Source organism: Trichococcus alkaliphilus (genome assembly GCF_003008695.1).
Taxonomy (GTDB): domain Bacteria; phylum Bacillota; class Bacilli; order Lactobacillales; family Aerococcaceae; genus Trichococcus; species Trichococcus alkaliphilus.
Map to the genome: position 1 here is coordinate 287,017 of NZ_PXZT01000002.1, position 49,534 is coordinate 336,550.

Below are 49,534 nucleotides of genomic sequence, written 5' to 3' on the forward strand. Positions count from 1 at the left end.
ACACCTCACCGTTGATCAATATTTTGGTGCTGCGCCCAAACACGACATCAGGGCCGCCTTTAGTCAACAGCAAGCGTTCGCCGTCGATCGTATGGACCGTTGACATCAGCTTCCGTTCCGAATCGAAAGGCAACTCTGCTTCGCGGGGATAGGTTTCCCGCAGCTCGCCAAACGGCTGGTTTATTTTGTTACTGAAGGCGACCATGGCAACTTCCGTGGGATCCCCCAATTCCTGCCCTTCAGTGTTGATGCTTGCATCGTTGGCTAAGACAGCGATCTGCATCAGTCGTTGCTCATCGAATGACCACATCCGCGGCTGATCGTTTAAGGTGCCGGATTGGCCGTTCGCCAGATAGTGGTCGACGATCGTCATCTTGTTCTGCGTCAAAGTTCCGGTCTTGTCGGTGGCGATGATGCTGGTCGATCCCAACGTTTCCACTGCTGGCAATTTGCGGATGATCGCGTTTTGCTTGGCCATCTTTTTCGTCCCTATCGAAAGGACGATCGTAACGATCGATTGTAGGGCTTCCGGGATGGCGGCAACAGCCACAGCTACAGCGAACATGAAGGCGCTCAACATGCCTGCGCCCATATCAGTTGTGCCTTCTCCCAGCATGCGGATGAACTGGATACCGAAAATGAGGCCGGAAAGCATCAGGATGCCCACGCCCAATTTTTTGCTGAAATGCTCCAGATTCTTTTGCAGCGGCGTTTGCTTGGCCAACGCATTTTCCAACAGGTTCGCTACTTTACCGATTTCCGTGTCATTGGCGATGCCTGTGACGACGAACTCGCCGCGGCCGTATACCGTCAGCGTCCCACTGTGCACCATATTGGCGCGATCCCCTATCGGGACGGCGCCGTTGATATCCTTCACCTCTTTGTCAGCAGGAAGGGACTCCCCGGTCAGCATCCCTTCATCCACCTTCAGCGACCCGGCTTCAACCAGGCGGCCGTCCGCAGGGACATAATCGCCGGCGTCGAGGCTGACGATGTCGCCGACAACCAATTCCCTTGCCGGAATGGTCAGCCTTGCGCCAGCCCTCCTTACCTTAGCCATCGGAGCGGACAGGCTCTTCAAGGCATCCAAAGAACCTTCTGCTTTGCGGGTCTGGATGACGCTGACGACCGCATTGATCATCAGAACAGCAAAGATAATCAAAGATTCCGCCGCATGCCCCATGACCATCTGAATCGCGGCGACAGCCAGTAAGACCATGACCATCGCATCCTTGAAAGTCTCAACAAACAACTTCAGGACCGAATCCCGTTCTTTTGTCTCCAGTTCGTTGAATCCATGTTCTGCCTGTCTGGTTTCGACGACCTGCTGATCGAGCCCTTCCCTGGTGCTGCCAGTTTCCGCAAAGATCGTCTCCAGGCTTTTCTGGTATGCCGCCAAGGAAGCTCCCCCCGGCTTGTTCTTGTGCGGATGGCCCGCATTCCGTTTTGCTTCTAGCGTTTTTGTGCTTATTCTTTCGTTTTCCATTCGTAAGCCTCCTGTTTTGGTCATCTGTTCTCATCTATTTTTATGGTTCACCGTTGTATCGTTTTCCCCATCCTTGCATCACGTTTCTGCCGCTCTCACCCCGCTTTCTTCCGCAATTGAGAAATAAAAAAGAGACTTACGCGCTACCGTTTCTCTTAAGAAACGGTAGGCGTAAGTCTCACTATTTAAGGCAAAGCCAGAAGGCCCTCTCGGATCTACTTATTGTTGGCATTGCCGCAGCTCGGCTGCTAGTTACTCCCCTACGGAAAACTTCTATTCAATTCCTATTCACTATAAACGACAGGTCAGCAGAAAGCAAATTTGAAGCCTTGGCGTTTTTATTTCTTTTTGCGGATCATATCGAAGCGTTCGACCACGAAAGGAACCTTCATCTTCACAGTCATCATGGCGTTAGGCGCACGATCGATCGCTTCGTCGTGTTCGTTCCAGATGGCTTCCACAGTCAGTATGTTGTGGCGCAGGCCTGGTCCGTAGAATTCGATTTCGTCACCGACGCCGAAATTGTTCCGTTGTTGGATCGTAGCAATCTGCGTTTCCGGATCGTATGCCATCACTTGACCGATGAAACCGTAGCGCGGAATTTTGCGGCGCTGGCCGAAGAGCTGTTCATCCTCGGTCGGATCTTTATAGAAGAAACCGGTCGCCAATTCGCGTTGCGCTACTTTCCATAATTCATCCACCCATTCCTGCTTCAATTCGTAATGGTCCGGATCTGCGCAGTAGGCATCCACGGCTTTGCGGTAGACGTTGACTACAGTCGACACGTAGTGGATCGATTTCATGCGCCCTTCGATTTTCAGGCTGTCGACGCCGCTCTCGATCAGATCGGGCAGGTGCTCCAGCATCGACAGATCGACGGCGCTCATGGAGAATTTTTCTTCGATGCCTTCTTCGCCGGCACCTACAGGGTTCTGTTGTCCCAACAATGGCATGTCGAACAGGCCGTATTTCCAACGGCAAGACTGCGCGCAGCCTCCGCGGTTGGCATCACGGTTCGACATGTGGTTGGAAAGGACACAACGGCCCGAGTAAGAGATGCACATCGCCCCATGGACGAAGGCCTCGATTTCGACATCGGTCTTCTCGTTCATTTCCTGAATTTCTGCCATCGATACTTCACGGGCCAACACGACGCGCTCCAAGCCTTCGTTCGCCCAAAAATTGAGCGTCTGGTAGTTGGTCGCTGATGCCTGTGTCGACAAATGGATCGGCAAGCCGGGCGCGTCGGTCACAGCGATTTCCATCAGCGCGGGATCCGAAATCAGGACCGCATCGATGCCGATATCGCGAATCGTGCGGAAGAATTCGCCTGCGCCTTCCTCGTTGCCTTCATGGGTGACCATATTCGCTGCGACATAGATTTTCGAACCGTGGCTATGCGCAAAAGCGGCTGCTTCCGCCATTTCCTCATAGTCGAAATTGCCTGCGCGGCTGCGCAACCCGTACGCTTCTCCGCCGATATAGACGGCGTCAGCTCCGTAGTGGATGGCTGTCTTAAATTTTTCCAATGTTCCGCCCGGGGCCAAGACCTCGGGCTTCTTTGTTATTGTTCGCATGTGTATGTACACTCTCTTTCTTTCAGTATCAAAGTATCAGACGACTTCGTTCGGGTCCTTGGAATAGAATCCGGTATCCAGCTCACGGTTGGCGGGATGCAAAGCACGCAGTTCGGCATCCAAGCGTTCCGCCAATTCATCCGTCCAGATCCCTTCCGCGAAGGCTTCACGCGCTTCCACGAACAGTTTCGCGATAGCCACAAAATTTCCTCCCGGTGTGAACAAGCCATCCAGCATCCATTGCGAGACGCCGATAGCCGTCAGTTCGCCCAGATGGGGCATCAGATCAAGGTCATTGTTGGCGAAGATGTGCGTCCCGTTGCGGTCCTGATAGATGGAATAATGGGAATCCACTTTTTTCGGCTCCGAAATGAACAATCCGCGTTCTTTGTTCACAGCTTCCTCTTTCTCGATGAAATTGAAATAATTTTCAAGCAGGTTGCGTTTCGATTGATGGATGCAAGTGGCTCCGTACACCAATACTTCTACCGGTACCAATGCACCCGGGATCAACTTCTTCATTTCCTCGAAAGGCACTTCACGAGCCAGCACGGAACCGACCGCTCCCCTTTTCTCCCAGAAATTGATCTGTCCGCTTGAAGTCACCATGACTTGTGCGTCATAACGGTAAGGGATGAACAAATCCTGTTCCCGCATCACCTGCACTACGCCAGGGTCGCCCAACGTGATGCTGTCGACTTCCACTTCACGCAGGAAAGCCAAATATTCGGCCACTTGATTGATCCGATCATTATGGAAGATCGCATTCACCGCGGCACTGACCTGCGCGCCTTTCTCGTGCGCATAGGCTATGACCTCGCGCTGTTCCTCTCTGGTGAAGGAATACGGCAAACGAAGGCCGTACTCATCCTCTCCTATATATAGTATATCTACACCGCAATCCACCAATTCCTTGGCTTGCGCTACTGACTCGGCTGTTGCAATCAGCTCGATCATCATACATTCCTCCCTTATTCGAGTTCCTTGATAAGATTATCACATTACTTATAAAAAGTGAATGACTGTTTTCCCTAAGTTTTCAGAAAATTATTGTGCAGAATAGTCTCTTCTTGTTAAGGCAATCATTTTGTTTCCGCCTTGTATAAAGCTATATCAGGCTCCCCGTATTCTTTCCAGCACCAAGAATGGTATAATATCAATTGTGAAAATAGAATGACATCCACCAACCATCAGGAGGAATATTCAATGAAAAAACTTGTCAACAGCCAACAGATGAAAAAAATCGACGCCTTTACGATCGATGAGATCGGCATCCCAGCCATGGTGCTGATGGAAAATGCGGCGAATCAGGTCGTCTCAGCCATGGAAGAGCGCATCTCAAGAGAGGACATCATCCTGGTTGTCTGCGGTTCAGGCAACAACGGCGGCGACGGAATGGCGGCAGCCCGCATTTTATTGAACCACGGCTTCCAGGTGGATGTATTCCTGATTGGTGAACGCGAAAAATTGTCCGCTGAGTCCAGAAAGCAACTCGATATCATCGAAAACTTGGAAATGGTCATCTGGGATGACGTCAGCGAAATCAATTTCAAAGGCTACACCGTCTTGGTCGATGCGATTTTCGGCATCGGCTTGGACAGGCCTGCAGAAGGGAAATACGCGGAAACGATCCAACTCATGAACGCGTTCCAAGGATATGTGTTTGCCGTCGACATCCCATCCGGCATCTCCGCCGACAATGGCCAAGTGCTGGGGACCGCTGTCCGGGCCGATGTGACCATCACTTTCGGAATCGAAAAAATCGGTCAGCTGCTTTATCCAGGTTCTTTGCACACCGGAAAACTGATCGTCAGCGATATCGGTTTCCCGCCGAGCGCCATGGATGTCATTTCTTCGAATGTGCTGTTCTATGACGAGAGCGATCTTTTTTCGCTGCCAAGACGCGCGGCTTATTCGAACAAAGGCACTTACGGCCGGGTCGTGATCATCGCCGGATCCGCAAACATGAGCGGGGCTGCCTTCTTGTCGGCAAAAGCCGCCTACCGTACCGGCGCAGGTCTGGTCCAGATCATCACACCGGATGAGAACCGCGCCATCCTTCAAATGCAGCTGCCTGAAGCAATCCTGACGACTTACAAGCCAGACGGATTGGATCAGGAGAGCGAACGCCTGAAAATCATCGCCGCATTGTCCTGCGCCGATGCGATTGTTGTCGGACCCGGAATCGGGAAGTCCGATGCAGCTCGCATGGTAGCCGATTTGGTTCTCGAAAACAGTCAGATCCCTTTGGTCATCGATGCGGATGCCTTGAATATCCTTTCCGATCGTTTCAACGACGCAGCTTTGCCGGGGAACGATTCCCGTGCCCGCATCAGCGCAGTGGCGCAGGCCGTTCCGGTGGGGAGCATCCTTACCCCTCATTTGAAAGAACTGGCGCGTCTTTTGGATAAGGACTTGGCGGAAATAAAAGCGGACCTTTTGGGGACTGCAGCGTTTTGCACGGCTGATTCGGATCTGACCTTTGTCATGAAGGATGCCCGGACTGTGGTGGCCCATCAGGATGAGCACTACATCAACGCAACCGGCAACAACGGCATGGCGACAGGCGGTTCGGGCGATGCCCTGACCGGCATCATCGCCGGCTTGTTGGCTCAAGGCTTGGTCCCTTCCGAAGCGGCCAAATTGGGTGTCTACATCCACGGTTTGGCGGGCGATATCGCTGCCCAGGAAAAATCCGAATACAGCTTGATGGCTTCGGATCTCATCGAAGCTTTGCCAGCGGTATTGCGCTGATTCTTTACTGTTAAAATGAATGAAACGCACCAGGAACCCGGCAGCGGTCTGCCGGGTTCCTGGTGCGTTATTGTTTGGAGCAATGTGTGGGTGCTTCCAGCTCCGGCGGGCGATCTGTTGGCCGGAGGAGACTTATTCCCAGAAGGCCGAACTCCGGCGGAGCCGCGTGGACCGGAGGTGATATTTTGGTGGGATTCTCTTCTCCGGCGAGAGTGCTTTTTCCAGGAGGAAAAACCGATTCCTGGCCAACCCTTTTATTCCGGTTTCGCCTTGGAACTCTCATTATCTCCGGAAATGCGGAACACTTTTTCGCTGCGCTCGTACGGGACATCGGGAACGCCTTTGCGGGCATTGACGACCCGGGCCACAACAAACAGATAGTCCGAAAGACGGTTGATGAACTTCAGCACAAACGGATTCACTTCATCCGGCTCCGCCTCCATGAAGGTGACGATCCGGCGTTCGGCATCGCGGGTCGTCGTCCGCAAAATGTGGAACCAGCTTGCCAGTTCCGTTCCTCCAGGTATGATGAAGTACTGGATTTCCTCCGGTTCCTCACTGTAGCCGTCGATTTTCTGCTCCAACCAGTCGATGTGATCCTGTGCGAGCTTGTACTCCCTGTGCCCTTTCGGGATCGACAGATCCGAGGAACAATCGAACAGGAACTGTTGGATGAGCGCCATGTCCTCCTGAATATCCTCGCCGCAATCGTTCTTCGTGCGGACAAGCCCGAACCATGAGTTCAGCCCATCGAGCGTGCCGAAAGCTTCGATCCTTTCGGCATTTTTCGGAAGGGCCTTTCCGCCTCCGATGCGTGTGTTGCCTTTATCGCCGGTGCGTGTATAGATGCTGTATTTCATAAGGGTATCTCCTTTAGTGCTGTATTTTGTTCTGTCATTCTAACACATTTCATTCCGGCACCCCCAAACCAGCAATCGAACGACAGAATTTTCCGGAAATAGGACCTTTGCAGTATGGCTTTCAAAGGGAACTCTGGTAAACTAAAAATAGAAAACCGCTATGCCGCTATACGGGCCAAATCCGGCTACGGCGTAAGAAAGGACAGCATATGCATAAGAAAGAAACGAAAATAACAATACCCGAAGATACGCGCCTCATCTCCTTTTTGGGCGGCAAGACAATCATCTATATCCTGTCCACCCTGATCCTGATCGGTGTGCTCATCTTTACGATGGATACCATTTCATTCATTTTCAAACCGCTGCAGGTCATTTTTTCGACCATCGTGGCACCCGTAATTTTAGCAATCGTCTTCTATTATATATTCAATCCGATGGTGACCTTCCTTGAAAGAAGGAAAATCAACCGGGGAATGGCGACATCAATCGTCTTTGTACTCTTCATTTTTATGCTGGTCTATGGGGTTGGCCTATTGGTTCCGATCTTGTCCAGCCAACTCACCAATCTGGTCAATGAATTCCCTACCTACATTGACCAGATGAATGCCTATTTCGACAAGCTGCTCGCGAACACTACCTTCAAGGATTATTATGAGCAAGCGCAAACTTGGCTGGACAGCACCGTGGGCAGTATCCCTGACATGATTCTGGCCTGGATCGGCAACTCGAGCGAAAAAATCATGAACATCTTTTCCACCATTTCCAGCGTAGTCGTCGTAACAGTCACTTTCCCTGTCATCCTTTTCTTCATGCTGAAGGACCAAGGAAAGTTCCAACCTTTTGTCATGAAGAACATCCCGCCTGTTTTCCGCCATGATATCGAAAAGATATCCAGACAGATGTCGCTTCAGGTCGGTTCCTATGTCCAAGGCCAGCTGCTCGTTGCCTTGAGTCTGGGTGCCTTGCTGATTGTCGGTTATTTGATCATCGGCCTGGATTATGCAGTCGTCCTTGCCTTGATCGCTACCTTGACGGCGGTCATCCCTTTCATCGGTGCGACAATCGGGGTCATCCCGGCTTTGTTCGTGGCTGCCTTCACGTCTCCGGCCATGCTCCTGAAAATGGCCGTCGTCTGGGCTTTGGCGCAATTTGTCCAAGGAAACATCATCGAACCGAGCATCATGGGCCGAAATTTGAAGATGCACCCGCTGACGATCATCATCGTTTTGCTGATCATGGGCAATTTGCTTGGCTTTATCGGCATGATTTTAGGTGTGCCGCTCTTCGCGATGCTGAAGATCCTGCTCGAGCATGTCCTCGAGAAATTCAAGCTGCGGTACAATCGTTACTTTGGCGAAGTGGCCGGTCCATTCGAGCTGGACGACGAAGAGCCTGTCTTGGTGAACGGCTCCACCCCCGTTAAGGATTTCGCCACCGTGGATGTGAAACGGGATGTTCCGGAAAACAATAACGATACAGAAGAAGAATAATAGAAAAAAGGTTCGTGGCCCTTGCGGGATCACGAACCTTTTTTATATTAAGTAATTCCAAATCAAATAGGCTAGATAAAAAAACACTAAAATGCGCCCTTCTTTTCTGCTGATGATTTCCCGTTTATTATTGTAGGAAAAATAACCCAGAACCGCCAGCAGAATAGCCAACGCCGGAAAATGGATCTGATAGAAATCCGGACTGACGACAATTCCTCCCGGGGTCATGCTGATCGCCGTTCCGAGGATAAGCAGCGTGTTCAAAAGGTTCGAGCCCATGATGTTCCCCATCGCTAATGCGCCATAGCCTTTTTTTACGGAAACAATGGTCGTGCTTATTTCAGGCAATCCGGTCCCGAATGCCACAACCGTGGAAGCGATGATCGAATCAGGGATGCCGATTCGGGCAGCTCCAATTTCAACAGTTATCACCATAACCGAGGCGCTCGCAATCACAAAGCCCGCGCTGACAAACAATTTTAAGAGTTTGATCAGAATCGGCTTGCCTTCCTCCTTATCGGATGTAACGTCAGTGATTTCTTGAGGTTGTTGCTTCCCTTCCCTCAGCATCCACAGAAAATACAACGGGCTCAACAGCAAAAAGAGAAAGCCGATCCACTGCGGAATCTTTCCCTGGCCGTCTGCATAGAAAAAAGGCAACGCGGACAGAATCAAAAACAAGGAGAGCCCGGACAACAGCGCATGCTTATTTGCCGTCTTCCGATTGACGGGAATGCTGCCGTAAATGGCACCGATTCCGAGGATAAAGCTGGTGTTCACGATAGTCGAACCTATGACATTTCCCAGAGCCACTATGCTGTTTCCCTGTAAAGCGGACAAAATGGACACGGCCAACTCCGGCAAGGAGGTCCCTAAGGAAACAATCGTGGCACCAATCACCAACTCGGATATTCCCCAGTCCAACGAGAGCGATATCGCTTCGTCCACCAAAATATCCGTCGCCTTGGACAACATCCAGATGCAGAGGATCAGCACTGCCACCAGTATATAACTGTCCGCTTGATCCAATATAGCAGTCACGTACCTCCACTTCCTTTCCTACGGAGAGCTAGTTGCTGCAATCAGTAGGTCACTTGCTGATAGTCCGCTGGTATTTCAAAAGCATCCTCCGACACGTTATCGGACAATTCCAGTATTTCCATGACCGATTCAAATGATTCGTCGATCGTCTTGATTTTCTTCAGATCGGAGCCGTCAAAATAGTAGAAGATTTGTGTACCGTTCCCTGTACGATATTCCTCGTACACCAAACCATCTTCCTTGCCGCTGCCGACGTAAACGATGTCCTCCACTTCGACAGGCTCGCTCGCTTCCGGAATTTTCGGAATGGTCTCTTCACCTTCCATCATTGTATTAGGCATAACCATCACCGTTTTGTTGGCATGGTCGACCGTGTAGATATTACCGTCCATCATCACTATTACGGTGTCGGTGTCTGCGGATTTTGATTGCATCGCGGTTCTGTCGCCAGAAACGGTCATCATCGTCTCGGATTCCATCATTTCGCCTTCAAATGTTGTTGTGGAACGGAAAGCCATATAGTAATTGCCGCTGCCCATAATGTCGATATAGCTTTTCGATAGTTTACCGAGACGATGACCTACTTCAGTGGATTCAACCGAGGCTTCTTCTGTTTCACTGCTCGCTGTATTGGCTGCCGAACTGCTCTGCGCTGTCGCTTGAGAGGAACTTTCTTCTTCAGTTGTTTCCTGTGTTTGGTTGCAACTTGCCAGAAAAAGGCTGATCAGCAAGACTGTCCAATATTTTTTTCTATCCTTTAGCATCCTAAACAACTCCTTCGAATAGTGTTGATCCTGTCGCTGCATTTCCGATTGGCGAGGCGGTGTTACTGTCATCCTTATTATAGCTCATATCCAGTGGGTTTTGAAATTTGGTATAAATAAGAAAAGTGGCTTCTGCATGGTATCCGACAACTGCTATGCCCTCACTTCAGCCTCGTTACAGGTGCGTGTTATACTGATAGAAATAAGATCATTTTATTGGGGGAATAGCTATGTGTCTGATTTCGATACAACTCAGCCAAAACGCTTCGTACAAATTGATACTCGTGGCCAATCGGGACGAGCAATATGACCGGCCATCCTTGCCTGCGCACTTCTGGCCGGATCATCCCGATCTGTTGGCCGGGAAAGACTTGAGCGCTCGCGGCACTTGGCTCGGGATCACCAAACAAGGCAGGATCGCCGCCGTGACCAACAGTTATTTGATGACCACCCAGGAATCCGACCAAAAATTGTCCCGCGGTAACTTGGTGATGGATTACTTGACCGGCACTACTGGACCCGAGGACTACCTGAATCAGGTCAGACAACAGCGGACCGACTACAACGGCTTCAATCTGATCATCGGTTCGAGCCACAGCCTCCATCATTACAACAATATTTTGGACGAAATCAACGTCCTTCAAACAGGCAACCATGCCGTCAGCAACGCCACGCTCGATACCCCATGGCCGAAAGTCACCCGAACAAAAGCGGCAATGGCCGAACTGGCGAGTTCACCCTTACTTGAAGAAGAGGCCATCTTCCGCATCATGGCGGACCGGACGCCCCCGCCGGATGACCAACTGCCGGATTTGCCGCTGGATTTGCCGATTTTGCGCGCTGTCTCCGCCAATTTCATCCAGACGGAACGCTACGGCACCCGTTCCACGTCACTGATCCTCATCGACCATTCCGATCGGGTGACTTTTGTGGAAAGATCCTATCTGCCGGACGGAACCAGCAGTGACGTCCGTTTCAACTTTCAATTGATGGCTGAAAAAAAATGACGCAACAAAAGATGCGACCGGGAATCGAAATCCCAGCCGCATCTTTTTTATTATAGGTAGTATTTCCTGATGATCGTCAGGTCATCATTCAACTCATAGACCAATGGTTGCCCTGTAGGGATTTCCAGTTGCATGATTTCATCATCGGGTATTTCTTCGATGTATTTTATCAAAGCCCGCAGTGAGTTCCCGTGGGCCGCCACCAAAATCGTCTTGCGGTCCAATACCGCCGGAGCGATCTGGTCTTCCCAGAATGGAATGACACGGTCCAAAGTGGTCTCCAAATTTTCCCCCATCGGAATGACCCGTTTCTGCAGATTCGCATAGCGGCGATCCTTGACCGGCGACAGCGGATTATCAGGATCCATCAACGGCGGCAACGTGTTATAGGAGCGCCGCCATTTCAGAACCTGGTCTTCTCCATATTTTTCGGCTGTTTCTTCTTTATTCAGTCCCTGCAGATCGCCATAGTGCCGTTCATTGAGCCGCCAGCTTTTCACTTCCGGTATCCATAATTGATCCATTTCATCCAGAACAATATGGCAAGTCTTGATCGCTCGCTGCAGCACGGACGTGAACGCCATATCGAACTCAATCCCGGCTTCCTTGAGTTTTCGGCCAGCTTCTCTCGCTTCCGTGACACCCTGTTCACTCAAGTCGACATCTGTCCAGCCCGTAAACAGGTTCAATAAATTCCACTCGCTTGCGCCATGACGAATCAAAATGATTTTCCTCATCACCGTCACCACTTTCTCCTGTAGTTTTCTTTCATTATACTGCTACAGGCAGTGCGATTCACGTTTAAGGACTTCAGTTACCGCCGCGGATGGCTCCCACCATTTCCGCTACGAAGGCTCCGACCGGTTTGGGCGACTCTTTCCCGTACTGTTCCATGATGTTGATGATTGCGGAACCGATGATGACGCCATCCCCGATTTCACTCATCGCTTTTGCTTGTTGCGCGTTGGAGATCCCGAAGCCGATGGCGCAGGGGATGTCGCTGATTTTGCGGATTTCATCGAGGATGCTGCCGATATCGGTCGTGATATCGCTGCGGACGCCGGTGACGCCCAAGGAAGAAACGACGTAAAGGAAGCCTTCCGCTTCTTTGGCGATCATGGCGATCCGTTCCGCTGATGAAGGAGCCACCATGGAAATGTAGGTGATGCCATGTTTCCGACAGGCTTCCTGGATGAAGCCCTTCTCCTCGAACGGGACATCCGGGATGATGACGCCGTCGACGCCGGTCTCTTTGCAGCGCGCCATGAATTTATCGATCCCATATACGAACACCGGATTGATGTAGGTCATGAAGACGAAAGGCGTTTCGATTTCGGTGCGCAACTCAGCGACCATCCGGAAAATATCGTCCGTATTGATGCCGTTAGCCAAGGCCCGCTCATCCGCTTTTTGGATGGCAGGACCTTCCGCAACCGGATCGGAGAACGGGATGCCGATTTCGACGATGTCCGCTCCGTTCGCTACGATTTCCCTGATCAGTTCCTTTGTGGTTTCCAGGTCTGGATCCCCCGCTGTCACGAAAGGGATGAATGCCTTATGCTTGAAGGCAGCTGTGATTTTATTCATGAATGTCCACTCCCTTGTATCTTGCGATTGCAGCGACGTCCTTGTCCCCACGGCCCGATAGACAGATGACGATGATTTTTTCCGGATCCAACGTCGGTGCCAATACCATGGCATGCGCGATTGCATGCGAACTTTCGATGGCCGGGATGATCCCTTCCATCCGGGCCAGGTATTCAAAGGCAGCGACAGCCTCATCATCCGTCACAGAAACGTACTCGGCGCGGCCGCGGTCATAGAGATCCGCGTGTTCAGGCCCGATGCCCGGGTAGTCCAAACCTGCCGAAATCGAATAAACAGGAGCGATCTGGCCGTATTCATCCTGGCAGAAATAGGATTTCATGCCGTGGAAAATGCCCGGTGTCCCGGTCGCGATCGTCGCGGCCGTGTCCTGCGTGTGGATGCCTCTGCCGGCAGCTTCGCAGCCGATCAGCCGCACACTTTCGTCGCCGATGAAGTCATAGAAAGTCCCGATCGCATTCGAACCGCCGCCGACGCAAGCCATCACGACATCCGGCAGCTTGCCTTCCGCCTCGGCCATCTGGGCTTTGGTCTCTTCCCCGATGATTTTCTGGAAATCGCGGACCATTGTAGGGAATGGATGCGGCCCCATGACCGACCCGATGCAGTAATGCGAATCTTCAAACGTGGAAGCCCAATCCTTCATCGCTTCGTTGACCGCATCCTTAAGGGTGGCTGTGCCGCTTGTCACGGGAATCACTTTCGTGCCCAACAATTCCATCCTGAACACGTTCAAGGCTTGGCGTTGGGTGTCCTCTTCGCCCATGTAGACGACGCACTCCATATCCAAAAGCGCAGCTGCCGTGGCGGTCGCCACGCCGTGCTGGCCGGCGCCGGTCTCCGCGATGATCCTCTTCTTGCCCATCTTTTTGGCCAACAATACTTGGCCGAGCGCGTTATTGATCTTATGTGAGCCCGTGTGGTTCAGGTCTTCGCGTTTCAGGTAGACTTTTGCCCCGCCCAGGTTCTTCGTCATCTTTTCCGCGAAATAGAGGCGGGATGGCCGGCCTGCGTAGTTATCCAACAGATCGTTCAATTCTTTTTTGAATTCCGGATCCTCACTGAATCGGAAAAAAGCTTCCGACAGTTCCAAACAAGCGTTCATCAAGGTTTCGGGAATGAACTGTCCCCCGTGTGCTCCAAAATAACTTTTCATTTTATTGACCTCCCAATGATTTCCATTACTGATTTGATTTTTTCAAAATCCTTCACGCCGTCCGTTTCGACGCCGCTCGAGATGTCCACTGCGTAGGGCTGCACCTGTTGGATGGCCGCTTCGAGGTTTCCCGCATGCAGGCCGCCCGCCAAGAAGAATGGGCGCGTTACTTCTTTCAGCAAATCCCAGTTAAATGTCTTTCCTGTCCCGCCTGCCACGCCGCTCTGGTACGTGTCATAGAGGAGGATATCGGCAGCGTATTCCTTCTTGATATCAGAGGTGTCCTTGACCGCAACCGCTTTGATGATCGGAAGTGTGATCCGCTTGCCCAACTCTTCTATATAAGTGTTATCCTCATCGCCATGGAGCTGCACGATCTGGATTGCCCGGCTTTCCACGATGGAGACGATGTTTTCGATCGGTTCGTTGACGAAGACGCCGACTGCCGGAATGGCATCATCCAGGGCTGCCCTGATTTTCAGTGCTTGCTCCAACGAAATCTGGCGCTTGCTGGGTGCGAAAATGAAGCCTGCAAAATCCGGGCGCAGTTCATTCAGCATTTCAGCATCCTCGACTCGTTTCAGACCGCAGATTTTCACCTTGACCATCAGCCGATTCCCCGCAGACGGTCCAGCATACCTTTTTTGTCCGGCGAGACCATCATCGTTTCGCCGATCAGGATGGCATCGACGTTGCCCTCTTCCAATTCGATGACTTGCTGTCTTTCCGAGATGCCGCTCTCGGCCACGAAAAGGATGTCATCCGGCACCAATGCACGCAGCATGATGGACTGCTGGATATCTACCTTAAAGGTTTTCAAGTCCCTGTTGTTGACTCCGACGATTTTCGGGCTTGTCCGTAACGCTTTCAGGAGTTCTTCTTCGGTATGGGCCTCAACCAATGCCGAAAGCCCCAGTTCGCGGGCCATGCGTTGGAAAGCATCCAACTCTTCTTCCGTCAGGATGGTTGCGATCAACAGCACGGCATCCGCACCGATGACTTTCGCCTCATAAATCTGGTAGGCATCGATGATGAAATCTTTCCGGATGACCGGAAGCGATACGGCCTGTTTTATTTCCGTCAGGAAGCGGTTTTCGCCTTGGAAAAAATCGGGCTCGGTCAATACCGAAATTGCGGATGCCCCCGCATCTTCGTAGGCCTTGGCGATCTCGAGGTAAGGGAAATCCTCCACGATTACGCCTTTCGAAGGGGAAGCCTTCTTGCATTCGCAGATGAAGCGGATCCCTTCGCCGGTCAGCGCCTTTTCGAAGGGGAAATCCTGATTGATCGGCATCGCCAAGGCGGCTTGTTTCATTTCTTCCAACGGGATGGCCTGCTTGGCTTTTTCCACGCGTACCTTTGTCGCTGCTATGATGTCGTCCAATATCATTTTGTCGCCTCCTGTGATGCCTTGATAAATTGCTCCAGTTTTTTCAAAGCCGCTCCGCTGTCTATGAGTTCGGCTGCGCGTTTGATGCCGTCAGCGATCGTATAGTCGTCGTTGGCCAAATAGATGGCCATGCCGGCATTCAACAGCACCGTGTCGCGCTTCGGTCCTTTTTCGCCGCTCAAGATAGCCAAGGCGATTGCGGCATTCTCGGCCGGTTCTCCGCCCACCAAATCTTCGCTCGTGCAGTACTCGAAACCATAGTCTTTCGGATCGAACGTGAAGTGGGTGACCTTGCCGTCGCGGAGCTCCGCGACTTCCGATGTTGTGGTCAAAGTGATTTCATCCAGACCGTCATTTCCGCCGAATACCAATGCTCGTTCCATATGCAATTGGTTCAGCACTTCAGCCATCGTGTCCACCAGTGCGACATCATACACGCCGAGCAATTGCATGTTCGCATTGGCCGGGTTCGCCAATGGCCCAAGAACGTTGAAGATCGTCCGGACACCCATTTCTTTCCTGACGGGTGCGGCGTGTTTCATCGATGGATGGTATTTTTGGGCATACATGAAGCACATCCCGATTTCTTCCAACATCGCTTCGCTGTGTTGCGCGCTGGCTTCGATGTTCACACCTAATTCTTCCAGCACATCCGCGCTGCCGCATTTGCTAGATGAGCTGCGGTTGCCGTGCTTAGCCACCGGAATCCCTGCGGCTGCGATGACAAAGGATGAGACGGTTGAAATGTTGAAAGTGAAGGATTGATCGCCGCCGGTTCCGACGATGTCCAATGCCGTTGTTTTCGTCTGCACCTTATTTGAAAAATCGCGCATCACTTCAGCGGAAGCACTGATTTCTCCGGCTGTTTCGCCTTTCATCCGCATAGCTGTCAGGTAAGATGCAATCTGGACCGGGCTGGCTTGACCGCTCATGATCTGGTGCATGATGGTCTTCGTCAATTGCGGAGAAAGTTCTTCTTTTTTCACTAGTTTATCGATAGCGGCTTTCATGCTGTCTTGCGGGAGAATTTCTTCGGTCTGTTTCGTCTCTTTTATCTCTAGCATTTCATTCACCTCATCATTTTTTGTGTACAAAAAAAGCCCTTGTCCCCCCTTTAAAGGGACAAGAGCTTGTATTCTCCTGCGATACCACCCAAATTGACGAAATTAATCGCCCACTCGTTCACATACCAACATATGTGCCTGTCTGTTAACGGATCAGGTTCCCCGTTTGCCCCTACTCTTTTCAAGGCAACCCTCTCAAGTCCATTCGGCATCCCCTTTGCTATCGCACTCTCACTGGCGGCGACTCTCTGGAAACAAGGTATGATGCGTACTTCTCTTGATTATCGGTTTAATTAGATGGAAATGATTTTTCTAACGATTTCTTAATGTTGGGATTATTTTAACGCATCGCTATCCTTCCGTCAACTGTTTTATTTAAAATTTTTAACAAGCTCGAATGTTTTCTGCTCCGGCGCGGTTTTGGTAGAATGGAGACACAATAACTTTGAAAGGATGTGTTCCGACTGAAACAATCCGAAAAACTTTACTCGATGGCACCTGTCATCGAGTCCCAAGCCCACGTCCTGATTCTGGGATCGATGCCCGGCGCTAAGTCGCTGGAAGCACAGCATTACTATGGGAACCCGAGGAATCATTTCTGGGAAATTATTTTCTCACTGCTCAGGGAAGAGGATCCAGTGTCCTATGAGGAACGCCTATCACTGCTGAAAAAACATCATGTCGCCCTCTGGGATGTCATCCACTCCTGTTACCGGGAAGGCAGCCTCGATTCGGCCATCAAAGAGGAATATCCGAACGATTTGAACAGTCTTCTGCGCGAACATCCCCAGATCAAGGCCATCGCCTTCAACGGCGGGAAAGCTTACCGCAGCTACAAAAAGCACTTCGGTCTGGACGAGCAATCAGGATTGGTTTACCTCCCGCTCCCTTCGACCAGCCCGATGCGCGGCAAACATGTCAAAACGCTGCCCGAAAAACTGGAAGCTTGGTCGGTGTTGAAGGACTATCTTTGATCAAAGTAAAAAGCCTCCCTAGCAGAAATTGGTTTCTGCCGGGGAGGCTTTCGCATGTTTTAGATTTGTTCGAAAGCTTGATCCAAGTCGGCGATGATGTCATCGGCATTTTCGATCCCGATGGAAAGACGGATCATGTCCCCGGAAACGCCTGCAGCAATGAGGTCTTCGTCGCTCAGTTGCGCGTGGGTCGTGCTGGCTGGATGGATGACCAAGGATTTTGCATCAGCAACGTTCGCAAGCAGCGAGAACAACTCCAACTTATCGATCCACTCGATGCCGGCTTGCTTGCCGCCCTGGATGCCGAAAGTGAAGATCGATCCGGTGCCTTTAGGGAAGTATTTGTCGGCAAGCGTCTTGTATTTGCTTTCCGGCAGTTCCGGATAATTCACCCAAGACACTTTCGGGTGATTCGCCAGATAAGCGACAACCTTGCGGGTGTTTTCCACATGGCGTTCAACGCGCAATGACAACGTTTCGATCCCTTGCAGCAACAGGAAGGAATCTATCGGCCCGATGCAGGCTCCCGTGTCGCGCAGCAACTGCACGCGGATTTTGGTCGTGAAAGCTCCCGGTCCCAGATCGGTATAGACCAACCCGTTGTAATGCGCATCCGGCGTCGTGAAGCCAGGGTATCTTCCGCTGGCGGCGAAATCGAATTTACCTGATTCGACGATGACCCCGCCCATAGTTGTGCCATGCCCGCCCAGGAATTTCGTAGCTGAGTGAACCACAACATCGGCGCCGAATTCGAACGGACGGATCAGGTAAGGCGTGCCGAATGTGTTGTCCACGATCAAAATGATGCCGTGGTTATGCGCGATTTCAGCGACTTTTTCGATATCGATCAGGTTGGTGCTCGGGTTTCCGATTGATTCGATGAAGATGGCTTTCGTCTTTTCCGTGATGGCAGCTTCGAAGTTAGCCGTATCTTCAGGATCAATGAAAGTTGTTTTGATGCCCAAATTAGGCAAGGTTGCGCTGAAAAGATTATAGGTTCCGCCATAAAGTGTGCTAGCAGCGACGATTTCATCGCCCGCATTCGCCACATTCAGGATGGCGTACGTGATTGCAGCTGAACCTGAAGCGACTGTAACTGCGGATGTGCCTCCTTCAAGTGCTGCAACCCGCGCATCCACGACTGCGGTTGTAGGGTTAGTCAAACGGGTGTAGACATTCCCGGCATCCGTCAAAGCGAAGCGGCCGGCAGCCTGTTCCGCGCTGTCGAACACGAAAGCGGTAGTCTGATAGATCGGTACCGCACGGGCTCCGGTAACGGGGTCCGGCACTTGGCCTGCATGTACTTGCAACGTTTCAAAACTGTAATTTTTCTCTGTCATTTGTCATCTTTCCCTTCTAATTTTCGATATATTCTTGCATAGCAGTTGCTCTTCTGGGTCATTTCCGATTAGCCGAGGTTGCTTCTGTTCGTTACTCTGATATTGCAAAAAGCAAAAAAGCCCTCGTCCCTATATTCCAACTGATTGAAATACAGGGACGAAAGCTCTTCGTGTTACCACCCATGTTCGTAGGGACCTCGCGATCCATACCTTAAAAAGTACGCAAGCTCCCGCTTGTTATACTCTTGTGCTTTATCGTGCACAAACCGAAGCAACACTATCCGCATTGCTTTGCTCCGAGACCATCTTCGCTTTTTTTCATCATACCCCTTTTCACCTGCCGGGGCTCTCTGGAATGACGATTGAAAGGTACTCTTCTCTTCATCGCTCTTCTGTTAAAATTTAATTAAATATAACATCTGATTCTCACCTTGTCAAACATTTTTATCAGGATGAGCATATTCGCTTTGTTTCGCGGCAGCATGTTCTATAATTAGTACAAGAGGTGATGGAATATGAAATTGATGTTTACTGAAAATGCCATGCAAAGACTGGGAAAATTGGGGATGGCCGAGGAACTCTCTTTGTATATGAGCACCATCTACGGCTGCGGCGGACCGGACAGCAGCATGTTCACGATCCGATCGTATGATACGGAAAACCCTTACTACGACACTGTTCTGGACACCAACTTTGGCACGGTCAAAGCCACCAAGGATAGCCTGCAGCAACTGGACGAAGACAACATCATCGACTTCAACGACAGCAGCTTCTCTTTCGTCCTGAAAAGCAACCGCGGTCTGCTGAACCCGCACATGAACTACGAAAATATGAAATTGAAAGATTGAGAAAAGCGGCAATGGAATAAGTGCCTATTCTTTTTGACAAAAATTCCCGGCGAAATCATGCCTCGCCGGGAATTTTTTTGTTTTCATTCGGAAAATACTAAGATCGGCAGTCCAAACCAATTGTATGGTCAGCGCTGCTGATCTTAGTCATTCAATATAGGGATTTTCGGAGGCATTTATTCATCATCACTTGAAGCGTCTTGTTTCATTGCTGCAATTTTAATTTGAATACTTTCCATTGTTTCTTTATCCAATGGGTAGAATTTCATGAATGTTAAAGCAATGAGTGTACCGACTAATGGTAAAACTGAAATCATTACAATACCAGCCATGCGCAATTGTGGCGAAAGTGGCGTGTCAGCCGTTGGATAAGCTTGCGCAAATCCTACAGCGGCTAAGATCCAACCAATGGACATTGGCGCAAAGGATGACGCGACTGAGTCAGTCAAGGAGAACATGGTGCTCAACATTCCGGAAACATAACGTCCGGAAACACTTGTTTCGTAGTCAGAGACATCCGCTGCCATTGTCAAAGCCAAGCCTGACGGAGTGGACGCGAATCCTTTCGCACAAGCAAAAACGACTGTGAAGGCAACTGTCCATAACGATATGTTAGAGAAGCTCAAGTCACCTGGGTTCGCAAAGAAAAGCAAGCCGCCTAATAGGACCAATGAAACAACGGCACCCTGCAAGTAACGGACATAGGAGTAACGCAACCCTCTTTTTTGAGCAATAGTTGCCGCAAAGGTTGTAAACAAAAGGTTAGGCAAAATCAGAACTAACGAAATTGTTCCTGATAAACCAAAGTTACCGAAGATGATACCGAACAGGATCATCAACATAACTTGGTCGCCGAACATTTGCGCATTGAACTTCACAAAAGCTGCTGCCATAGTCAACATTTGCAGAGGTTTGTTGCCTTTGATGATTGCCCAGTAATCTTTGAACGACGTTTTGGTCGTTTTTTCGCCAATTCCGAAGAATTGTTTGTTGTCTTTCTGGGCAATACCGATAACTGCCAAAATTCCTAGGATAGCTGAGATGATCATGACTCCTGGGATAAACACTTTGAAGAATTCCGGTGTGAAACCGCCGTATTTTGGCGCTAAGAAGTTTGCGACAACAATTTGACCACCAGTAAACAGTAAAGTAGTAACCCAACCATCAACAATATTGAAGATAGGCCGTTGTTTTGGATCATTTGTCAAAGCAGCTTGACCGGCTTTTGTAACCGTCGCTTGCAAGGAATAACCGATTTTGTGCACGACTAACGCAAGCAGGAAAATCGGAATTTTCATTCCTTCACCCATTCCATGAATATTGAATAATATCAGGAATGAAATAACAGTGATAATATTGCCTAAAACCATAATGGGACGATACTTACCGAATTTAGTATCCGTTTTATCAATCAAAACTCCGATAGCCGGATCAATGACCCCATCAAAGATACGGATGTACCCCATAATTTGACTGACGAACAGCGCGGTCAACCCTACAAGACCTGTGGCATAGTAGACGACAAAACCAAAAGCGAACAAATAAATATTTGTTGATGAGTTATTCAAAGTGAATAACACGATCTGCCAAAGTTTAGCGCGATTGTATTTCGTCTCTTCTTGAAGCGTTGAAGTATTTTTTGACATAAAAATCCCCTCCATATTATGGAATTCAAAACTTTTTTCACCAAGTTTTATTATCATATTATGAAACTCGGTTACCTAAAAAATAATCGCAACAATCTGAATAAAACCGAGTTATAAGATCTAAAGAAATGATACCACCAGAAGTAACCGCTTACAACTTTTTTATTGTTAATACTTTGTGAACGCTATTTATTCTTGGAAAAGCGATCTACACCCGCGTTTGACAATGGACAGACAAAAAACTGCCCCCACATTACGGGGAGCAGTCTTTGAAACTGTTTAAATGTTTTTGTGTCTATTGTAGGCAGCCGGCACGTGCGGATAAAGCTTGTAAACCTCTTTAAGATACTCTTCTTGAATCGCCATTTCCTTCAGTAAAGTTGGAAAATCAATTGTATCCACCATCTTATTAAGCAGTACCAGTCCCTCTTCTGCCATGCGGTCTCGCGTTTCAATATCAGGTATGGCAGAGGTTGCCATATGGTCTGAATGTTCCTTGAAATAATAACCTGTTGCTCCCGATTGAAAGGCTTGGGCACTCAGATTGCCAAAAACCGATGGGGTCTGGGTAACTGGTTCTGCATAATCAGAGGTCAGCAATATATCATCCAAACGATTACGTAACTTGTAAGCCCCCAGAATCATCTTATCTAAATTTAGCATCATCTCTTTCGGGTCTGAAAAGACACCGGATTTCTGGGCTGTTATCATGCCGTCAATATAGAGAATAGCGATCCCTGTTTCATCAAAGAAATCTCGGACAACCGGGTTGATTGAGATATGGGCTGGGCCGTGCAGGCTGAGATAGATTTGTTTTTTGAAGCCTGACCGCAGTAAGGAATGTGCCAGACCCTGCAACATATCAGCGCTTTCCCTAACGGTTAATTGGATGGTTCCCTTACCTGAGGCGGTTGCCCCTGAATAAATGTAAGGCACATGCGGAAGGACAAGTGAGTTTGTTCTTTCAGCCATCAACAAGGCAATCCCTTCAGCCAATATTGTTTCGCAATCCAAGGGCAGCCCCCCGTGGAGTTCGGTTGGTCCAAAAGGCACGATGATGACATCGCTCTCCTTTAAGTAAGCCTCCACTTCATCATTGACCAAAACATTCAATAAGTGACTTCTTAATTTCATAAGTGCACCTCGCTATTATACTTCTGGTTCATCATTTTTCTTATCAAATTCCTCAAGTCTTGCCAGACGAGCTGAAGTCATCGCCTCACGTGTTTCATCAGTAATGTTCCAAATGAATTTGAATGAAACCCATGATAATAAAGCACAAACGGCTGGACCAACAAGGTTCATCAGAACTAATCCTTCAACAGCTTGAGCTGATTGCGCTTGACCAGCTTGAGCGGCCTGTTGGCTGTAACCAATCCAACCAATCATCAAGACAACAAGGGATTGCGCCAACATTTGGCCAAGACGTCTTGTCAGCGAGAAGTTACCGTAGATGGAACCTTCGGAACGTTTGCCAGTGATGTATTCGTTGTAGTCAATGGATTCTGAAACAAGACCCCATTGAAGTTGAACGGACATCAGCATGAAAGCAATACCGACGCTGGCAGAAACCATGTAGAAGAAAGGTGGTAAGTCACCCACTAATTTCCAGACGTACAAGCCAATAAAGATAGCGGCACTCAATAGTAAATAAGTACGGATTACTTTAACTGTAGATCCAATGAATTTTACCAGGTATGGAGCGATAAGTAACAGCACTACTGGTAACCCTTGACCGATTAAAGCAGCAGTTCCCATTAAACCAATATCACCAAATACATCGCCATAAATATAAGGAAGCGTTGTATTGAATAAGGTTGAACCGAAAACGATTACAATCGAGTGTAAACAAAGTGACAAGAACGCTTTGTTTTTAGCTAATGTAACAAAAATATCTGTGACTTTTGTCGGTTCTGTTTGTTCTTCTGCGGCAAGTTTCGCTGCAACATTCCGTTCTTCAGTTCCCCAATAGTGGAAGAAGATCAGTGCACCACCTAAGATAGCCGCGAAGATACCTGAAACCATATAACCTGTTGTGTTTTCACCTAAACGCGAAAGAATCAACGGTATAATCATTGAACTGATTAAACCACCGACTGTTGATCCCATACCACGAGCCGAAGATAAAGTAGTTCTTTCTCTATCGTTTAAGGCCATTACCCCAAGAACTGATCCCATGGCAATGTTCATCATAGTGTAACCTAATTCGTAGATAACTTTTAATAGAAAAATAGCTACTAAACGCATCATACCATCAAACATTGAAGGTACAGAGAAGAATGCAATAAGACCGATAACAATCAAAGGAATTGAGCGCAACATCCAAGGACGGAACTTATCTTTTTGGCCATGTGCCTTTGAGAAGGACTTATCCATGATAGTACCCATCATCGGGTCATTGACCATATCCCAAATATTCCAAACGAGCAAAAGTATAGATAGCGTTGCAAATGGTATGCCTAATACGTTTGTAAGATATCGGTTCATAAATGTTCCGATCAAGACCAGGGTAGCAACCCCACCGGCATCTCCGGCACCATAACCCAATTTATGCTTCAGGGTTAGACTGCTTTTCATTTCGTTTGCTGAATTTTGCTGCTTAACAACTTTTTCTTCTGCCATAAGATTTTCCTCTTTTCTCTATAATAATTGGTGAACTATTCTATATAAGTTGAATTAATATTTTTCAGATCAGCTAATTCTCCCACCAAGCATCATGGCATTAAATAAGAGAAGATGACCCCGATAGTTTATCGTCATCATCTTCTCGGGCTACATGATAGAGTTATTTTTGGTGTCTAGTTTAGGCTGACTATCCACGAAATCGCTGACATTATTATTTTTCCTATTACTCAAAAATGAAAAGTCGTAGCTTTAGTCATTCATTGCAGGGATTGTATTAGGGATTGCTTGAGGCATTTCTGCATCGCCATCACTTGGATCACCCTGTTTCATTTCTGCAATTTTAATTTGAATGCCTTCCATTGTTTCTTTATTCAATGGGTAGAATTTCATAAACGCTAGAGCAATCAGTGTACCGGCTAAAGGCAAAGCTGCAAGCAATACAATACCAGCCATACGCAATTGTGGCGAAAGTGGTGTGTCAGCCGTTGGAAATACTTTTGCAAAACCTACAGCGGCTAAGACCCAACCAATCGACATTGGCGCGAACGATGATGCGACTGAATCGGTCAATGAGAACATGGTGCTCAACATTCCGGAAACATAACGTCCCGAAACACTTGTTTCGTAGTCGGAGACATCCGCTGCCATCGTCAAGGCCAAGCCTGTTGGTGTGGATGTAAATCCTTTCGCGCAAGCAAAAATGATTACGAAGGCAACTGTCCATAAGGATGGGTTAGAGAAGCTCAAATCACCTGGGTTCGCAAAGAAAAGCAAGCCGCCTAATAGGATTAATGAAATAACGCCACCTTGCAAATAACGAACATACGAGTAACGCAAGCCTCTTTTTTGAGCAATGGTTGCTGCAAAAGTAGTGAACATAAGGTTAGGCAAAATCAGCACTAAAGAGATCGTTCCGGATAGTCCGAAGTTACCAAAGATGATACCGAACAGGATCATCAACACAATTTGGTCACCAAACATTGCTGAATTGAACTTCACAAAAGCTGCTGCCATGGTTAACATTTGCAAAGGTTTGTTGCCTTTGACAATTTCCCAGTAATCTTTAAATGATGTTTTAGTCGTTTTTTCACCAATACCAAAGTATTGTTTGTTGTCTTTTTCCGCAATACCGATAACTGCCAAAATTCCGAGGATAGCTGAGATGACCATAACGCCTGGGATAAACACTTTGAAGAATTCCGGAGTAAAACCGCCATATTTTGGCACTAAGAAGTTTGCGACAACAATTTGACCACCCGTGAACAATAAAGTCGTTACCCAACCATCAACGATATTGAAGATGGGACGTTGTTTTGGATCGCTTGTCAATGCTGCTTGACCGGCTTTTGTAACCGTCGCTTGCAAGGAATAACCGATTTTATGCACGACTAACGAAAGTAGGAAAATTGGAATTTTCATTCCACCGCCTAGGCTATGAATATTAAATAATATCAAGAATGAAATAACAGTAATAATGTTACCTAGAACCATGATGGGACGATACTTTCCGAATTTAGTGTCTGTCTTATCGATCAAAACCCCGATAGCAGGGTCAATGACCCCATCAAAGATACGGATATACCCCATAATTTGGCTTACGAATAGTGCAGCTAAACCAACAAGGCCCGTCGAATAATAGGTGACAAAACCAAAAGCAAACATGTAAATATTTGTTGATGAGTTATTCAAAGTGAATAACACGATCTGCCATAGTTTGGCGCGATTGAGTTTCGTTTCCCCTTGAACCATTGAATCATTTTTTGACATAAAAATCCCCTCCATATCATGAAATCCAGCGCTTACAATTCAATAATCTATATCACATTATGAAACTACATTGCATTTAAAAGTATTCGAAACGTGATTGGTAAAACTGAGTTGTAATAACTAAGGAAATAATACCATCGCCGGTAACCGGTTACAACTTTTTTATTGTTAATACTTTGTGAACGCTGTCATCCTTACTGAAGTAAGCGTGCTGCGATGGCATTCGTCAAAGGTTTAGATCCTTCTTGAGGATGATCTGATTACCATTTGGGAACTCTTCGATGAGGATTTTTTTATATTCAGTATTGACAAATCCGCTTTCACGACTATTCTTTGGGAAATGGGCAAAAAAAAATAAAGAAGATGATCCCGATTGCGTATCGGGATCATCTTCTTTAGGCTGCATGATGCAGTTTTATTCTCTTTATTATTCTTCGCCTTCGTCGAATTGGCTGTTGTAGAGGTCGGCGTAGAAGCCGCCTTTCGCCAGCAGTTCTTCGTGGGTTCCTTGTTCGACGATGTCCCCGTTGTTCATGCAGAGGATCAGGTCGGCATTTTTGATGGTCGACAAGCGATGCGCGATGATGAAGCTTGTTCTGCCTTGCATCAGCGTATCCATCGCTTTCTGGATCAGCACTTCCGTCCGCGTATCGACCGAGCTTGTCGCCTCATCCAGGATCATGATTTGCGGATCGGCTAGAATGGCGCGCGCGATCGTCAGCAATTGTTTCTCTCCCTGAGAAACGTTGTTGGCTTCCTCGTTCAGGACCATATCATAACCATCCGGCAACGTCCGGACAAAGTGATCTACCTGCGCAGCTTTTGCGGCAGCGATGACTTCTTCATCCGTCGCATCCAGTTTCCCGTAGCGAATGTTCTCCATGATGGTACCATTGTAAAGCCACGTATCCTGCAGCACCATCCCGAATTCCGTACGCAGATCGCTGCGCGTGAAATCGGTAAGTTTGTGGTTGTCGATGTAGATGGCTCCACCCGTCAAATCGTAGAAACGCATCAACAATTTCACCATCGTCGTTTTGCCGGCGCCGGTAGGACCAACTAACGCAACTTTTTGTCCTTCTTTTATATCCGCGGAGAAGTCCTTGATGACCAGATGATCCGGTTCATAACCGAACTTAACATGCTCGAAGCGGACATTCCCTTTGACATCAGCGGTTGCCATTTCGATTTTCGCTTCGGTCACTGTCTCTTCTTCCTCTTCCAGGAATTCAAAAATACGTTCGGAGGCAGCCACCATCCGTTGCAATTGACTCCCCACTTGAGCGACTTGCGTCAAAGGTTGGGTGAAGTTGCGCACGTACTGCAGGAAGGCTTGGATATCCCCGATTGTCATGTTCCCGGCAGCCGCCATCGCGCCACCCATGATGCAGACAACGACATAACCAAGATTTCCGATCAGGCTTAACAAGGGCATCATCAATCCGGAAAGGAATTCCGCCTTGAACCCTGCTTCGATCAATTGATCGTTCTCTTTGTCGAAAGCGGCAACGGATTTTTCTTCCCCGTTGAAGGCTTTCATGACCACATGTCCGCCGTACATCTCTTCGACATGGCCATTGACCGCACCCAAGTATTTCTGCTGGTTGGCGAAGTGCTTCTGCGACTTCGACATGATCAGCATCAGGAGCATCATGGAAACGACCAGCACAGCAAGAATGACGAGCGTCAGCGGCCAACTGATCGTCAGCATCATGATGAAGACACCCACCAAAGTCGTGATCGACGTGATGATCTGGGTAAGGCTCTGGTTCAGGCTGGTATTCAGGGTATCCACGTCATTCGTGATTCTGGAAAGCACATCCCCTTGGCTGTTCTTATGGAAATAGGCCAGCGGTAATTTGTTGATTTTTTCCATGATGTCTTTGCGCAGTTTATAAGAAACTTTTGCGGAGACACCCGACATCAGAAATCCTTGCAGATAAGAGAACGCGGCACTCAGAACGTACAAGCCCAAAAGCCCCAACAGGACTGTTCCGATGTAATCGAAATCGATTTCGCCGGCCCCGCCTGTAAATTTCAGCATGACTCCGGCTACCAATTTGTCGATGGCTAAAGCCATGATTTTTGGTCCAACAATCCCAAAAAGGGAGGAAGCGATCGCCAATATGAAGACGGCTGCCATCAGCCATTTGAAGGGCGACAGATAAGCGGCCAATTTTTTGAATCCGCCTTTGAAGTCCTTCGCTTTCACGACCGGCGCGCTCATTCCTGCCATCGGACCGTGGCCTCCGCCAGGGCCGCCTTGCGGTCTTCTTTGTTTCATTTCGCTCATGCTAATTCCTCCTCTGAAAGCTGAGATTTAGCAATTTCTTGATAAGTCTCACAGTTTTTCATCAACGCATCGTGAGTCCCTATCCCGACGATTCTGCCTTTATCAAGGACGATGATCTGTTCCGCATCCATGATGGTGCTGATCCGTTGCGCCACAATCAGAACGGTTGCGTTATCCGTGTACGCATGCAAAGCAGAACGCAATGCCGCATCCGTTTTGAAGTCCAAGGCTGAAAAGCTGTCGTCAAAAATGTAGATCGGTGCTTTTTTAACCAACGCTCGGGCAATGGCCAAGCGCTGTTTCTGACCGCCACTGACGTTACCGCCTCCCTGTGCGATGGCGGTTTCGATGCCGTCTTCCATATCCGATACGAAGTTTTTCGCTTGGGCGACTTCAATAGCTTTCATGATGTCCTCCATCGAAGCGTCGTCTTTTCCGTACAAAACGTTGGAAGCGATATCTCCGGAAAAGAGCATACCCTTTTGCGGCACGTAGCCGATGTTGCGGCGCAGATCGGCCTGCGTCATTTTCCGGATGTCGATTCCATCGATTTCGATGGCGCCGTCCGTCACATCATAAAAGCGCGGAATCAGATTGATCAACGTCGATTTACCGGAACCGGTCGAGCCGATGATCGCCGTCGTTTCGCCTGGTCGAGCGGTAAAGGAGATATCGGTCAACACATTCTCGCTCGCCTTCGGATAATGATAAGAAACATGGTTGAAGGTGATGAGGCCTTCATTCTTTAAGCTCGGTTGCGCATCGATTGGGTCTGTGATGCTCAAATCCGTATCCAATACTTCCCCGATCCGGGTTGCCGATACAGAAGCACGCGGCAGGAAGATGAACATCATTGAAATCATCAAGAATGCCATGATGATCTGCATCACATATTGGATGTAGGCCATCATATCACCGATCAGCAGGGAAGAATCAGCGACTTGCTGACTACCGAACCAGATGATCATCAGCGAAACACCGTTCATGACGAGCATCATCGCCGGCATCAACAGAGACATCAAACGCTGAACAAAGCGGTTAGTAAAGGTATAGTCTTCATTGGCGTCGTTGAAGCGGTTCTCTTCAAACGGTTCATTGCCGAAAGCACGGATGACCATCATGCCGGAAAGGTTCTCGCGGCTGACAAGGTTCAATCTGTCCGTCAAGCTTTGCAGTACTTTGAACTTCGGCATCGCGATCGACAGAATCGTCATCATGATTCCGACAAGGGCAATGACCGCTACAGCGATCGTCCATGCCAGCGAAACGCTCTTGTCGATCGCCATGATCAGACCACCAGTAGCCAAAATCGGTGCATAGCAGAGCATGCGGATACCGATCGTGATCAGTTGCTGGATCTGCTGCACGTCATTGGTCGTGCGGGTGATCAGCGATGCTGTCGAAAAATTATCGAACTCTGTGTTGGAAAAACTTTCGACTTTGGCGAAGACATCCCTTCTCATCCGGCCGGACACTTTCGCTGCAATCCGCGAAGAAAAATACGCGACCGCTACGGAAGCAACAGAGACAGCGACTGCGATGGCTAGCATCTGTGCGCCTTTCGTCATAATGTATTGGTTCTGGAGCGCATCCATATCCGCTCCCAGATCTTCATAGAAGAGTTTAGTGAACAGGATTCCGATCTGGCTGTAGAGCATCGGCTCGGCAGCATCGGCAACATCCATTGACGCTGTGAATGCTTCCTGCGGCAACTGCTGCAATTGCGGCAACAATGCGTAAAGTTGGTTCATATCGGCATCCTCGAAGCCGCTCTCGGCATCGACCGATGCGGCATTGCCTTGCTGCGCAGACATTTCCTGCATGAACGTCACGAAGCTGTAGCTTGCTTTGCTGAAGATGCTCTCCAGCGAAGACAATTGGTCCGGATCGATTTCATCCAATACGTAGAAATCCGCTTCCTGGCTTTCCGGAAATTCTGCGTTGTAGGCTTCGGCTTCCGCCGACCCGCCCTCGATCAGCTGATAGCTGTTCTGGAACGTTTCCTTGTCCTCTTCAGCCATGAACAGCGTCATGAGCGCAAAGCCTTCAGACGGCAGCGCTTCAGGTGCTTCCTGTTCGACGCCGCCATTCTGGATGCCGGTGTTGACGATGTCACTCATCAGATTTGGCAGGCTCAATTCCCCGATGGCCTGACCGAACAAAATCAGCAGGCTGATCAGGATCGTACCGGCAAAAGGTTTTAAGTATTTCATTATCACTTTCATATGCTTTACCTTTTCTTTCCTGATTTATTTGTTTTCTTTTTTATGCAGAAGCCCGTGTCCGTGTTGGTGGCCGCAGCCGCCTTCCAGGTTGTGCAGCATCCTTTTGAAGCACCCTTCTAATACGTCCAATTCTTCATCGGTGAAGCCTTCGAAAACTTTTTTGTTGGCTTCATACAAAGCCCGCTTCATCTCTTCCGAAGCGGCAATGCTTTTTTCGGTCAGATGGATGCTCTTGGAACGGGCATCCTTCGAACTGACCGTGCGTGTGACGAATCCCTTCGCTTCCAGCCGTTTGATGATTCCGGTCACGGTCGGATTAGAAAGGTTGAACGTCTCTTCGATGTCTTTTTGGATCACTTCCTCATCGCCACGGCCCTTCAGATAGAAAAGGATGTGGATCTGGGACGTGGTCAGGTCGATTTTACCCACCAGTCGGTTCATCTGTTCCTTAAATTGGTTATGGAGCATCGGGATATAGACTCCCATCATCTCGCGTGATATCAAAATGTTTCCTCCTTTCCGAACAGTTATACATAGCACGCTATCTATTATCTCATTATCCATCCATATGTCAATGGATTCGACACAATACGAGCCATTTTCAGGAAAATTTAATATAATGATTGTAGTATTAAATGAACCGGAAAGAAGGATCAGTATGGAAGAGATAATTTCTGTCAGGAATCGGCTGATTGCCCTTTGCCAAGAGCATGCGCACGTCATCGAAGACTATCCTTTCGGCGACTCCGAATGGACCGTCATGCGCCACGAGGGCAACCGGAAAACCTTCGCCTACATCTATGAACGGAACGGTGAAACTTGGCTGAACGTGAAGAACACCCCCGAGCGGAACGACTATCTGCGCGAGACGATTTCGGAAATCATGCCAGCCTACCATATGAACAAGACCCACTGGATCACCCTGCGGCTCGTTTCTAAAGAGCTTTTCCCGATTGCTGACCGCATCATCACGGAAAGCTACCGGTTGACGCAGACAAAACCGAGGAAAAAAATAATAGCACACCAAAAAGAGGAAGAGCTTTGATTAGCTCCTCCTCTTTTTGGTTGATTTGCCTTCTTTCTAGCGGAAATACGGCTTCAGTTGTTCCAATTCCGCTTCGTTGAGCGGCCGATAGCTCCCCAGTGGAATCGATTCATCCAATTCAATCGGTCCCATCGTCAGTCGTTTCAGATAGGTGACTTTCTTGCCGACCGAGAGAAACATCTTCTTCACTTGGTGGAATTTCCCCTCACTGATATCCAGCAGCACGCGGCTTTCGTCGTCCCCATGGCTAAGGATGGTCAAATAGGCCGGCTTGCACGTCATTCCTCCGTGGAAGACGATCCCTTGGGCGAATGCTTCCTGATCGGCGGCGGTCACGCGCTCATTCACGACGACTTCATAGCGCTTCGTCACTTTTTTGTGCGGCAGCAACAGCTGATAGCCCAACTGCCCATTGTCCGTGATCAACAGCAGCCCTTCCGTGTCCTTGTCCAGCCGTCCCACAGGATAGAGGCCCGGTCTGCGGTCGGACGGGTCGATCAGGTCGATGACGGTCGGGTTGCCTTCATCGGATACCGCCGTCACAACGCCAGCCGGTTTGTGCAGCATATAGTAGACATTGGTGTGTTGCGTCAGCGTTTCCCCCGAGACGATGACCGTCTGGAGCTGTGGATCAACATTGTGATTGTCCGCCAGCACGATTTCCCCGTCGATGCTGACCTGTTTGCTTCTGATCAATTTTTTTACTTGTCCTCGCGAACCGTAGCCGCATTCGCTGAGCAGTTTGTCCAATCGCATCCATCGTCATCCTTTCCATTTTTATTGCAGTCCTTATATTCTAAGCGGAAAAGATACTTGGCGCAAGTTCTTACAGAAAGATTGGCAGAACTGGGAAAAGAGCGATGTCAACAAAGCCGGCCACTGCATCAAGAAAGAACGCCCGGAATACATATTGGGCATGGAAATGACTTACTACAAGAGTTTCCGACTTCATCCTGTCGCCAGTAGAAAAAAAGTGAACAAGCCCTACGCAAGTTATAATTCTGCGTGGGGCTTGTTTTGTTGCTTGGTATTATCTTTTTCTTCCGGCTCCATCAGGGTTTCCGCTGACGCCGCGTTCAAAAGCTACCAAATGTTTTTCGGATGCGGCCATCAGGCGTTCAAAGACGCTTCTGACATCGTCCGGCAAATCTTCTGCCTCAAGGAATTGCCCATAAACAGAGATGTTTTCGATTTCGCCGGCCACGCCTTTTTCAAAGCTTTCCGCCAAGGACGCCGGTAATTCAATACGGACTTCCGCTTCATTTTCCGGAACCTCAAATCCATAAGTTTCGAACAGCGGCAACAATAAGGAGATGTGTGTGCCTTCCGCTTTGGCGATGCTTGTGAATGGTTTGACCGTTCCGTATGCATCAATGATCGCTTCGTAGGCCGTTTCGGCCATATATTCATCCTGGATAGCGTAAACCAACATTTCTTCTATTGTATACGTTTCTCCTTCACTGACCGCTGCTGCGCCATATAACTCTTCATCTTCGGATGCCATGACGCCGGTGCCGCTGAACAATAAGACTGCCAAAGCCCCGCCTACTGCTCCGTTCATCCACTTTTTCATTTTTATCCGCTCCTTTTTTGTATGCTTCGTGATCTTCTTTTCTACAAGTTCAGTATAGGAAAGAAGTATGTCGAAAGCATGGCAAAACAGGGACGAAAAGAGAACGCTTGTGAACTACTCACGACTAAAGTCGCGAGCTTCCTACGAACGCCTTCCTTGCCTGCGGATGTCTTTGCAGACAGCGGGAATGGATATGGGTAGGCTCAAAAGGCAGTCCCTGCCTCAGTGGTTTTCTTTTACTTGGCCAAAGCCAAAAGGTTTCTGCTGGCATTGATGTCCCGGTCGTGGGTTATGCCGCAATCTGGACACGTCCATTCGCGGATGTGCAAAGCTTTATTGCCGTCGCGGTGTCCGCAAGCGGAACAGATTTGGCTGGACGGATAGAACCTGTCCGCCTTGATGAGCGTCCGGCCTTTCCATTCGGCTTTGTACGCCAACTGCCGGCTGAATTCGAACCAACTGACGTCCCCAATCGCTTTGGCAAGTTGGTGGTTCTTCATCAGATTGGAACTCCGCAACGTCTCGATCACGATGACTTGGTTTTCGTCCGTGATTTGGTTGGAGAGTTTGTGCAGGAAGTCCTTGCGTTGGTTCGCAATCTTTTCATGTTTCTTGGCCAAAACCAAGCGGGCTTTCTCCCGGTTCTTGCTGCCTTTTTGCTTACGCGACAAGGCGCGTTGGGCTTTCTTGACTTTCTTTTCGGATTTCCGCAGACACTTTGGATTCGGGTGTTTTTCGATGTTGCCCATATCATTTGTGGTGACGGCAAAATCGGAAAGGCCAAGATCGATGCCAATCTTATGTTCCGCCGGCAGCCATTCGGGTATTTCCTGTTCTATCAAAATGGAAATGAAGTAGTTGCCGGCCTTGTTCATCGAAATCGTGCAGGATTTGATCAGCCCATCAAAATCCCGGTGCTGTTTGATTTTAACGAAACCAATCTTCGGCAGTTTGATTTTTCCGTTCTCGATGCGGATGTTTCCACCTTGATTGTTGGTGGTGTAGGAGGCCTTCGATTTGTGTTTGCTTTTGAATTTCGGAAAGCCGACGGATTTGTCACGGAAGAAGTTCTGGTAGGCCTTGTTCAGATTTTGGTTGGCATTCGCCAAAGCCAGGTTATCCACCTCTTTCAGGAACGGAAATTCTTCTTTGAAGGACGTATAGGTCCTCGGCTTAAAGTTTCTCAGTAATTCCTTGTCGTTTTTGTAGGTTTCGTAAAATTCCTTTCGGTCAGCCAGCATCTGGTTGAAGAGGAACCGTGCGGAGCCAAAACAATTGGCGAAATAGATTTTCTGTTCCTGATTGGGACACAAGCGGAATTGATAAGCTTTTAGCATGATGCTCACCTCTTTGGCTTCATTATACACCAGCGAACATGCGTTCGCCAAATGAAAAGGATATAACCAGACCGTGATGCCTAACTCATGACTGAAGTCACGAGATTGCGGCAGCACTTATTTCAAAAAAATAAAAGAGAGAGTGCGCAAGTCACTCCCCTTCTTCTGAATTAGTGCTCTTGATTTCCCAATGGATGACGACCGTCAGCACAACCCGCAGGATGACGATGGCCGAGAGCACAATAAATTCATCGATCGTCTGGATAATGACCGTCTTCAATATTTCTGCGGCCAGTTTGAACTCCAGACTATACGCCAAAGCTTTGGCCAATTCAAGTTTCGGTTGGTTGTTGCTCAGATTAAGCCTGTCCAGAATGAACAGATACAACGACTTGACGCAACCATAAAGGATGATCAGGACACCGATGCCCTCGATCAGGCTCGCAAGTGTTGGGATGACTTTGGTTAAGACAGCATGCAGATCCATAATACGCCTCCTTTATGTAATTCAGATACTATAGCAAAACTATTCATTTTTTATTCCGTTTCTTTTTCCCCTTCGCTTCTTCAACCCGGAAGCGGACGATCCGGCGCACAAGCTCGTAAGGGATAGGTTTCGTCAGCGGAAATTGAATGGCGCCTTTTGAGGTCTTGTAATCCGTCAATTCTTCCTTGAAAGCCGCAACGCCACTTGGTGCGGGATAGAAACCGATATGATTTTTCTGTACAGCGAAATGCACAAGGTTCCCGTTCAGGTAGAAGGTCGGCATCTGATAACTAATTTTCTCTGTCGCATCAGGCGCCTCTTCCCTTATCAGCCGGCGAAATTCCTGCAGGATTGCCTGGATATCCTCATCATAGCGGCTGATGTATGCATCGATCGTTTCAATTTTTATAGTTGATTCTTCCATTTTAGTCCACCTCGACAGTCTGGATTTTTCGTTGTTTGCGTTCCTGTAAATAGTATATCATATGGCGATGCAAGTGCTTGCAAGCTTAGCGGATAGTAGGTATGATGATGTCAAAGAAGAAAAAAAACTGTACAAGTCCACTCCCTTATCCCACTGCCGACCGACTATGATGATGGCTAACGCAACTATTTTCAGGAAGTCTGGTTGCAGATGCACAACCCAATAAGGGAGTGAGAAAGATGCGCAAAATTCTCAAAAAGACCAAAAAATTCCTCAAAAAATTTGGACCTGGCGTCATCACCGGAGCCTCTGATGATGATCCATCCGGAATCGTCACCTACTCGCAGACCGGAGCCATGTTCGGCCTTCATCTATTGTGGCTTTCTCCGATTTCGTGCATCTTTGCGATTGCCATCCAAGAGATGTGCGGACGGATTGGATTGGTATCAGGTAAGGGGCTGACAGGGATCATGAAAGAATCCTATCCTAAGTGGGTTAGCTATCCGGCAATCTCCCTTTTGTTCATCGCCAATACGATCAACATCGGTGCCGATCTGGGCGCGATGGCCGCGGTGGCTCAGTTGGTGCTCGGTTTGCCGTTCATTTTTTGGATTCTACTCATGACGGCCCTGACATTGGTCCTGGAAATTTTTATGGACTACAAGAATTATTCGAAATTCTTGATGCTGTTGACGCTTTCCTTGTTCGCTTATTTTTTCACAGCATTCATGGTCCGCCAGGATTGGGGGACGGTCCTTCAGCATACCCTCATCCCAACCTTTTACCCTTCCCGGGAATTTACGCTCAATGTGGTGGCTTTTTTAGGGACAACGATTTCCCCTTACCTGTTTTTTTGGCAAGCGGATGAAGAAGTGGAAAAAGAGATCATCGAGCATAAAATCAAAGGGATCGGCATCGGGAAACCCCGCATCTTTGTCAAGGACATCCGGGATATGAAAATTGATACGATTGTCGGGATGTTTTTTACAACCGTCACTGCATTTATGATTGTGCTGACGACGGCCGGGACCCTTCACCTTAGCGGCATAACCACTATCAATTCCGCGGCGGAGGCCGCTCAAGCGCTTCGTCCATTAGTGGGAGACTTCGCCTATTGGTTGTTCGCTTTGGGCATCATCGGAACAGGCCTGCTTGGTGTGCCCGTTTTGGCCGGCTCATCGTCTTACGCCATTTCCGAATTTTTCGGTTGGGAGACGGGTCTGGGGAAGAAACTGAAGGAGGCGCATGGCTTCTACGGCGTCATCACCATCGCCACGCTCATCGGACTGACGATCAATTTCATCGGAATCGATCCGATTAGGGCCTTATACTATTCCGCAGCCATCAATGGCTTGATGGCCCCACCTTTGATGCTGCTGATCCTCTTCATCGGGAACAACAAAAAAGTGATGGGCAGCCATACGAATCGCCGTTTGGGAAATGTTGTCGGCGGCATTGCGACTTTGGTGATGTTCGGCATCGGCGTAGTGTTCTTGAAGGATTTCTTTAGCTTATAGCAAACCGCTTTCTCCTGAATAACGTCTAAAAAAGAATCGGGCCTCGGATAACTATTTTCCGGGGCCACTTTTTTGGGGCATACGTCAGAGCGAACAGGTTGCCATTTTTTCACCATGTTACTTATTTTAAGGATGTGATTCCATTTTCATAAAAATGTGTTATGATATGGATTGAAAATTTGAACGGTAAAGAAAGGAAAGTATAATGAACACACCTTCTATTTATGGATTGACTTTGGATCAGCTGGAAGCTTGGTTGTTGGAACAAGGCCAGAAAAAATTCCGCGCCCAACAGATCTGGGACTGGCTATATATCAAACGGGTCCTGAACTTCTCGGAAATGACGAACCTGTCAAAAGATTTGGTTGCCCTTCTCTCCGACACCTTCTTGCTGCAGCCCCTAAACCAAGTAGTCGTCCAAGAATCAGCGGACGGCACTACGAAATATCTTTTCCAGTTGGAAGATAAACTGATGATTGAAACCGTCCTGATGCGCCAAGAATACGGGCTGTCCGTCTGCGTCACGACGCAAGTCGGTTGCGATATCGGCTGCACGTTCTGCGCAAGTGGCCTGAAACGCAAACAACGCGATCTGACTGCCGGCGAAATCGTTGCACAAATCATGCAGATCCAGCACTACTTGGATCAAAAAGGCAATGGCGAACGCGTCAGCCACATCGTTGTGATGGGTATCGGTGAACCGTTCGACAACTACGACAATGTCATCGCCTTCCTGAACATCGTCAACCATGCCAAAGGTTTGGCAATCGGCGCGCGCCACATCACCGTTTCCACCAGCGGATTGGCTCCGAAGATCCGCGAATTCGCGGAAAACGGGCTGCAAGTCAACTTGGCTTTGTCCCTGCACGCGCCGAACGATGAAATCCGCAGTCGCATGATGCGCATCAACCGCAAACACCCGCTGAAGGAAGTCATGTCTGCAATCGACGAGTATCTGGAAAAGACAAACCGCCGCATCACTTTCGAATACATCATGATTTCAGGTGTGAACGACAGACCTGAGCAGGCGCACGAATTGGTTGCCTTGTTGAAGGATAAGCGTCACCTTTCCTATGTGAACCTGATTCCTTACAATCCGGTTGCTGAACATATCAAATATGAACGCAGCACCAAAAAGGATATTTTGGCATTCTATGATATCCTCAAAAAGAACAACATCAACTGCGTCATCCGCAAGGAACACGGCACCGACATCGATGCCGCCTGCGGCCAACTGCGCAGCAAACATCTGGAAAAAGCAACTAAATAATTGACCTTTCACTAAGCAACCTCTGTAAAATGAGGTTGCTTTTTTAATTATTCTTCGTCAGGAGCAGTCTCCTGCATCCAACCTTTGAATCCGCAGTGCGGGCAAGTCAACCGTTTGCCTTGCTTGCCTCCGTTCAAAGACAGCAGATCCGTCAGGAAGCTGATTTTGAATTTGCGCCGGCATTGTGGGCAGACGTACGCATTCACGCGCGAATGGTAGTAGACGATCGCGAACAGAACCGCGATTCCCGCCAAAACCATCAGCGCCGGATAGAAGCCGCCTGCTTTCTCAGCCGCGGGAAAGCCAACCACCAAGAACAGCACATACCCTACAACCGCAAGCATCGTGACGACATCCGATTTCCGGTTTTTTCCATTTTTGGCCATGACTCATTCTTCCTTTCCTGTTTGTGATTCAATCATAACACTTGTAGGTCGGGCATTGAAAGTGTGGTATATTGGAACCAACAAATTGAGTCCATTGGCAATAACATATTTGACCATTGGAGACGGAGGAATAGCATGAGCAGAGTAATCCTTACGACTGAAAGCGGCGCAGATGTTCCCGCTGATTTGGCAAAGAAACACAATATCCGGATCGTGCCGATGCACGTCATCATGGACGATGTCGATCATCTTGATGGATCTTTTCCGGTCACGGATCTGTATGATTATTACGAGCGAACCAAAAAAACGCCTTCCACGACCGCAACCAATCCGAACGAATATACCGCCCTTTTCGAAAAGATCCGCTCTGAGCAGCCCGACAGCATCATCGTGCATATCGGCTACACCTCCAAAGCCTCTTCCTCATTCCAGAGTGCCGTGTTGGCGGCGGAAGATTTCGAGAACATCCACCTCATCGACGCCCTGAACGTATCCGGCGGCTTGGCCGCGATCGTGCTTTATGCCGCTGATTTGCTTGAAAAGGAACCGGATATCGCTGTGGAAAAACTGGTTTCCGCCATCGAAGCTGTAGTGCCGCGCACGCACTTCTCGTTCATGCCATCCGGTCTCGAGTTCCTGCGGGCAGGCGGCCGCGTCTCAAACGCAGCTTATCTGGGGGCATCGCTCCTGAAAATAAAACCGACGATCGAATTGATCGACGGCAAATTGGTTTCCACAAAAAAATACCGCGGTAAGATGAGCCGCGTCGTTGTCGATTTTTTTGATGACTACCTGAAGACTTACGCCATCGACGACAATAAGCTGTACCTCATCCAATCGCTCGGCTTGGATGAAGAAATCATGACCCAAATGGAAAACTACGCGAAGGAAAAAGGCTTCCAGGACGTCACTTGGATCCAGACCGGCGGCGTCATCACTTCCCATGGCGGTCCCGGCGCTTTTGGGATTGCGGGAATCGAAAAATCAGAAAACGCCGAATAAAAAAAACTTTTGCACTACGGAATTATTCCCAGTGCAGAAGTTTTTTGTTTGTCTAACTACTTTCTTCGATATCCACCGGCAGAATGGTGAACAGGTCCGCATCCTCATCTTCGGCCAAGCGGTTGCTTTGGTGCAGCTTCGCCTTCTCAAAAATGCTCCTGGCTGTGCGGGCGTTGCCGAAATGGCTGTCGCGCGTCGTATAGGACAGCAAGAACAGGTTCTTCACTTTCTCCTGGGCTTCCTCAGTCAGCACAAAACCTTGCTGGGTGGCGGCCATGTGGAAGATTTCCGTCAGTTCTTCACTGTCGTAATCCGGGAAATCGACCGTGTAGGCGATCCGGCTGCGGATGCCGGAGTTCATGCTGAGCATCTGCTCCATCTCGCTCGGATAGCCTGCCATGATGACGACCAACTTGTCGCGGTTGTCCTCCATCTCCTTGATCAGCGTGCTGATGGCTTCATAGCCGAAGTCGTTTTCGGAGGCGGAATAAAGGGAATAGGCTTCATCGATGAACAGGACGCCGCCGTATGCTTCCTTGATTTTTTCCAACGTCTTCGGTCCGGTCTGGCCGACGTACTGTCCGACCAAATCTTCCCTAGTGACTTCGATCATGTGTCCGCGCTTCAGCACACCGATGGATTTCAGGATTTGGCTGATAAGCCGCGCGATGGTCGTCTTGCCTGTGCCGGGGTTGCCGGTGAAGACCATGTGCAAGGACAAATCGTTCATCGGATGTCCCATCTTTTCGCGGCGCTTCTCAGCGCGCACGTAATTCATGATTGAGCTGACTTGTTTTTTGACATCCTTCAAGCCGACCAGATTGCGCAGCTGCGCCATCAAGTCTTCAATATTATCCCCGAACAGTTGGTTCGGGTCGATGCCGAAATCGAGCGGCTCGAGGATGACCAGATCATCCTTCGTCACGGACTTTTCGCTCAGACGGAAAGCCCGTTCGCGCATCGCTTCTTCCATGATGTTCCTGACGGCACGGGCATTGGCGAACTGCGGGACCACTTTTTCCTGATTGATTTTGACCTTGAAGGCCTGCTCGGCTTCCTCAGTCAGCGTATAATGGTTGTCCTTGGCTTGCGCCTTGGCGATTTCCAACAGTTCTTGGTCGGAAAAATCCTCGAAATCGATCTGCATATTGATTCGGCTAGACAGGCCAGGATTCGATTTCAGCAACTGCTTCATGCCGGTGTCATAACCCGCCAGGATTACGATGAAGTCATTGCGGTGATCTTCCATCGCTTTGATCAGAGTATCGATGGCTTCCGATCCGTAATCGAGCGAATCGCTGTCCGAGGACGCCAAGGAATAGGCTTCATCGATGAACAGCACGCCGCCCATGGCCGATTCGATAACGGCCTTTGTCTTCTGGGCAGTCTGTCCGACGTAGCCGCCGACCAGATCCGAGCGATCGACTTCCACCAACTGGCCCGATTCGAGGATGCCCAAGGAATAGAAGATGTCCCCCAAAATCCTGGCGACTGTCGTTTTCCCTGTGCCCGGATTGCCGGAAAAGGCGAAATGATAGGAAGGCTGTTCATTTTTCTCAATCGACAGCATGTAGGCCCGTTTCTTGTCGTATTCGACCAGCTTCACGATCCGGTTGATGGTCTCCTTCACTTCCGTCAGACCGATCAGCTCATTCAGTTCGGCCAGAGACTCTTCCAAAGAGACTTTGACTTTCCGATTGGAATGGGCGGCATCCATATGGAAATAATCGGCATGCGGGGCCCTTCTTGCCAGCCTGCTCGACTGCATGGTCGCGATCAGCTTGCCGACTTTTTCGGTGCTGTGCGAAAGCGGCCGCGTCCGTTCCAATTCCTTGTGGATGCGGCGGCATTCATCGAAACGGCCGTGGATGTAGTAGGCATAAACGCGATCGTATTCGATGGCATCGTCATAGCCATATTTTTCGGACTCTTCGATGGAAGCCAGGATCGTATCCAGCTCCTCTTCCTGCTGCAGATAGATCTTCGACTTCAAACGCAATGCCGCGAAAGATTTCGGAGTGTGCTTGAGCACCTGATCGACGAGTTCCAGCGCCCGCGGGAGGTCGTTCTTTTCGAAGGCCATCTTCGCCAGGACAAGCGCTGCTTCCCAATTGGCGGGGTTGCGGGTAAAGGCGGCTTGCGCATAGCTCTCCGCTGCCTTGTCATCGCCGTCCTCCGCATACAGCTTCGCCAGCAACGTCAAATAGGCATCGCCGGTGCCGTTCAATTCCACCGCCCGCAGCGCGTAATACATCGCTTTTTCGAGATTGCGGTTCTTGTAGTGGCTGAGCCCCAGCAAGTAATTCACATGCGGATGATCCGGATGCGTCCGGATGGCTTCCATCAGGACCGGGACACTGCTCAAGGACATGTTTTTCCTGATGTTGTTTTCGATCCCTTTCAGCCTCTCGTCTATGTTTTCAGTTAAGTTCTCGTCTGTCATCCGAAGCTTCTTCCTTCCCGTTCGTATATTCTATTTATCTAAAATGGACCTTTTCACGATGCCCTTTATTTTAGCACAATTCCATCCCTTTTCATGCGTTTATGCTTACGTCGTTTCCGTTCTGACCAGGGAATCTGCCCAAAAAGGCTATTTTTTGAGTTTGCCTGCTGACAAGGTTATACTTTGGTTGAAAGCAAAAAGAACAGCGCGCCACCCAGACAGGAGGAGTTACACATGATTTACACAATCACATTGAATCCAACCATCGATTATATCGTCACTGTCCCCCAATTGACTTTGGGCCAATCCCATCACATGCAGGATGAACTAATTACGCCCGGCGGGAAAGGCATCATGGTTTCGCGCGTCCTGAAAGCACTCGGAATCCCCTCGATCGCGTTGGGCTTCCGCGGCGGCTTCACCGGTGACTTTGTGCGCGAATACATGGAGGAACTGAATATCCTCAACCAATTCACCGTGATCAAAGAGCGCACCCGCATCAATCTCGTCCTGAAGTCGGACCAGGATACCGAAATCAGCGACTACGGTCCCAGCGCAACCGATGAGGAAGTCGCCCGTTTCATGAAAGGTTTCGAGGACATCTCAACGCAAGACTTTGTAGTGATGTCGGGCAGCAAGCTCCCTTCCATGCCGAAGGATTTTTATGAACAGCTGATCCGCTCCCTTCATAAGGAAGGCGTGCCTTTTGCTTGCGACATCACGAAGGAAGAATTGCGGAACAGTCTGCAGTATCACCCATTGGTTGTGAAACCCAACCAGAAGGAAGTCGGCGAATTTTTCGGCCGGACTTTCGCCACGTGGCAGGAGGTTATCCCTTACGGCAAGCAACTGGTTGAGTTGGGCGCGCAGCATGCCATCGTTTCCTTGGGCGGGGATGGCGCCTTGCTCTTCACACCGCAGGAAGTCATTTATGCGCCGCCATTATCCGGTGAAGTCGCCAATCCGGTCGGAGCCGGCGATTCAATGGTGGCCGGGTTCGTCGGCACCTTCATCCGGACTGGGCACGCTTCGGAAGCTTTTCGGGTAGCAGTAGCTGCCGGAACTGCCACAGCTTTCTCCCCGGATATCGCCACCACTGAAGAAATCGAAGCGCAATTGGGCCGCGTTGTCCTGGAAAAAATCGAATAAAATACAAAGTTTAAAAGCGTTGGATAACCTCCGGAGACCGGAGCTGTCCAACGCTTTTTTTACTTTTCTCTTTAGCCTTCTGCTTCGGCCATTTCTTCCGCCAAGTTGTGGTAACCGATTTCCTTGTCCATGAAATCATCGGATTGGACGGCGAAATGTTGCGTGATGCTTTCGATGGTTTGGATCTCGCATTTTGCTTCGTCAACGATGTAATCGAGGATGTGTCCGCCGAATTTGCGGTCGTCGCTGATGAAATGGCAATGGAAGCCACCTTTGGCTACCCCGTCGAACAGTTCCGGCGTATAGATGCCGATCGCGGTTCCCTGCATATCGTAGGCCTCGAACTCTGGCTGGACGCGCGTCGCTTCAATCAGGCGCGGATAGGGTTTCTGCTGCTTCGGCACCGCCCGCGTGTGCATGTACTCGAAATGCCCAGTAATTTTGACGACCGAAAACACATTCCGGCTGCGCACGCGTTTGACGATATCCGAGCGTACTTTCCTAAGCGTCATTGGCCGATCGATATCGTATTCGCGGTCCGGTCGGAAGAACGTCACAGCGGCATGCGGCGTTGTCTGCGCTGGATCCACGCTCGAGATCGAGCCATCCTCCTTCGCTTGGTAGGCGATGCCGTCCAACAGGATCAGTTCTCCTTCAAAATCATGGAAAGTACCAATCCCGATGTCCCCATGCTTCAATAGTTCTTCGAATGTCAGGGTCCCGTCGAATACCCCCGCCATCAGATCCCCCAGCGTTTGATGCTGATACAATGTACTTTCGCCCATCTGCTCCCGCCCCTTCTGTGCCCTTACGCAATCATTTGTTATTTTGTCTGATCATGATAGCCCATTATATCACAGCGGGAAGGCGTCAAACAATCGTGTCTTCAGGGGTGTCAGGCGCTGGGCGACCAGAATAGGGGCCGCCCCGAAAACGAGACAGCCCCATTAGTATTACGCTAATTTTGTTTCCAGGTAATCAACCAAAACATCTTTCGGATGGTAGCCGGTCAGTTTTTCAACCGGTTGTCCGTCTTTGAACAACACCATTGTGGGAATGCTCATGATGCCGAACTGTGAAGCCGTCATTTGGTTCTCGTCGATATTCAATTTGACGATTTTCACTTTGTTATCCATCTCTTCTTCGATTTCTTCCAAAACGGGGCCGAGCATGCGGCAAGGGCCGCACCAAGGCGCCCAAAAATCCATCAATGTCAAACCTTCCTGTACTTCACTCTGCCATGTTGTGTCTGTTACTTGTGTGCTCATGCTTTATCTGTCCTTCCTTAAACTGTATATTTTTGCTTTAATTTCTTATCAATAAAACGTATTATACCCCACCCGGTATTATTAGTAAATAAAAAAGATTTAAAAGTAAGCAAGATGATTGACAATCCATCGTAACAGGCATAATATAGTTAGGGCACGAACTATATGGGTGGTGAAAAATAATGAGCAACACAGACTTGCTGGGATTCCGGATCAGATCGCTTTGGCAACAAATTAAGCGTCTCATGAATAGGCACTTGACCGAAAATGATGGTTATGGCCTGACCGGCATGCAATTCGCGATTGTTTCCTACATCGCCAAAGAATCCGCAGAGCGGGACGTCTTTCAGAAAGATCTTGAGCAGAAATTCGACATCCGCAAATCGACCGTCACAGGCATCCTGAATACGATGGAAAGGGATGGCTTGCTACTGCGGGAAACCGTTCCATACGACGCCAGACTGCGGAAAATGATACTGACGGATAAGGCTTTGCAAGCAAAAAAAAATTCAGAACAAGTGATTGATACCGTGGAGAACCAATTGTCCAAAGGTTTAACTGAAGAAGAAATCGCCACTTTTTTGACGATTCTCGAAAAAATCTTGAAAAATGCAGAAAGCTGATTGCCTCAATCATTTAAAAAAACACCCAATCATTATTTACGGAAAGGATTAACGCTATGATAAAAAAACTCATGGGCAGCATACGCGAGTATAAAAAAGACTCGATCCTTGCCCCTATATATGTCACTTTGGAAGTCGTCCTTGAAGTGCTTATCCCCTATCTGATGTCTATGATCATCGATAAAGGGATCGGAGAAGGAGACATGCCGTTCATCATCCGCATCGGACTGATCTTGATCGTCTCCACCCTCTTTTCTTTAGGGTTCGGAGTCCTGTCCGGTTTGCATGCGGCAAAAGCTTCGGCCGGATTCGCCAAAAATATCCGCAAGGACATGTACTACAATATCCAGGATTTCTCATTTTCGAATATCGATCAATTTTCGACATCCAGTCTGATCACCCGTTTGACGACTGACATCACGAATGTCCAGAACTCTTACCAGATGATCATCCGGATTATGGTCCGGGCGCCGCTTATGCTCGTATTCTCATTGTTGATGGCTCTGAGCATCAACAGTGAACTCGGGATGGTCTTCCTTGGAGCGATCCCGTTCCTGGGCTTCGGTCTCTATCTGATCATGTCACAAGCCTTCCCGATTTTCCAGAGAGTATTCCGCACCTATGACAAGCTGAACCGGGTCGTCCAGGAAAATCTTTATGGCATCCGGGTCGTCAAGTCCTTTGTGCGTGAAGAGCACGAAACCGAAAAATTCAAATCCGTCTCCAAGAAAATCTACACTGATTTCACCAAAGCCGAAAAAATCTTGGCCTTCAACAGCCCTTTGATGCAGTTCACGATGTACGCAAGCATACTGACCTTGTCCCTATTGGGCGCGCGCATGATCGTCTCCGGTTCGATGACGACAGGCCAACTGATGAGTCTGATCACTTACGCTTCCCAAATTCTGATGAGTTTGATGATGATTTCGATGGTCTTCGTTATGGTCACGATCTCCCGCGCTTCAGCGGAGCGGATTGTGGAAGTACTGAGTGAGGACAGCGACCTGAAGAACAACAGCAATCCAATCATGGTCATTCCTGACGGATCGGTAACTTTCGAGCAGGTTGACTTCAGTTACACCAATGATCCGAAGAAGCTCGCCTTGAAAAATGTCAGTTTTTCCGTCAAATCAGGGGAGACGGTTGGCATCATCGGCGGCACTGGCAGTGCCAAAACCTCTTTGGTCCACCTCATTCCGCGTCTTTATGATACCACCGGTGGTACGGTGAAAGTCGGCGGTGTCGATGTCCGCGATTATGATATGCAGACATTGCGCAGCGAAGTCGCTATGGTGCTCCAAAAAAATATCCTGTTCTCGGGAACGATCAAAGACAATCTGCGCTGGGGCAATCCTGCCGCTACCGATGCAGAGCTGATGACTGCAGCGCGACAGGCTCAGGCCGATGAATTCATCCAACGCCTTCCTGATGGCTACGACACTTATATTGAAGAAGGCGGCACAAACGTTTCCGGCGGGCAAAGACAACGGCTCTGCATCGCGCGCGCTTTGGTGAAACAACCGAAGATCCTGATTCTCGATGACTCGACCAGCGCCGTGGATACCCGGACGGACTCCTTGATCCGGACCGCTTTCAAGGAAGAAATCCCGAACACGACCAAATTCATCATCGCCCAACGCGTCTCTTCCGTTCAGGATGCCGACAAGATCATCGTGATGGAGAGCGGCAGCGTCAATGGCATCGGAACGCACGCTGAATTGCTTGCAACAAACACGATTTACCAAGAAGTCTACTATTCACAAACGAAAGGGGGAAAAATTGCTGATGAAGCCTAATCAACCAAAACGGCGCGGAGCCAAAGATGCCGGCAAAACGACAAGACGCCTCCTGTCTTATATTTCCAAAGGCCACAAATTCACCTTTAGCCTTGTATTGATCTGTATCCTCATAAGCGCCCTTGCCAATGTTGTGGGTTCGCTTTTCCTTAAGACGCTGATTGATGAGTATATCACGCCTTTACTGGGCGTAACCAATCCGGTCTTCACCAGCATGTACCGTGCGATCGCGATGATGGCCGGCATTTACATGATCGGTGTCGTGGCGACGTATGTCTACAACATCCTGATGGTTTCCATTTCCCAAGGGATCCAGAAAAAAATCCGCGATGAGCTGTTCACGCATATGCAGTCCTTGCCGATTAAATATTTCGATACGCATGCGCATGGCGATGTCATGAGCCGCTACACCAATGATATCGATACTTTGCGCCAGATGCTTTCGCAAAGTATCCCGATGGCCTTTTCTTCCCTGGTTACGATCGTCAGTGTATTCGCTGCGATGCTGGCGGTAAGTTTGCCGCTGACGCTCATCGTTGCCCTGATGGTCGCCTTATCGATCACCGTCACAAAGACGATCGGCGGCAAGAGTTCCGTCAACTTCGTCAAGCAGCAGCAGACGCTCGGTAAAGTGAACGGTTATATCGAGGAAATGATGCACGGGCAAAAAGAAGTCAAAGTTTTCGGACGCGAAACGGAATCCAAAGAGCGTTTCGACAAACTCAACGACGAGTTGCGCGAGAGCGCGACGAACGCAAACATCTACGCAAATATCCTGATGCCGATCCTGGGGAATCTGGGATTCCTGCAGTATGCTCTGATCGCTATGTTCGGAGGAGCCATGGCTGTCGCAGGCATCGGTGGCCTGACCTTGGGGGCGATTGCTTCCTTCCTGCAGTTGAGCCGTTCTTTCACAATGCCGGTCAACCAGATTTCCCAACAAGTTTCATCGATCGTGATGGCTTTGGCGGGTGCTGAGCGGATCTTCGAATTGATGGATGAAAAGCCTGAGTTGGATGAAGGCACCGTCACCTTGGTGAATGCAACCATGGTCGGTGATGAAGTGAAGGAAGCCGAAAACCATACCGGACTTTGGGCATGGAAAGTGCCTCAAGCAGATGGTTCGGTCCGTTATACGCAACTGACCGGTGATGTCCGATTCTTTGATGTCGACTTCTCCTACAATCCCGACAAACAGATTCTGCATGACATCAGTCTTTATGCCCATCCCGGCGAAAAAGTCGCTTTTGTGGGATCGACGGGTGCCGGCAAAACGACAATCACGAACTTGATCAATCGTTTCTATGACATCCAGGACGGAAAAATCGTTTATGATGGTATCGACATCGCAGACATCAAGAAAAATGATCTGCGCCGTTCCTTGGGTATCGTGTTGCAGGATACCAACCTCTTCACCGGAACGATTCTGGAAAACATCCGTTACGGCAATCTGCACGCATCCGATGAAGAAATTTATGCGGCAGCGCGCTTGGCGAATGCCGATGATTTCATCTCCCGTCTGCCGCTGGGATACCAAACAGTCATTTCCGGCGACGGCGAAGGACTTTCCCAAGGCCAGAAGCAATTGCTTTCAATTGCCCGTGCGGCTGTTGCCGATCCTCCCGTCATGATACTGGATGAAGCAACTTCCAGCATCGACACGCGGACAGAATCGATCGTGCAGCGCGGCATGGATGCGTTGATGCAGGGACGGACCGTTTTCGTCATCGCCCACCGCCTGTCCACTATCCAAAATGCGGATGTGATCATGCTGATGGAGCAAGGCCGGATCATCGAACGCGGCGATCATGAGAAATTGATCGGCGAACAAGGAAAATATTATCAGCTTTATACCGGAGCATTCGAGCTGGAATAAAAGAATCGGTGCGCAGCTCCGGTGAGGGTACGCTCGCCGGAGGTCACCGGTAACTTTCAGCCGCAACTCCGGCGAGGCTGCACTCATCGGAGTACGCATGCAGAATGTCGGCTTACCTCCGGTGAATCTCCGTTCACCGGAGGTAGGCTCCTCTATTCCCCTACTGGCCTCAGCGGGTACGCAAAGAAAGTTACCGGATAAATGAAAAAGCAAAGGCAGTCCCCATTTTGATATGCTCCCTCTATATAGGACAATGAATTACTTCAAGTCTTATATAGGGGGTTTTTATTATGTCTAAACATCAAATGAAACATTCTGTGGAAGAGAGATGTAAAATCGTTGAGAGATGCCTTGATAATGAAATCAGTGTTGCAGAGGCTACAAGAGAACTAAGCGTATCGAAAACGACAATCCAGAGGTGGATTACACTTTATGAAATGGATGGCCCATCGGCCCTTTTACCGGCAAAGAAGAGAACTCATTATTCCAAGGAATTGAAGTTGGCAGCTGTCACGGACTATCTGAACGGCTTAGGCAGCATGATTGAAATCGGCAAAAAATATGGTTTGCGGAGTAAGACGCAACTACAGAACTGGTTAAAGGTTTATAATACTCATAAAGATTTCAAAATAGAAAGCGGTGGAAGCTATATGAGTAAAACCCGGCCAACAACGTTAGATGAACGTTTGAAAATTGTGTTGGATTGCATAACCAACGACAAAGACTTTGGTTCCATGGCCATCAAATACCAAGTCTCCTACCAAAACGTCTATCAGTGGGTAAAGAGATATGAGGAATTAGGAGAAGCAGGGCTGGAAGACCGCCGCGGGCGCAGAAAAGGGACCCTACCCAGCCGGACTCCCGAGGAATTACTACAAGACGAATTAGCGCGTTTGAAACGCGAAAACCAACGTCTACAAATGGAACTTGATGTAACAAAAAAATTCCAGGAATTAGAAAGGAGGAATCGTTGGCGGAAGTAAGAAAACAAGTTGAGTACGAAACCATCAAGCAACTCCATAAAGAAAAAGGTTATCCAGTGCAAGCGATGTGCGAATTACTGCATGTGACACGCTCCGCCTATTATCGCTGGCTTAAGCAACCGCATAGTCCAAGGGAGATTCGCAACAACCAAATCGCTGAAGTAGCAAAACAGATCCATGAAGAACATGACGATATGGGTCATCGTCGGATACGCGATGAGTTGGAATATACCCATGGCATGATCATCAGTGACAACCGTGCCCTTCGGATCTGCCGCAGTCAACAAATCCAATCTCGAATCAAACATCGTGCCAATAGCATCACCAAAGGTGCGCAGAATCCCTATCATATCGCCGAAAATCGCCTCAACCGGAACTTTCGTGCAGAAGCACCAAATGAAAAATGGTTGACCGATGTGACCGAATTCAAGTATTACGAAGGA

The 49,534-nt window shown here is 49.0% G+C and carries 44 protein-coding genes and 1 other annotated feature (1 of these 45 cut by a window edge); of the genes, 15 read left to right on the top strand and 29 right to left on the bottom strand.

What is annotated here, in order from left to right:
* From C7R73_RS02970 to C7R73_RS02980, 3 genes are all read right to left on the bottom strand, one after another.
* Positions 1-1,399, bottom strand: the 5' portion of a protein-coding gene (locus tag C7R73_RS02970) for a cation-translocating P-type ATPase (RefSeq protein ID WP_239992558.1). It extends 1,238 nt beyond the left edge of the window; the window shows 1,399 of its 2,637 coding nt (coding positions 1-1,399); it begins with the start codon at positions 1,397-1,399; its stop codon lies beyond the left edge, outside the window.
* 425 nt (positions 1,400-1,824) lie between these two features.
* The gene (locus tag C7R73_RS02975) at positions 1,825-3,063 is read right to left on the bottom strand and encodes a peptidase U32 family protein (protein WP_106449038.1); all 1,239 of its coding nucleotides are present in this window, start codon (positions 3,061-3,063) and stop codon (positions 1,825-1,827) included.
* Positions 3,064-3,099: 36 nt separating this feature from the next.
* A complete protein-coding gene (locus C7R73_RS02980) occupies positions 3,100-4,020 on the bottom strand; it encodes a peptidase U32 family protein (protein WP_106449039.1) in 921 nt (306 codons plus the stop codon).
* Between the two features lie 249 nt (positions 4,021-4,269).
* Here C7R73_RS02980 and C7R73_RS02985 point away from each other — a divergent pair, with 249 nt between their 5' ends.
* On the top strand, positions 4,270-5,817 hold the full coding sequence (locus C7R73_RS02985; protein ID WP_161525852.1) for an NAD(P)H-hydrate dehydratase: 1,548 nt from the start codon (positions 4,270-4,272) through the stop codon (positions 5,815-5,817).
* A 254-nt stretch (positions 5,818-6,071) separates the two neighbouring features.
* Here the strand turns inward: C7R73_RS02985 and C7R73_RS02990 are convergent, their stop codons facing one another.
* On the bottom strand, positions 6,072-6,677 hold the full coding sequence (locus tag C7R73_RS02990; protein ID WP_106449041.1) for a cob(I)yrinic acid a,c-diamide adenosyltransferase: 606 nt from the start codon (positions 6,675-6,677) through the stop codon (positions 6,072-6,074).
* A 209-nt stretch (positions 6,678-6,886) separates the two neighbouring features.
* Here C7R73_RS02990 and C7R73_RS02995 point away from each other — a divergent pair, with 209 nt between their 5' ends.
* Positions 6,887-8,167, top strand: coding sequence for an AI-2E family transporter (locus C7R73_RS02995; RefSeq protein WP_106449042.1), 1,281 nt, complete (start codon positions 6,887-6,889; stop codon positions 8,165-8,167).
* A gap of 42 nt (positions 8,168-8,209) precedes the next feature.
* Here the strand turns inward: C7R73_RS02995 and C7R73_RS03000 are convergent, their stop codons facing one another.
* Positions 8,210-9,208, bottom strand: coding sequence for a sodium:calcium antiporter (locus C7R73_RS03000; protein ID WP_106449043.1), 999 nt, complete (start codon positions 9,206-9,208; stop codon positions 8,210-8,212).
* A gap of 41 nt (positions 9,209-9,249) precedes the next feature.
* Positions 9,250-9,972, bottom strand: coding sequence for a hypothetical protein (locus C7R73_RS03005; protein WP_106449044.1), 723 nt, complete (start codon positions 9,970-9,972; stop codon positions 9,250-9,252).
* 230 nt (positions 9,973-10,202) lie between these two features.
* On the opposite strand from C7R73_RS03005, the gene C7R73_RS03010 reads away from it, so the two are divergent.
* On the top strand, positions 10,203-10,979 hold the full coding sequence (locus C7R73_RS03010; RefSeq protein WP_106449045.1) for an NRDE family protein: 777 nt from the start codon (positions 10,203-10,205) through the stop codon (positions 10,977-10,979).
* A 50-nt stretch (positions 10,980-11,029) separates the two neighbouring features.
* On the opposite strand, the gene gpmA is transcribed toward C7R73_RS03010, so the two are convergent.
* The 6 genes from gpmA to trpD form a co-directional block, all read right to left on the bottom strand.
* Entirely contained in the window at positions 11,030-11,716 is a 687-nt protein-coding gene (gpmA, locus tag C7R73_RS03015; protein ID WP_106449046.1) for a 2,3-diphosphoglycerate-dependent phosphoglycerate mutase, read from the bottom strand.
* Positions 11,717-11,789: 73 nt separating this feature from the next.
* On the bottom strand, positions 11,790-12,566 hold the full coding sequence (gene trpA / locus C7R73_RS03020; RefSeq protein WP_106449047.1) for a tryptophan synthase subunit alpha: 777 nt from the start codon (positions 12,564-12,566) through the stop codon (positions 11,790-11,792).
* Positions 12,559-13,740: a tryptophan synthase subunit beta gene (gene trpB / locus C7R73_RS03025; protein ID WP_106449048.1), complete on the bottom strand. Its 1,182-nt coding sequence runs from the start codon at positions 13,738-13,740 to the stop codon at positions 12,559-12,561. Before trpB ends, trpA begins: the two co-directional genes overlap by 8 nt.
* The gene (locus C7R73_RS03030; protein ID WP_106449049.1) at positions 13,737-14,348 is read right to left on the bottom strand and encodes a phosphoribosylanthranilate isomerase; all 612 of its coding nucleotides are present in this window, start codon (positions 14,346-14,348) and stop codon (positions 13,737-13,739) included. The genes trpB and C7R73_RS03030 overlap by 4 nt, the downstream gene beginning before the upstream one ends.
* Complete coding sequence (trpC, locus tag C7R73_RS03035; protein ID WP_106449050.1) at positions 14,348-15,130, bottom strand: indole-3-glycerol phosphate synthase TrpC; 783 nt, start codon at positions 15,128-15,130, stop codon at positions 14,348-14,350. Before trpC ends, C7R73_RS03030 begins: the two co-directional genes overlap by 1 nt.
* Positions 15,127-16,194, bottom strand: coding sequence for an anthranilate phosphoribosyltransferase (trpD, locus tag C7R73_RS03040; protein ID WP_239992555.1), 1,068 nt, complete (start codon positions 16,192-16,194; stop codon positions 15,127-15,129). The genes trpC and trpD overlap by 4 nt, the downstream gene beginning before the upstream one ends.
* 51 nt (positions 16,195-16,245) lie before the next feature.
* Positions 16,246-16,488 (bottom strand) — a binding site (T-box leader).
* A 197-nt stretch (positions 16,489-16,685) separates the two neighbouring features.
* Here trpD and C7R73_RS03045 point away from each other — a divergent pair.
* On the top strand, positions 16,686-17,168 hold the full coding sequence (locus C7R73_RS03045; protein WP_106449098.1) for a DNA-deoxyinosine glycosylase: 483 nt from the start codon (positions 16,686-16,688) through the stop codon (positions 17,166-17,168).
* A 59-nt stretch (positions 17,169-17,227) separates the two neighbouring features.
* Here the strand turns inward: C7R73_RS03045 and C7R73_RS03050 are convergent, their stop codons facing one another.
* Positions 17,228-18,508 (bottom strand): O-acetylhomoserine aminocarboxypropyltransferase/cysteine synthase family protein, encoded by a 1,281-nt coding sequence (locus tag C7R73_RS03050; protein WP_106449051.1) that lies wholly within the window; start codon positions 18,506-18,508, stop codon positions 17,228-17,230.
* Positions 18,509-19,023: 515 nt separating this feature from the next.
* Between C7R73_RS03050 and C7R73_RS03055 the strand changes: the two genes are divergently transcribed.
* A complete protein-coding gene (locus tag C7R73_RS03055) occupies positions 19,024-19,356 on the top strand; it encodes an iron-sulfur cluster biosynthesis family protein (RefSeq protein WP_106449052.1) in 333 nt (110 codons plus the stop codon).
* A 176-nt stretch (positions 19,357-19,532) separates the two neighbouring features.
* On the opposite strand, the gene C7R73_RS03060 is transcribed toward C7R73_RS03055, so the two are convergent.
* From C7R73_RS03060 to C7R73_RS03095, 7 genes are all read right to left on the bottom strand, one after another.
* Positions 19,533-21,002 carry an MFS transporter gene (locus C7R73_RS03060; RefSeq protein ID WP_106449053.1) on the bottom strand — a complete coding sequence of 490 codons (1,470 nt, stop codon included), beginning with the start codon at positions 21,000-21,002 and terminating at the stop codon, positions 19,533-19,535.
* 279 nt (positions 21,003-21,281) lie between these two features.
* Positions 21,282-22,136: a creatininase family protein gene (locus C7R73_RS03065; protein ID WP_106449054.1), complete on the bottom strand. Its 855-nt coding sequence runs from the start codon at positions 22,134-22,136 to the stop codon at positions 21,282-21,284.
* Positions 22,137-22,151: 15 nt separating this feature from the next.
* Positions 22,152-23,624, bottom strand: a complete 1,473-nt coding sequence (locus C7R73_RS03070) for an MFS transporter (RefSeq protein WP_106449055.1) — start codon at positions 23,622-23,624, stop codon at positions 22,152-22,154.
* Positions 23,625-23,876: 252 nt separating this feature from the next.
* The gene (locus C7R73_RS03075; RefSeq protein ID WP_106449056.1) at positions 23,877-25,394 is read right to left on the bottom strand and encodes an MFS transporter; all 1,518 of its coding nucleotides are present in this window, start codon (positions 25,392-25,394) and stop codon (positions 23,877-23,879) included.
* Positions 25,395-25,821: 427 nt separating this feature from the next.
* A complete protein-coding gene (locus C7R73_RS03085) occupies positions 25,822-27,687 on the bottom strand; it encodes an ABC transporter ATP-binding protein (protein WP_106449058.1) in 1,866 nt (621 codons plus the stop codon).
* Positions 27,684-29,912 (bottom strand): ABC transporter ATP-binding protein, encoded by a 2,229-nt coding sequence (locus C7R73_RS03090; protein WP_106449059.1) that lies wholly within the window; start codon positions 29,910-29,912, stop codon positions 27,684-27,686. The genes C7R73_RS03085 and C7R73_RS03090 overlap by 4 nt, the downstream gene beginning before the upstream one ends.
* A 24-nt stretch (positions 29,913-29,936) precedes the next feature.
* On the bottom strand, positions 29,937-30,416 hold the full coding sequence (locus C7R73_RS03095; RefSeq protein ID WP_161525853.1) for a MarR family winged helix-turn-helix transcriptional regulator: 480 nt from the start codon (positions 30,414-30,416) through the stop codon (positions 29,937-29,939).
* Positions 30,417-30,570: 154 nt separating this feature from the next.
* Here C7R73_RS03095 and C7R73_RS03100 point away from each other — a divergent pair, with 154 nt between their 5' ends.
* Positions 30,571-30,957, top strand: a complete 387-nt coding sequence (locus C7R73_RS03100) for an MmcQ/YjbR family DNA-binding protein (RefSeq protein WP_106449099.1) — start codon at positions 30,571-30,573, stop codon at positions 30,955-30,957.
* A gap of 36 nt (positions 30,958-30,993) precedes the next feature.
* On the opposite strand, the gene C7R73_RS03105 is transcribed toward C7R73_RS03100, so the two are convergent.
* The 5 genes from C7R73_RS03105 to C7R73_RS03125 form a co-directional block, all read right to left on the bottom strand.
* Positions 30,994-31,713 carry a pseudouridine synthase gene (locus tag C7R73_RS03105; RefSeq protein ID WP_106449061.1) on the bottom strand — a complete coding sequence of 240 codons (720 nt, stop codon included), beginning with the start codon at positions 31,711-31,713 and terminating at the stop codon, positions 30,994-30,996.
* Between the two features lie 274 nt (positions 31,714-31,987).
* Complete coding sequence (locus tag C7R73_RS03110) at positions 31,988-32,530, bottom strand: ferritin-like domain-containing protein (RefSeq protein WP_106449062.1); 543 nt, start codon at positions 32,528-32,530, stop codon at positions 31,988-31,990.
* Positions 32,531-32,766: 236 nt separating this feature from the next.
* Positions 32,767-33,867, bottom strand: coding sequence for an IS200/IS605 family element RNA-guided endonuclease TnpB (gene tnpB, locus C7R73_RS03115; protein WP_106449063.1), 1,101 nt, complete (start codon positions 33,865-33,867; stop codon positions 32,767-32,769).
* Between the two features lie 151 nt (positions 33,868-34,018).
* A complete protein-coding gene (locus tag C7R73_RS03120) occupies positions 34,019-34,354 on the bottom strand; it encodes a DUF1622 domain-containing protein (RefSeq protein WP_106449064.1) in 336 nt (111 codons plus the stop codon).
* A 43-nt stretch (positions 34,355-34,397) separates the two neighbouring features.
* Positions 34,398-34,778 carry an iron chaperone gene (locus C7R73_RS03125; RefSeq protein ID WP_106449065.1) on the bottom strand — a complete coding sequence of 127 codons (381 nt, stop codon included), beginning with the start codon at positions 34,776-34,778 and terminating at the stop codon, positions 34,398-34,400.
* A gap of 239 nt (positions 34,779-35,017) precedes the next feature.
* Between C7R73_RS03125 and C7R73_RS03130 the strand changes: the two genes are divergently transcribed.
* Positions 35,018-36,295, top strand: coding sequence for an NRAMP family divalent metal transporter (locus C7R73_RS03130; protein WP_106449066.1), 1,278 nt, complete (start codon positions 35,018-35,020; stop codon positions 36,293-36,295).
* 205 nt (positions 36,296-36,500) lie between these two features.
* On the top strand, positions 36,501-37,565 hold the full coding sequence (gene rlmN, locus C7R73_RS03135) for a dual-specificity RNA methyltransferase RlmN (RefSeq protein ID WP_106449067.1): 1,065 nt from the start codon (positions 36,501-36,503) through the stop codon (positions 37,563-37,565).
* 47 nt (positions 37,566-37,612) lie between these two features.
* On the opposite strand, the gene C7R73_RS03140 is transcribed toward rlmN, so the two are convergent.
* A complete protein-coding gene (locus C7R73_RS03140) occupies positions 37,613-37,951 on the bottom strand; it encodes a hypothetical protein (RefSeq protein WP_106449068.1) in 339 nt (112 codons plus the stop codon).
* 135 nt (positions 37,952-38,086) lie between these two features.
* On the opposite strand from C7R73_RS03140, the gene C7R73_RS03145 reads away from it, so the two are divergent.
* The gene (locus C7R73_RS03145; protein ID WP_106449069.1) at positions 38,087-38,953 is read left to right on the top strand and encodes a DegV family protein; all 867 of its coding nucleotides are present in this window, start codon (positions 38,087-38,089) and stop codon (positions 38,951-38,953) included.
* 52 nt (positions 38,954-39,005) lie between these two features.
* Here the strand turns inward: C7R73_RS03145 and C7R73_RS03150 are convergent, their stop codons facing one another.
* Positions 39,006-41,396, bottom strand: a complete 2,391-nt coding sequence (locus C7R73_RS03150) for an AAA family ATPase (RefSeq protein WP_106449070.1) — start codon at positions 41,394-41,396, stop codon at positions 39,006-39,008.
* A gap of 234 nt (positions 41,397-41,630) precedes the next feature.
* Between C7R73_RS03150 and pfkB the strand changes: the two genes are divergently transcribed.
* Positions 41,631-42,545, top strand: coding sequence for a 1-phosphofructokinase (gene pfkB, locus C7R73_RS03155; RefSeq protein ID WP_106449071.1), 915 nt, complete (start codon positions 41,631-41,633; stop codon positions 42,543-42,545).
* Positions 42,546-42,616: 71 nt separating this feature from the next.
* Here the strand turns inward: pfkB and budA are convergent, their stop codons facing one another.
* Positions 42,617-43,330 carry an acetolactate decarboxylase gene (gene budA / locus C7R73_RS03160; protein ID WP_106449072.1) on the bottom strand — a complete coding sequence of 238 codons (714 nt, stop codon included), beginning with the start codon at positions 43,328-43,330 and terminating at the stop codon, positions 42,617-42,619.
* Positions 43,331-43,498: 168 nt separating this feature from the next.
* Entirely contained in the window at positions 43,499-43,813 is a 315-nt protein-coding gene (gene trxA / locus C7R73_RS03165) for a thioredoxin (RefSeq protein ID WP_106449073.1), read from the bottom strand.
* Positions 43,814-43,995: 182 nt separating this feature from the next.
* Between trxA and C7R73_RS03170 the strand changes: the two genes are divergently transcribed.
* The 5 genes from C7R73_RS03170 to C7R73_RS03190 form a co-directional block, all read left to right on the top strand.
* Positions 43,996-44,436 (top strand): MarR family winged helix-turn-helix transcriptional regulator, encoded by a 441-nt coding sequence (locus C7R73_RS03170; RefSeq protein ID WP_106449074.1) that lies wholly within the window; start codon positions 43,996-43,998, stop codon positions 44,434-44,436.
* A 56-nt stretch (positions 44,437-44,492) separates the two neighbouring features.
* Positions 44,493-46,232 carry an ABC transporter ATP-binding protein gene (locus C7R73_RS03175; RefSeq protein WP_106449075.1) on the top strand — a complete coding sequence of 580 codons (1,740 nt, stop codon included), beginning with the start codon at positions 44,493-44,495 and terminating at the stop codon, positions 46,230-46,232.
* Entirely contained in the window at positions 46,222-48,108 is a 1,887-nt protein-coding gene (locus C7R73_RS03180) for an ABC transporter ATP-binding protein (protein WP_106449076.1), read from the top strand. The genes C7R73_RS03175 and C7R73_RS03180 overlap by 11 nt, the downstream gene beginning before the upstream one ends.
* Positions 48,109-48,398: 290 nt before the next feature.
* Entirely contained in the window at positions 48,399-49,091 is a 693-nt protein-coding gene (locus C7R73_RS03185; RefSeq protein WP_106449077.1) for a helix-turn-helix domain-containing protein, read from the top strand.
* Positions 49,079-49,534 (top strand): IS3 family transposase (locus tag C7R73_RS03190; RefSeq protein ID WP_153060335.1); only part of this gene is annotated, 456 nt, incomplete at its 3' end. The genes C7R73_RS03185 and C7R73_RS03190, both read left to right, overlap by 13 nt.

Coding starts and splice junctions, on each gene's coding strand:
- rlmN (WP_106449067.1), top strand. CDS start 36,501: ATGAACACACCTTCTATTTATGGATTGACTTTGGATCAGCTGGAAGCT.
- trpC (WP_106449050.1), bottom strand. CDS start 15,130: ATGATATTGGACGACATCATAGCAGCGACAAAGGTACGCGTGGAAAAA.
- C7R73_RS03180 (WP_106449076.1), top strand. CDS start 46,222: ATGAAGCCTAATCAACCAAAACGGCGCGGAGCCAAAGATGCCGGCAAA.
- C7R73_RS02990 (WP_106449041.1), bottom strand. CDS start 6,677: ATGAAATACAGCATCTATACACGCACCGGCGATAAAGGCAACACACGC.
- C7R73_RS03125 (WP_106449065.1), bottom strand. CDS start 34,778: ATGGAAGAATCAACTATAAAAATTGAAACGATCGATGCATACATCAGC.
- C7R73_RS03030 (WP_106449049.1), bottom strand. CDS start 14,348: ATGGTCAAGGTGAAAATCTGCGGTCTGAAACGAGTCGAGGATGCTGAA.
- C7R73_RS02995 (WP_106449042.1), top strand. CDS start 6,887: ATGCATAAGAAAGAAACGAAAATAACAATACCCGAAGATACGCGCCTC.
- C7R73_RS03070 (WP_106449055.1), bottom strand. CDS start 23,624: ATGGCAGAAGAAAAAGTTGTTAAGCAGCAAAATTCAGCAAACGAAATG.
- C7R73_RS03130 (WP_106449066.1), top strand. CDS start 35,018: ATGCGCAAAATTCTCAAAAAGACCAAAAAATTCCTCAAAAAATTTGGA.
- pfkB (WP_106449071.1), top strand. CDS start 41,631: ATGATTTACACAATCACATTGAATCCAACCATCGATTATATCGTCACT.
- C7R73_RS03050 (WP_106449051.1), bottom strand. CDS start 18,508: ATGACAGAGAAAAATTACAGTTTTGAAACGTTGCAAGTACATGCAGGC.
- trpB (WP_106449048.1), bottom strand. CDS start 13,740: ATGAAAAGTTATTTTGGAGCACACGGGGGACAGTTCATTCCCGAAACC.
- C7R73_RS03090 (WP_106449059.1), bottom strand. CDS start 29,912: ATGAAAGTGATAATGAAATACTTAAAACCTTTTGCCGGTACGATCCTG.
- C7R73_RS03010 (WP_106449045.1), top strand. CDS start 10,203: ATGTGTCTGATTTCGATACAACTCAGCCAAAACGCTTCGTACAAATTG.
- C7R73_RS02975 (WP_106449038.1), bottom strand. CDS start 3,063: ATGCGAACAATAACAAAGAAGCCCGAGGTCTTGGCCCCGGGCGGAACA.
- C7R73_RS03075 (WP_106449056.1), bottom strand. CDS start 25,394: ATGTCAAAAAATGATTCAATGGTTCAAGGGGAAACGAAACTCAATCGC.
- budA (WP_106449072.1), bottom strand. CDS start 43,330: ATGGGCGAAAGTACATTGTATCAGCATCAAACGCTGGGGGATCTGATG.
- C7R73_RS03145 (WP_106449069.1), top strand. CDS start 38,087: ATGAGCAGAGTAATCCTTACGACTGAAAGCGGCGCAGATGTTCCCGCT.
- C7R73_RS03185 (WP_106449077.1), top strand. CDS start 48,399: ATGTCTAAACATCAAATGAAACATTCTGTGGAAGAGAGATGTAAAATC.
- gpmA (WP_106449046.1), bottom strand. CDS start 11,716: ATGAGGAAAATCATTTTGATTCGTCATGGCGCAAGCGAGTGGAATTTA.
- C7R73_RS03175 (WP_106449075.1), top strand. CDS start 44,493: ATGATAAAAAAACTCATGGGCAGCATACGCGAGTATAAAAAAGACTCG.
- C7R73_RS03170 (WP_106449074.1), top strand. CDS start 43,996: ATGAGCAACACAGACTTGCTGGGATTCCGGATCAGATCGCTTTGGCAA.
- C7R73_RS03150 (WP_106449070.1), bottom strand. CDS start 41,396: ATGACAGACGAGAACTTAACTGAAAACATAGACGAGAGGCTGAAAGGG.
- C7R73_RS03105 (WP_106449061.1), bottom strand. CDS start 31,713: ATGCGATTGGACAAACTGCTCAGCGAATGCGGCTACGGTTCGCGAGGA.
- C7R73_RS02985 (WP_161525852.1), top strand. CDS start 4,270: ATGAAAAAACTTGTCAACAGCCAACAGATGAAAAAAATCGACGCCTTT.
- C7R73_RS03140 (WP_106449068.1), bottom strand. CDS start 37,951: ATGGCCAAAAATGGAAAAAACCGGAAATCGGATGTCGTCACGATGCTT.
- C7R73_RS03120 (WP_106449064.1), bottom strand. CDS start 34,354: ATGGATCTGCATGCTGTCTTAACCAAAGTCATCCCAACACTTGCGAGC.
- trxA (WP_106449073.1), bottom strand. CDS start 43,813: ATGAGCACACAAGTAACAGACACAACATGGCAGAGTGAAGTACAGGAA.
- C7R73_RS03060 (WP_106449053.1), bottom strand. CDS start 21,002: ATGTCAAAAAATACTTCAACGCTTCAAGAAGAGACGAAATACAATCGC.
- C7R73_RS03005 (WP_106449044.1), bottom strand. CDS start 9,972: ATGCTAAAGGATAGAAAAAAATATTGGACAGTCTTGCTGATCAGCCTT.
- C7R73_RS03045 (WP_106449098.1), top strand. CDS start 16,686: ATGGCACCTGTCATCGAGTCCCAAGCCCACGTCCTGATTCTGGGATCG.
- C7R73_RS03055 (WP_106449052.1), top strand. CDS start 19,024: ATGAAATTGATGTTTACTGAAAATGCCATGCAAAGACTGGGAAAATTG.
- C7R73_RS03065 (WP_106449054.1), bottom strand. CDS start 22,136: ATGAAATTAAGAAGTCACTTATTGAATGTTTTGGTCAATGATGAAGTG.
- trpD (WP_239992555.1), bottom strand. CDS start 16,194: ATGCTAGAGATAAAAGAGACGAAACAGACCGAAGAAATTCTCCCGCAA.
- C7R73_RS02980 (WP_106449039.1), bottom strand. CDS start 4,020: ATGATCGAGCTGATTGCAACAGCCGAGTCAGTAGCGCAAGCCAAGGAA.
- C7R73_RS03100 (WP_106449099.1), top strand. CDS start 30,571: ATGGAAGAGATAATTTCTGTCAGGAATCGGCTGATTGCCCTTTGCCAA.
- trpA (WP_106449047.1), bottom strand. CDS start 12,566: ATGAATAAAATCACAGCTGCCTTCAAGCATAAGGCATTCATCCCTTTC.
- C7R73_RS03085 (WP_106449058.1), bottom strand. CDS start 27,687: ATGAGCGAAATGAAACAAAGAAGACCGCAAGGCGGCCCTGGCGGAGGC.
- C7R73_RS03110 (WP_106449062.1), bottom strand. CDS start 32,530: ATGAAAAAGTGGATGAACGGAGCAGTAGGCGGGGCTTTGGCAGTCTTA.
- tnpB (WP_106449063.1), bottom strand. CDS start 33,867: ATGCTAAAAGCTTATCAATTCCGCTTGTGTCCCAATCAGGAACAGAAA.